General features: G+C 46.1%; 39 protein-coding genes (1 of these 39 only partly in view). 17 read left to right on the forward strand and 22 right to left on the reverse strand.

All coding sequences use genetic code 11. The features are described 5' to 3' along the window. From K4039_RS13665 to K4039_RS13675, 3 genes are all read left to right on the forward strand, one after another. On the forward strand, nucleotides 1–3,611 hold a 3,611-nt coding region (locus tag K4039_RS13665; RefSeq protein ID WP_321161608.1), incomplete at its 5' end, for a calcium-binding protein. A 100-nt stretch (nucleotides 3,612–3,711) separates the two neighbouring features. Beyond that, nucleotides 3,712–3,993: a hypothetical protein gene (locus tag K4039_RS13670; RefSeq protein WP_265235733.1), complete on the forward strand. Its 282-nt coding sequence runs from the start codon at nucleotides 3,712–3,714 to the stop codon at nucleotides 3,991–3,993. After that, nucleotides 3,993–4,421 carry a hypothetical protein gene (locus tag K4039_RS13675; protein WP_265235734.1) on the forward strand — a complete coding sequence of 143 codons (429 nt, stop codon included), beginning with the start codon at nucleotides 3,993–3,995 and terminating at the stop codon, nucleotides 4,419–4,421. The genes K4039_RS13670 and K4039_RS13675 overlap by 1 nt, the downstream gene beginning before the upstream one ends. Before the next feature lie 266 nt (nucleotides 4,422–4,687). Here the strand turns inward: K4039_RS13675 and K4039_RS13680 are convergent, their stop codons facing one another. After that, the gene (locus tag K4039_RS13680; protein ID WP_265235735.1) at nucleotides 4,688–5,644 is read right to left on the reverse strand and encodes an SH3 domain-containing protein; all 957 of its coding nucleotides are present in this window, start codon (nucleotides 5,642–5,644) and stop codon (nucleotides 4,688–4,690) included. A gap of 571 nt (nucleotides 5,645–6,215) precedes the next feature. Between K4039_RS13680 and K4039_RS13685 the strand changes: the two genes are divergently transcribed. Further along, on the forward strand, nucleotides 6,216–6,683 hold the full coding sequence (locus K4039_RS13685; RefSeq protein WP_265235736.1) for a hypothetical protein: 468 nt from the start codon (nucleotides 6,216–6,218) through the stop codon (nucleotides 6,681–6,683). Between the two features lie 383 nt (nucleotides 6,684–7,066). Here K4039_RS13685 and pheS read toward each other — a convergent pair whose 3' ends face one another. Next, complete coding sequence (pheS, locus tag K4039_RS13690) at nucleotides 7,067–8,071, reverse strand: phenylalanine--tRNA ligase subunit alpha (RefSeq protein ID WP_265235737.1); 1,005 nt, start codon at nucleotides 8,069–8,071, stop codon at nucleotides 7,067–7,069. Nucleotides 8,072–8,787: 716 nt separating this feature from the next. Here pheS and surE point away from each other — a divergent pair. After that, nucleotides 8,788–9,627 carry a 5'/3'-nucleotidase SurE gene (gene surE / locus K4039_RS13695; RefSeq protein ID WP_265235738.1) on the forward strand — a complete coding sequence of 280 codons (840 nt, stop codon included), beginning with the start codon at nucleotides 8,788–8,790 and terminating at the stop codon, nucleotides 9,625–9,627. 92 nt (nucleotides 9,628–9,719) lie between these two features. After that, the gene (locus K4039_RS13700; RefSeq protein ID WP_265235739.1) at nucleotides 9,720–10,118 is read left to right on the forward strand and encodes a hypothetical protein; all 399 of its coding nucleotides are present in this window, start codon (nucleotides 9,720–9,722) and stop codon (nucleotides 10,116–10,118) included. A 369-nt stretch (nucleotides 10,119–10,487) separates the two neighbouring features. Here the strand turns inward: K4039_RS13700 and K4039_RS13705 are convergent, their stop codons facing one another. Together K4039_RS13705 and K4039_RS13710 are read right to left on the reverse strand one after the other, a co-directional pair. Further along, nucleotides 10,488–11,711 carry an LL-diaminopimelate aminotransferase gene (locus K4039_RS13705; protein WP_265235740.1) on the reverse strand — a complete coding sequence of 408 codons (1,224 nt, stop codon included), beginning with the start codon at nucleotides 11,709–11,711 and terminating at the stop codon, nucleotides 10,488–10,490. Nucleotides 11,712–11,928: 217 nt separating this feature from the next. Next, nucleotides 11,929–12,252 carry a co-chaperone YbbN gene (locus K4039_RS13710; RefSeq protein WP_265235741.1) on the reverse strand — a complete coding sequence of 108 codons (324 nt, stop codon included), beginning with the start codon at nucleotides 12,250–12,252 and terminating at the stop codon, nucleotides 11,929–11,931. Between the two features lie 151 nt (nucleotides 12,253–12,403). Here K4039_RS13710 and K4039_RS13715 point away from each other — a divergent pair, with 151 nt between their 5' ends. After that, a complete protein-coding gene (locus K4039_RS13715; RefSeq protein ID WP_265235742.1) occupies nucleotides 12,404–13,156 on the forward strand; it encodes a biotin/lipoate A/B protein ligase family protein in 753 nt (250 codons plus the stop codon). Between the two features lie 156 nt (nucleotides 13,157–13,312). On the opposite strand, the gene K4039_RS29950 is transcribed toward K4039_RS13715, so the two are convergent. From K4039_RS29950 to psaK, 5 genes are all read right to left on the reverse strand, one after another. Beyond that, a complete protein-coding gene (locus K4039_RS29950; protein WP_332971241.1) occupies nucleotides 13,313–13,393 on the reverse strand; it encodes a DUF2283 domain-containing protein in 81 nt (26 codons plus the stop codon). A gap of 213 nt (nucleotides 13,394–13,606) precedes the next feature. Next, entirely contained in the window at nucleotides 13,607–14,401 is a 795-nt protein-coding gene (locus K4039_RS13720) for a DUF928 domain-containing protein (RefSeq protein ID WP_265235743.1), read from the reverse strand. A 47-nt stretch (nucleotides 14,402–14,448) separates the two neighbouring features. Beyond that, nucleotides 14,449–16,410, reverse strand: coding sequence for an adenylate/guanylate cyclase domain-containing protein (locus K4039_RS13725; RefSeq protein WP_265235744.1), 1,962 nt, complete (start codon nucleotides 16,408–16,410; stop codon nucleotides 14,449–14,451). A gap of 190 nt (nucleotides 16,411–16,600) precedes the next feature. Next, nucleotides 16,601–17,797 (reverse strand): site-2 protease family protein, encoded by a 1,197-nt coding sequence (locus K4039_RS13730; RefSeq protein ID WP_265235745.1) that lies wholly within the window; start codon nucleotides 17,795–17,797, stop codon nucleotides 16,601–16,603. 81 nt (nucleotides 17,798–17,878) lie between these two features. Continuing rightward, nucleotides 17,879–18,163, reverse strand: a complete 285-nt coding sequence (gene psaK / locus K4039_RS13735) for a photosystem I reaction center subunit PsaK (RefSeq protein WP_265235746.1) — start codon at nucleotides 18,161–18,163, stop codon at nucleotides 17,879–17,881. A gap of 135 nt (nucleotides 18,164–18,298) precedes the next feature. Here psaK and K4039_RS13740 point away from each other — a divergent pair, with 135 nt between their 5' ends. Genes K4039_RS13740 through K4039_RS13750 form a run of 3 tightly spaced genes read left to right on the forward strand, consistent with a single transcriptional unit; the run spans nucleotide 18,299 to nucleotide 20,980 of the window. Beyond that, nucleotides 18,299–18,940: a phosphoribosylanthranilate isomerase gene (locus tag K4039_RS13740; protein ID WP_265235747.1), complete on the forward strand. Its 642-nt coding sequence runs from the start codon at nucleotides 18,299–18,301 to the stop codon at nucleotides 18,938–18,940. A gap of 60 nt (nucleotides 18,941–19,000) precedes the next feature. Beyond that, entirely contained in the window at nucleotides 19,001–19,558 is a 558-nt protein-coding gene (locus K4039_RS13745) for a type II CAAX prenyl endopeptidase Rce1 family protein (RefSeq protein WP_265235748.1), read from the forward strand. A gap of 45 nt (nucleotides 19,559–19,603) precedes the next feature. Further along, a complete protein-coding gene (locus tag K4039_RS13750) occupies nucleotides 19,604–20,980 on the forward strand; it encodes a HEAT repeat domain-containing protein (RefSeq protein ID WP_265235749.1) in 1,377 nt (458 codons plus the stop codon). A gap of 286 nt (nucleotides 20,981–21,266) precedes the next feature. Here the strand turns inward: K4039_RS13750 and K4039_RS13755 are convergent, their stop codons facing one another. Beyond that, nucleotides 21,267–22,955 (reverse strand): BamA/TamA family outer membrane protein, encoded by a 1,689-nt coding sequence (locus K4039_RS13755; RefSeq protein WP_265235750.1) that lies wholly within the window; start codon nucleotides 22,953–22,955, stop codon nucleotides 21,267–21,269. A gap of 366 nt (nucleotides 22,956–23,321) precedes the next feature. Beyond that, the gene (locus tag K4039_RS13760; RefSeq protein WP_265235751.1) at nucleotides 23,322–23,522 is read right to left on the reverse strand and encodes a hypothetical protein; all 201 of its coding nucleotides are present in this window, start codon (nucleotides 23,520–23,522) and stop codon (nucleotides 23,322–23,324) included. 162 nt (nucleotides 23,523–23,684) lie between these two features. Here K4039_RS13760 and K4039_RS13765 point away from each other — a divergent pair, with 162 nt between their 5' ends. Both K4039_RS13765 and K4039_RS13770 read left to right on the forward strand, forming a co-directional pair. Beyond that, nucleotides 23,685–24,509: an alpha/beta fold hydrolase gene (locus tag K4039_RS13765; RefSeq protein WP_265235752.1), complete on the forward strand. Its 825-nt coding sequence runs from the start codon at nucleotides 23,685–23,687 to the stop codon at nucleotides 24,507–24,509. Nucleotides 24,510–24,615: 106 nt separating this feature from the next. Beyond that, on the forward strand, nucleotides 24,616–26,094 hold the full coding sequence (locus tag K4039_RS13770; protein WP_265235753.1) for an ATP-binding protein: 1,479 nt from the start codon (nucleotides 24,616–24,618) through the stop codon (nucleotides 26,092–26,094). A gap of 264 nt (nucleotides 26,095–26,358) precedes the next feature. Here K4039_RS13770 and K4039_RS13775 read toward each other — a convergent pair whose 3' ends face one another. The 4 genes from K4039_RS13775 to K4039_RS13790 all read right to left on the reverse strand — a co-directional run bounded on the left by K4039_RS13775 (nucleotide 26,359) and on the right by K4039_RS13790 (nucleotide 30,127). Next, nucleotides 26,359–26,712, reverse strand: a complete 354-nt coding sequence (locus tag K4039_RS13775; RefSeq protein ID WP_265235754.1) for a hypothetical protein — start codon at nucleotides 26,710–26,712, stop codon at nucleotides 26,359–26,361. 63 nt (nucleotides 26,713–26,775) lie between these two features. After that, the gene (locus tag K4039_RS13780; protein ID WP_265235755.1) at nucleotides 26,776–27,363 is read right to left on the reverse strand and encodes a DUF6272 family protein; all 588 of its coding nucleotides are present in this window, start codon (nucleotides 27,361–27,363) and stop codon (nucleotides 26,776–26,778) included. 77 nt (nucleotides 27,364–27,440) lie between these two features. Then, the gene (locus K4039_RS13785) at nucleotides 27,441–27,803 is read right to left on the reverse strand and encodes a hypothetical protein (RefSeq protein ID WP_265235756.1); all 363 of its coding nucleotides are present in this window, start codon (nucleotides 27,801–27,803) and stop codon (nucleotides 27,441–27,443) included. A 179-nt stretch (nucleotides 27,804–27,982) separates the two neighbouring features. Beyond that, nucleotides 27,983–30,127 (reverse strand): SpoIIE family protein phosphatase, encoded by a 2,145-nt coding sequence (locus tag K4039_RS13790; protein ID WP_265235757.1) that lies wholly within the window; start codon nucleotides 30,125–30,127, stop codon nucleotides 27,983–27,985. A gap of 164 nt (nucleotides 30,128–30,291) precedes the next feature. Here K4039_RS13790 and K4039_RS13795 point away from each other — a divergent pair, with 164 nt between their 5' ends. Both K4039_RS13795 and K4039_RS13800 read left to right on the forward strand, forming a co-directional pair. Further along, nucleotides 30,292–30,651 carry a VOC family protein gene (locus K4039_RS13795; RefSeq protein ID WP_265235758.1) on the forward strand — a complete coding sequence of 120 codons (360 nt, stop codon included), beginning with the start codon at nucleotides 30,292–30,294 and terminating at the stop codon, nucleotides 30,649–30,651. A 3-nt stretch (nucleotides 30,652–30,654) separates the two neighbouring features. Beyond that, nucleotides 30,655–31,935, forward strand: a complete 1,281-nt coding sequence (locus tag K4039_RS13800) for a recombinase family protein (RefSeq protein ID WP_265235759.1) — start codon at nucleotides 30,655–30,657, stop codon at nucleotides 31,933–31,935. An 85-nt stretch (nucleotides 31,936–32,020) separates the two neighbouring features. On the opposite strand, the gene K4039_RS13805 is transcribed toward K4039_RS13800, so the two are convergent. The 3 genes from K4039_RS13805 to K4039_RS13815 form a co-directional block, all read right to left on the reverse strand. Then, entirely contained in the window at nucleotides 32,021–33,166 is a 1,146-nt protein-coding gene (locus K4039_RS13805; RefSeq protein ID WP_265235760.1) for an adenylate/guanylate cyclase domain-containing protein, read from the reverse strand. A gap of 36 nt (nucleotides 33,167–33,202) precedes the next feature. Continuing rightward, on the reverse strand, nucleotides 33,203–36,274 hold the full coding sequence (locus tag K4039_RS13810; RefSeq protein WP_265235761.1) for a response regulator: 3,072 nt from the start codon (nucleotides 36,272–36,274) through the stop codon (nucleotides 33,203–33,205). Nucleotides 36,275–36,383: 109 nt separating this feature from the next. Further along, a complete protein-coding gene (locus K4039_RS13815; RefSeq protein WP_265235762.1) occupies nucleotides 36,384–37,937 on the reverse strand; it encodes a sensor histidine kinase in 1,554 nt (517 codons plus the stop codon). A 927-nt stretch (nucleotides 37,938–38,864) separates the two neighbouring features. Between K4039_RS13815 and K4039_RS13820 the strand changes: the two genes are divergently transcribed. Together K4039_RS13820 and K4039_RS13825 are read left to right on the forward strand one after the other, a co-directional pair. Beyond that, complete coding sequence (locus K4039_RS13820) at nucleotides 38,865–40,187, forward strand: AAA-like domain-containing protein (RefSeq protein WP_265235763.1); 1,323 nt, start codon at nucleotides 38,865–38,867, stop codon at nucleotides 40,185–40,187. Nucleotides 40,188–40,302: 115 nt separating this feature from the next. Then, a complete protein-coding gene (locus K4039_RS13825; RefSeq protein ID WP_265235764.1) occupies nucleotides 40,303–43,887 on the forward strand; it encodes an AAA-like domain-containing protein in 3,585 nt (1,194 codons plus the stop codon). 300 nt (nucleotides 43,888–44,187) lie between these two features. Here the strand turns inward: K4039_RS13825 and K4039_RS13830 are convergent, their stop codons facing one another. From K4039_RS13830 to K4039_RS13840, 3 genes are all read right to left on the reverse strand, one after another. Beyond that, nucleotides 44,188–47,406, reverse strand: a complete 3,219-nt coding sequence (locus K4039_RS13830; protein ID WP_265235765.1) for a DUF4347 domain-containing protein — start codon at nucleotides 47,404–47,406, stop codon at nucleotides 44,188–44,190. A gap of 526 nt (nucleotides 47,407–47,932) precedes the next feature. Continuing rightward, nucleotides 47,933–51,328, reverse strand: coding sequence for a DUF4347 domain-containing protein (locus tag K4039_RS13835; RefSeq protein ID WP_265235766.1), 3,396 nt, complete (start codon nucleotides 51,326–51,328; stop codon nucleotides 47,933–47,935). A 986-nt stretch (nucleotides 51,329–52,314) separates the two neighbouring features. Then, nucleotides 52,315–53,811, reverse strand: coding sequence for a hypothetical protein (locus tag K4039_RS13840; RefSeq protein ID WP_265235767.1), 1,497 nt, complete (start codon nucleotides 53,809–53,811; stop codon nucleotides 52,315–52,317). A 74-nt stretch (nucleotides 53,812–53,885) separates the two neighbouring features. Here K4039_RS13840 and K4039_RS13845 point away from each other — a divergent pair, with 74 nt between their 5' ends. After that, nucleotides 53,886–55,547, forward strand: coding sequence for a glycosyltransferase family 39 protein (locus tag K4039_RS13845; RefSeq protein ID WP_265235768.1), 1,662 nt, complete (start codon nucleotides 53,886–53,888; stop codon nucleotides 55,545–55,547). A 352-nt stretch (nucleotides 55,548–55,899) separates the two neighbouring features. Here the strand turns inward: K4039_RS13845 and K4039_RS13850 are convergent, their stop codons facing one another. Beyond that, a protein-coding gene (locus K4039_RS13850; RefSeq protein WP_265235769.1) for a response regulator crosses the window boundary here: on the reverse strand, nucleotides 55,900–57,671 show its final stretch. It continues 2,578 nt past the right edge of the window; only the last 1,772 of its 4,350 coding nucleotides appear in the window; its start codon lies beyond the right edge, outside the window; its stop codon occupies nucleotides 55,900–55,902.

Consider the following 57,671-nt stretch of genomic DNA (forward strand, 5'->3'; position numbering starts at 1 on the left):
CAAACAGCAGCGCGCCGGTGCCGGGATTGGGAGCAAGTGACGATGGGTCTATCGCCTCTTACACCATCAACACCCTGCCACCAGCAGCCCAAGGAGTCCTATTTTTAGGAGATCCAGCCAACGGCGGAGTAGCCGTGACACCAGGTCAAGTTTTGACACCGGCACAAATAGGACAACTATTTTTCCAATCTACCGGCGACTTTAGCGGAGCCACATTCAACTACAGCGCCACAGATAACCTCGGCGCAGTTAGTCCCCTAGCTAACGCTACTCTCGGTTTAACAGGAGCGACTCCCAACCAACCGCCAGAAGCCGACAATACTAACCTCACGGTAGGGCCAAACAGCAGCGCGCCGGTGCCGGGATTGGGAGCAAGTGACGATGGGTCTATCGCCTCTTACACCATCAACACCCTGCCCCCATCCGCCCAAGGAATCCTGTTTTTAGGAGATCCAGCCAACGGCGGAGTAGCCGTGACACCAGGTCAAGTTTTGACACCGGCACAAATAGGACAACTATTTTTCCAATCGACAGGCAGCTTTACCGGTGCCAATTTTACCTACAGCGCCACCGACAACCTCGGCGCAGTTAGTCCCCCAGCTAACGCGAATCTCGGTTTAACAGGATCGACCCCCACACCGACTCCAGCACCAGTACCAACACCCACTCCCACACCATTACCAATACCGACTCCAGCACCAACTCCCACACCAACTCCCACACCGACTCCCAACCAACCGCCAGCAGCCAACAATACTAACCTCACCCTAGACCCCAACAGCACCGCGCGGGTGCCGGGATTGGGAAAAAGTGACGATGGGTCTATCGCCTCTTACACCATCAACACCCTGCCCCCATCCGCCCAAGGAATCCTGTTTTTAGGAGATCCAGCCAACGGCGGAGTAGCCGTGACACCAGGTCAAGTTTTGACTCCGGCACAGCTAGGACAACTATTTTTCCAATCCACAGGCGACTTTACCGGCGCCAATTTCAGCTACAGCGCCACAGATAACAACGGCGCTACCAGTCCCCTGGCTACCGCTACTCTCGGTTCAACAGCATCAACTCCCACACCAAATCCCCTAAACTTACCGCCAGTAACCAACAATGCTAACTTCACGGTAGACCCCAACAGCAGCGCGCGGGTGCCGGGATTGGGAGGAAGTGACCCCGATGGGTCGATCGCCTCTTACACGATCAACACCCTGCCCCCATCCGCCCAAGGAATCCTGTTTTTAGGAGATCCAGCCAACGGTGGCGTAGCGGTGACACCCGGACAAGTCCTGACTCCGGCACAGATTCAGCAACTATTTTTCAAATCCACAGGCGACTTTACCGGCGCAAATTTCAGCTACAGCGCCACAGATAACAGCGGCGCTACCAGCCCCGCCACTGCTACAGTTGCCGCTATCTCCCCGACTTCCAACCAACCGCCATCGATTAACAATGTTAACTTCACGGTTCCGACTAACGGCATCGTGCAGGTGTTGGGATTGGGAGGAAGTGACCCCGATGGGTCGATCGTCTCTTACACCATCACCAGCGTCCCCCCAGCCAACCAAGGAGTCCTGTTCTTATCAGATCCAGTCAACGGCGACGTACCCGTGACAGCAGGTCAAGTCCTGACTCCGGCACAAATAGGACAACTATTTTTCAAATCCACAGGCGACTTTAACGGAGCAACTTTCAGCTACACCGCCACGGACAACCTCGGCAAAGTCAGCCCCGCTAGCGCTAATGTTGCTGCTATCTTGAGGCCGGTTGGGACTGTTCCCCCACTCACACCTACACCCACACCAACGCCCGCGCCCGGTATCTCAAATCCGATCGCCGAACCAGATACCGACTGTCTGTGTCAGCCCATTCCTGAAAAACCGGGAATTAACTTTGCACCGCCACAGCAACCGCCCGCAGTGAGATTTGTCCGACCGATTTCGCAACTTGGAGAGGGACAAACCACCAAAGGAACCAATGGCGATGACTTGATCGCAGACACCAAAGGCAACCAAAAAATCCTCGGTTTGCAAGGCAATGACCTGCTTTTAGGTCAAAATGGCGCTGATGAAATTCACGGCGACGAAGGCAATGACACGATTTTTGCGGATACTGACACCGATATTGCCTATGGCGGCGATGGCAACGATATCATCCATGCTGGCAAACAGAACGACTGGATTTCAGGAGACTTAGGCTCTGACACCCTGTTTGGAGATGAAGGTGCCGATACGATTTTGGGAGACAACGGCAACGATAACTCCGCTAGCGCTGACGACAATGGCGATTTGATCTTCGGATGCGCTGGCAATGACATCATTAACGGTAACGAGGGAAACGATACTATCCATGCCGGAAAAGATAACGATATTGCCGTAGGAGGCAAAGACAATGACCTCATCTGGGGCGAACTCGGCTCGGATACGTTGATTGGTGGCACCGGCGAGGACTCCTTGTTCGGCGGCACCAACAACAAAAGGATCGTTGACTTCCAAGGACGCGACTTGCTCTACGGAGGCTTCGGTAACGACTTCCTCAGCGGCCAAGAAGGCGACGATACGCTGGTTGCAGGCAAAGATAACGATCGCGCTTACGGAGGCAAAGGCAATGACCTGATCTACGGTCAATTAGGCTCAGATACCCTCTACGGCGGCGAAGGAGCCGATACTCTGCTCGGCGACAGCGGCAGTTCCCAGTCAATCGGGGATACCGGCGAACAAGACTTAATCTTTGGTGATACCGGCAACGACATTATCGGCGGCGGCAACGGTAATGATACCGTCCAAGCTGGCAAAGGCAACGATGGCGTTTGGGGCGGCAAAGATAATGACTTGATTTGGGGCGAACTCGGTTCTGATACCCTTGTCGGCGACAGCGGCGATGACACCATGTACGGCGGCGCTCGCAGTCGAGCTCAAGATGTCAACGGCCAGGACTGGCTCTTTGGTGGTGATGGTGCTGATGCGCTGTTCGGCGATGAAGCTGACGATACCATCAGTGGCGGTGAAGGCAACGACAAAATTTACGGCGGCAAAAATAATGACCTCGTACACGGAGATCTCGGCAACGACTTGATTTACGGCGGTGACGGTAGTGATGAACTCTGCGGTGGCGAGGGCAACGATACCATAAGCGGCGATCGCTCCGATAACCGGGGTTTCGCGGTGGGCGCAAACGACCAGCAAGACTGCATCAACGGCGGTGACGGCGATGACTTGCTCTACGGCAATGAAGGGCAAGATAACATCAACGGAGATGCTGGCAACGACACCCTCTACGGAGGTAAAGATAGCGACATTCTCAACGGCGGTGCTGGCGATGACTGGCTGTTTGGTGGCGCAGGCGAGGATACTTTAATTGGAGGGCTTGGGAGCGATCAATTTGTGTTGGGTGCTGACGGTGGCATCGATACTGTGATTAACTTCGAGGTAGGCGTCGATAAGTTTGTTTTGACTGGCGGCGTGAGTTTCCAGCAGTTACAATTTAGCGCCACTCCTGACGGTACGTTGCTGCGAGTCGCAGGAAGTGGTCAGGTTTTAGCGAATCTGGTGGGGGTTAATGGGGCGATCGGCTCCTTGGATTTCCTATCATCAAATCTCTTCCGTTCTGAGGGTTAGAATTGGCGGCGAAAGTCCGCTATTCTCATAACAAAACGCCACAGAAGTTGCAAGCTGCTGTGGCGTTTCCATCATTTTCAATACTCGTCTAAAACTCGACTTGAAGTACATAAATTGGGAGCATCTCATTAGTGAAAAAAGCATTTTTTATTATAGTGCGATCGGGACGCTGGCGAGTCTTGCACCGATCGCACTATTAAATGCAAGGTTGTCCCTTGGATGTCTTTGGTTGGTGTTCACGCGAGACTGCTATCCTAAAATTACAGCTTGGTGCGATCCACTGCTTGCCCGTCCCTCTTGGCAGCAAACGCAAGTAACGGAGGCAGACATGGCAGCTTTTGCAGCTCGGAGACAAAGTTTTTTGGCACAATCTGAAGTCTAATGAATAAATTAACTCTGGTGCGATCGCTCTTTTTCCTAGCTGTGTTCGCCTGCATCCAACTTCCCGTCGCAGCACTTACACAGCCGGCAAGTCGATCGGGCTATGAAACAATTAACCCCAAACAGTTCATTGCCGATCGCAAAATCACCGTCTCCAACCCCAAAGATATCGCTGCCAAACTCTTTATTCTCGATCGAGAATCTGAAGGCAGAAAAAGCGACCAAATTTCAGTTGAATATCCCACGCGAGACACCGCCGTAATTGTCCAAACTGTCATCGGTTTAGCTGACGATTCTGTTGCCGGAATGCGGCACCGCATCGAGCTCAGACTCAGGCAAAATAAATGGGAAATTGTCTGGATTGGCCGACAATCTCAGTGTCAACCAAATCGCGGACACCAAAATTGGGCAAGCGGGCGCTGTCTGTAGAAAGGTCGATCGGCTTTTTGCTTATTACCCATCAGCGCCTAGAAACCCGCACCGCAAAAGTTTGATGGTTTCTGAATAATCGCGATCGCCTGCACGATATCACCTGGGATGAATTGCCGATAATTAATTCGACCGAAATAGCCAAAGCACAGGGGATTTAAGCCCCCATCTTTAGGTGGATTGTTTTTAGGCCGGGGATTTAAGCTCCAGCCTAAAAACTTCGCTGTCAACTGTCAACTGTCAACTGTCAACTGTTAATCAGAAGTCTACTTGCACATGATCAAGTTTCCAGCCGAGATGAATCCGGGTACAGGGGCTGAAATCTCAACCCAATTGCGGTCTTCTCCATTCTTGTCTTTCACTAACTGGAAATTCGGCACTAGCGTTACTTGACCGTTAGCCGCTACGCCACCTTTAACAGCAGCAGTTTTTGAAGGCTCCGTGCGGATTGCTAGACCCTTCGGCGCTACGCGAGGTTCTACTTGGCGGCACAGACTGACAGGGCCCGTTGCAGGTGCAGGTGCAGGTGCTGGTGTCGGTGCAGGTGCTGGTGTCGGTGCAGGTGCTGGTGCTGGTGTCGGTGCTGGTGTCGGTGCTGGTGTCGGTGCGGGCGCAGGACTTGGACTGGGTGTCGGTGCCGGTGCTGGTGTCGGTGCAGGACTTGGACTGGGTGTCGGTGCTGGTGCTGGTGCTGGCGCTGGCGCTGGTGCTGGCGCTGGCGCTGGCGCTGGTGCTGGTGCTGGTGCTGGCGCTGGTGCTGGCGCCGGTGCTGGTGCTGGTGCTGGTGCTGGCGCTGGAGTTGCGCTTGCTGTTGTGCACGAAACTAAATTACTTTCGTCTTTGGGATATCCGCTAGCCACATACCCTTTGACGGGAGCGGTAATTTGAATCCAGAGGCGGCCGTCGGAGGCTTTAACAGAAGTAGCGCCTTGGAACAGCGTTACCTTAGTATTCATTGCTACACCGCCAACTCTCGGAGATTTGGGGTCTGGGTTCTGGCGAACGGTCAAACCTTCTTTGGGAGTGACTTTGCGACAAAGGGTGTCAGCTTGGGCTATTTGAAAGGTGGCGCTGTTTTCAAAGGAAATATTTTCAGCATCCTGACTGGTAGTGGATGTTGGTAGGGCGGCAATACCGATCGCCTGAGCCTGCAAACTTCCGGCTACGATCGCGATCGCGCCCAGGAATGCAGCGGGTTTGTTCCAGCAATTCAAATTTTTCATCCGTTCAACTCCTCACTTAACCACAATCATTATCTTAATTGCAGGCCAATATAGCAAAAAATAGATTTCTATTCCATACCCACGTTCACATAACATTTTTATGGGGATAAGTCAATTTTGATTTATATAGCTTAATATTTGGTGAGTTAAGCAAGGACAAATTAAGCTGCTACGCCGATCGATGGCTCGTTATGGCAGGGCAGGGGAGACTGAGAGTGGGAGAGAGTGGGAAAGTCAACAGTCAACAGTTTAAATGCGTCACCTGCGATCGCACCTTACTTAAAATTACCGCGAAAAATAGACAGTGGCAGCAAGTGGAAGAACGCCCAGATTCATCTGTAAAGTCAATTCTTGCATCTAAATTATCAAAATTTACTGATTTTAGTTTATCCTTCCAGAGAGCGGCTTTGGAGTCAATTTTTAGATCTAAAATCTCTAGTCTAAAATCTCAAATTGACTCAGTTTTTTTGCTTCAATCTATCAAAAGACTGATTTTTTATAAGAAGTCGTCGCCGGATAACCTCTATCTGGAGAATGGTTTAACCGATCGCCCAAATCGAGTAAAAATAGAATGTCATATCTGATTTTGTATTCTATGAAACTGAATTATTTTATCAAACGGATTTCGACCGTCGGGCGCTATCTAGCTGCAACTGTGCTTTGCGTGTCAGCGATGGCATTTGTTTGGCAGAGTTCGTTGTTCTCGAACACCGCAGCAATGGCCTCTCCTGCTGTAAGCTCGATCGCAGCAGCAGATTTGGGCGATCAAGTTCAAAACAAAGCGAGCACAGATGCTGGAAGAGCCAAGAACTTCATCCGAGATACAGAAGAGAAGGTGAAGGAAACAGCCAAGACAAATGCTGCTAAAGTCGATCGAGCATCAGAAGATGGTAGTTTGGCCGAGCGCAAAGCGAAGAAAGATGCCGCTACAATCGAGAAAAGAGCAGAGGAAGATTCTGCTCGCACTCAGAAAGCAGTAGATAACACCAAGAATGCTGTGGAGCGCGCTGTTGACAGCATCAAGGATGCTTTTAACTAGACAATCAATCAGATCGTGTTGACTCTCCCCACCACTGTCAAACAGGTTCCTAGTGAGGACTTTAGTCCTTCTTTTGAAAAATACTAAAGTCCTCACTAAAAACCAAAAGTATTAAAGGTTCGTAGTGAGGACTTTAGTCTTTCTTTTGGCAAATACTAAAGTCCTTACTAAAAACCAAAAGTATTAAAGGTTCGTAGTAAGGATTTTAGTCCTTCTTGTCCCAAATACTAAAATCCTCACTCAAAACCAATTCAATCGGGGTGATACTATTCGGACATGAGATCGTGTTTTTTCGCCCTTTTCTCATTCCTCGAAACCAAAAGCATCGCTCTGCATTGACAGAAACCTCTATACCGAACCTCAAACCGATCGCAATCCATCATTTAAAATTGCCGCAAAAAACGCAAATCGCTAGAATAAACCCGGCGAATATCGTCAATTTCATAAAGTACCATTGCGAACCGCTCCACACCAAAACCAGCCGCAAATCCAGTATATTTTTCTGGATCTAAACCGACTCCTTTAAGAACATTTGGATCTACCGCGCCGCAGCCCAAAACTTCCAGCCATTTGCCGTTCCACTGCAAATCAACTTCAGCAGAAGGTTCTGTAAACGGAAAGTAACTCGTGCGGAAACGAATTGGCAAATCTTGCCCGAACATTTGCCGCAAAAACTCTTTAATTGTGCCTTTCAAGTCAGTAAATGTCAGATTTTCACCAATTGCTAAAAGTTCGATTTGGTGAAAAACTGCTGCGTGAGTAGCATCCACAGTATCGCGGCGGTAAACGCGGCCGGGAGAAACAATCCGAATCGGCGGTTTGTGCTGTTCCATGTAGCGAATTTGCACCGATGATGTCTGAGTCCTTAGCAAGTCGCCACCGGGCAGGTAAAATGTATCTTGCATATCCCGCGCCGGGTGGTCGGGCGGAGTATTTAGCGCCTCGAAGTTGTAATAATCTGTTTCCATTTCCGGGCCGTTGGCGACGGTGTAACCCAGCCCGACAAAGATATCGAGAGCGCGGTCTATGACGGCATTTAAGGGGTGAATTCGGCCTTGGGGACTGAAAATCCCCGGCATGGTGACATCGAGGGTTTCTGAGGCTAATTTGGCTTGAATCTGGGCGGTTTGGAGGGCGGCGCGTTTGTCTTCTAAGTCGGCTTGGAGAGCTTCTTTTACAGTATTGGCGATCGCGCCTACTTTGGGCCGCTGATCGGCAGACAATTTGCCCATCATGCCTAAAATTTGAGAGAGTTGGCCTTTTTTGCCGAGGTAGCCGACGCGCAACTGTTCGAGTTGTTCGAGGGTATTCGCGGTGGCGATCGCACTTTTGGACTCGCTTGCGAGGGTTTCTAGTTGAGTTTCAATGTCGCTTAGTTGGACAGTCATCTTGATTTTAGATTTTAGATTTTAGATTTTAGCTAGACAGACAGGAATCCCCACACTATACCACTTCGGTTAGTGTGGGATGAAAGACTTGCTGAAGATGAGGATTCCAGACGCCCTGAGCCTCCTACGCCGTAAGCGTTGAGCCGTGAGCGTGTGGATGAGGACATCAAAGCACAATAAGTTCTTTATTGTTTTTAAAAGAATCCCCCACTCTAAATAAGTATAGTGAGGGAATTATTCTTTGAACTAATTTAAGTTCAACTCCTTACGGAGTGGTTTTCTTCGTCAATGTTTGTCCAGGTTTTCATCAGCAACACTTTCCCCTTAACTCCAGAGGTATGTTTAATTACTGACCGCAGTGTTCAGCGCTAGAAAACGGTTTACCAAACCTGTACGCTGAAGTGCCTATATATTCTGAACAAACGTAGCGACCAAGAGTTTAACGAGCCACTGAGACGGTGGGACACGCTCCCTAATTTCTTAAGAAGCCCACACGCTCGACGGTCTTCCGTTCAGTGTGTGGAGTTGTCACATTGATGGCAGTTTTGAGCCAAGCTGAGTTTAGCGCAATTTTGGCTCGACAGTCTTGGAGATTTTAGATTGTAGATTTTAGATTTTCGGTAGTTACGGATAATTCGTAATAGGTAATTGGATGTTAGAGCGATCGCCCTACTTGAATCTAGTTTAAGATTATTCTCAGGCCTCTAAAAATTTCAATGAAACTTTTAATTAGCAACGACGATGGCATCTTTGCCCAAGGCATCCGTAGCCTCGCCAACGCTCTCGCCGCCGCAGGCCATGACGTGAGTGTAGTCTGTCCCGACAGAGAGCGCTCCGCTACGGGCCACGGCCTCACGCTACACCAACCCATCCGCGCCGAAATTGTCGAATCTGTTTTTGACCCCGCCGTCACAGCTTGGGCCTGTTCGGGCACTCCCGCCGACTGCGTGAAACTAGCTTTGTGGGCTTTACTTGACAAACCGCCGGATTTTGTGATTTCCGGCGTCAACCACGGGCCGAATTTAGGCACGGACATCATCTGTTCGGGCACGGTTTCGGCGGCAATGGAAGGAATCATGGAAGGCATTCCCAGCATTGCTTTCAGCCTCGCCAGCTATACTTCCCAGGAATTTGGGCCGGCGGTAGATTTCGCTGTCACCTTGCTGGGACAGTTGGAAAAACAGCCAATGCTGAAACCGATGCTGTTGAATGTCAACATACCAGCGGTTACACAAGCAGAAATTACCGGAGTTGCGATCGCCCGTCAAGGCATTCGCCGCTATTTCGACATATTTCAAAAGCGCACCGATCCGCGCGGCAAAACTTATTATTGGCTAGCTGGGGAATTGTTAGAAGATGTAGAAGAAACCCTAGATCTGGCCGTGCCGCATGATATTCCTACAGACGTACAGGCTATTCGCCACAACAAGATAACCGTTACTCCGCTGCAATACAATCTCACCTGCGCTCCCGACTTGCACTCGTTGCGGGATTGGCAATTTGAAGGTTTTCCCAAACAGTCAGCTCCGATCGACCCGATTCGAGCGGTAAACTAGGAATTAAGGAAAAGTGCCTATAAAGGTCTATGCCCCAGGCGTTAACGCAGGCTCTAAATTAGTTGTTGGTTTTTTACTCAAGAAAAACAGTTATGAACGCTCCCACCTATAACACTCATTCTGTCACTTGCCCGATTTGCCATCGTTCCAGCGTCGTGGGCCCAGTCGGAATGGTCAGCGGACTATTCACCTGTCCCCACTGCCATTCTCATATGGTAATTAGCTGGAGTGGCCATTTTGTCCGCGATCCTTTTAGTCTCAAACAATTGACGGTAGGAAAGATGCTCAGGCGAGAGAGCAGGCCACTAGCTCGCCTTCAGCGGGACTTTGGGCTGGGTAAGCATTTTCCGCTGCTGGCAATTTTGGGAAGCGTGGTATTTTTGGGATGTGCGATCGCCGCTACAGAACAATCGCTGCCCCGACAGAATTCATTTCAAGGGTTTGTAGAGTGGGTCAACGGAACTGGCAATTCTCAAGATGTCTCGCGTTAACATTTCTCAACAGTGTGACAGATACTCCGTGCAAACATCTATTCCTTTAGATAGAAATAAGGATACAACACTTACGCATTCCGACTCCGAGAAACCGGGTTTTTACCGTTTTGATGGGATTTAACGAATTATTTTCGTTAAAAACCCGGTTTCTGATCCCCGTGCGTAAGTGCTAGTGGTTTGAACTTATACCCATTTTGAAAAGTATGGCTGCTCTTAAGAATTGGTAATTTTCGATCGCTCAATAGACTTATTGCATAAATCTTTGATTGATAAGTCAACCGCAGATCTAGGCGGATCAACGCAGATGCAACGCAGATAATTTCATTCTTAGGAGAGTGCAGGAATGCAATCTTTGTAATTGAGAAATTAATTGAGAAACTCAGCAATTTTTCTAACTGCTGCTTCCAAAATTTCTGGTGACTCAACTAGGGCAAATCGCACGTAGCCTTCTCCTGATTTCCCGAAACCGGCGCCGGGGGAAGCTGCGACTCCTGTACTCTGTACTAGCTGAGTGCAAAATTTCACCGAATCCGAGGCCCAAGGTGCTGGTAGTTTCGCCCAGACGTACATGGTGGCAGGGGGTACGGGTACTTCCCAGCCGATCGCGCTCAGCGCATTTACAAAGGCATCTCGCCGTTTTCTGAAGGTTTGTACACTGGTGGTGACGGTATCTTGGGGGCCTGTTAATGCCGCACTCGCTCCGTTCAAAATCCCTAAATATTGGTTGAAGTCTACTGTGGCTTTAACTTGTCGCAGGGCTGCAATTAGTTCGGGATTGCCGATCGCATATCCGACTCGAAAACCTCCCATGCTGTAGGATTTGGATAGCGTGAAAAACTCGATCGCCACACTCTTATCTCGATCCGCCTGAAAAATCGACGGCGCCATCAATTTACGCAATTCCTCGATATCCGAGGGCGGGCGCGCACCATCCACCGCCCCTACGGAATCGTCAAACACCAAATCCACATAGGGGAAATCGTGCACTAAAACGAGATCATGTTGACGACAAAAAGCCACGGCTTTCTCAAAAAATGCCAGCGGGGCGATCGCAGTTGTAGGATTGTGAGGATAGCTCAAAACCATCATCTTCGATTGGGCCAAGACAGGCATCGGAATATCTTCAAATACTGGCAAAAACTGATTTTCTGCTAATATTGGCATCGGGTAAATTTGACCGCCCGCTAAATACACACCGCCCGCGTGGGAAGGATAGCCCGGATCGAGCAGCAAAGCAAAATCTCCGGGGTTTAGTACAGCTAAAGGTATATGTGCCGTGCCTTCTTGGGAACCAATTAGTGGCAGCACTTCTGTTTCGGGATTGACTGAAATTCCAAATTTTTGTTCATACCAGCAAGCTGCGGCTTCTCGGAAAGAGCGGGTTCCGTTAAACAGTAAATAGCCGTGGGTGCTAGGATCGGATAGCGAAAGGGCGATCGCATCTGTAATGTGAGCAGCCGCTGGCAAATCCGAAGAACCCAGAGACAAGTCAATCACATTTTGTCCGGCGGCTCTGGCTAGAGTTTTCGCCCGATCCATGTCGGCAAATACATTAAATTTGAGGGGTTCTAAACGTTGGGCAAATTGCATATTTTTGTAAGTTTTGGCGATATTAATAAATCATTTTAAATCGCTGAAAAATGATTCTTTTTGATGGTTCTTTAGAGAATGTTTTTTAACCGCAGAGAGCGCAGAGGGCGCAGAGTCAGAGAGGAAGATTGAGGAGAAAAGAGAGATGTTTACAAATTCTTTGGGATTGTTATAGTTGTGACTTGGGAGTTGGAAACTCCCGAATCAATTCAAAATTTTATAAGTGACCGTCGAGCAAACCGATCAAAGTTTGTTTAGTAATCGCTCCCTCATGGGAAAGGACTACTTCGGCATTTTTAAACAGTCTCAGTGCTGGGACTCCTTCTACTTTATACTGCTTGACAGTATTCGGATTAGGGTCAATTTCCATTTTAACCACTTTCAGGTCGCTGTAGTTGGCAGCCACCCAGTCTATCGAAGGCGCAATCAGTTTGCAAGGCCCGCACCAAGATGCCCAAAAATAGGCAAGCACTGGTTGCTCTGCTTTCAGAACTTCTGTTTCAAATTTTTCGTCGTTGATGACAATTACACTGTTGCTCATGATTTTACGATGATTTTTCCTGGTTGGTTATTTATAAAAAAGCACGGGCGGGCTTGAAATTTGCACTAATTTAGAAGAGGGACACAAAAACTGTTACTAATTTTAAAACATTCTGTGAATTTATTGAGTAGAAACTCAGGATTTGAGACTGATGGCTAATTCTGTATGGCGTTTAATTCCGCTGCTGCAAGCGTCTGGTAGTGTGCAGATGGCGATCGACCAATGGCTGCTACAACAGCATCTAGCGGGGAAAAATCCGCCAACTCTGCGATTTTACACCTGGGCACCGGCGGCGATTTCCTTGGGCTACCATCAGCAGCGGTGGCCTGAGTTTTGGCAGCATTTGTCCTGGGAGGGAACGCCTGTGGAGTTGGTGAGGAGGCCTAGCGGTGGGCGCGCCGTGCTCCACCAGGGTGATTTAACTTACGCAGTTGTGGCGTCGGGATTTGGCAGCAGTCGCATGAAAGCTTATCAGACTATTTGCGAGTTTTTGATTGAGGGTTGGCGGGCGATGGGTGTGGATTTGCACTACGGGGAAGCTGGGCGCGGTTATATTCACAATCCGAATTGTTTTGGTACTGCTACGGGTGCGGATTTGGTTACACCTGATGGCGGCAAGTTAATTGGTAGCGCGCAATTGCGCCGGGGTGATGCTATTTTGCAGCATGGTTCGATGCGTTTGCGATCGGATATTGGTTTGTTTTCTCAAGTTTTTGGGGAGGAATTAATTCCTGTGAAGTTACCTTTATTTCAAGGGGGAGATGATTCGATTCCGACTATAATTGATGTTTTGAGTGCGGCGGCTTGTCGGTGTTTTGGGATTGACTTGGAAGTGCGGCCGCTTTCGGAGGAGGAATGGCAGGATATTTCGGAATTTAACACAAAAAACTCTATTTGTCGGTAGGCATTGCCAGCTATATCTAGGTAGTGCGAACAGTAAAAGATATATTTTCTAGCACTACATTAGGAATATTTCCTGCACCTAAAACCTGTGTACCATCTAAAACTTCTATCCCTACCAATAACTCATTTTTACCAATATTTAAAGCAATTTTGTCCGTTAACTGTAATCACACTGATGCTTACCTTCTACAAGCCTAATGTAGAGAGCATCAATTTCTGAATCATAACTAATCTTCATAAAATTTTACCTCAAAAATCAAAAGTATCGATCGCGCTCGCCGACTCTTGACCACTAAAATGAGGGCGATCGCTACTTTTTTCTGATTCTACGATTTTAGATCGGAGTAAGATACTTTGTTAACGAGAGACACAATTTCTGCTATTTTTGCTGAAACTATTGTGGGCGGGCAGACAATCCAGCCCAAAAAGTTAGATTGAAATGCTTTACAGCTTATGGTTTCGGATCAGTTTGAACTTGGACGATCGGCTGTTTGGCAATTTTGGCCAATTTCACCGCATCGAGCAAGCTTTCCCAATCAGAATCCAGCACTGTATCCGAAGGGCGATCGCGGCGAGCAGCAGCTAAATTGCTGAGAGCATCTTGCCAAATCCCATTTTCAGCATAAATCGCGGTTTTTCGGCGCGGATCTGCCTTTTCTAATTGACTGCGGATATCTGCACTGAGTTCAACTCGGCGTACAGTACCGATGTCGAGCAGATCTGCCGATCTATCTTCAGCCTCGCAAATCACTGTAAAATTCCAAGTGTAATTTTTGCCTACTTCCAACGGAGGCACATTTTTGTTAGCGGGGATGCTAACGCCGATTACTCCTGATAAATTGGTAACTGTGAGAGTCTGTTTATAAATCTCGTTCCCGCTGGGATCTAGTAGGATGAATTCGGCTGATTCCGCCTTTGTTGGAGGCAAGTAGAAAAAGAATGTTGGATAGTCAGAAACAGTCCGTCCGATTTTATTTTCAGGGACTAAGCCTGTGAGATTTATTGGATTTAGCTGACTGTTGCGGCAGTTACCGCGAGTCGATCTGCCCGATCGAGGGGGCGATTGATCCATATCTTCAGGGGGCTGAGTGAAACGCGGCCCTCCCGGTACAGTTTGGCGCGGCTTACCACTGCCCCCCAACCCACTTGGCAGCTCTTGTGCCAGACTTACAAATTGGCAAGTCTGAAATGCTCCTATCAACAATAGGGAAGAAAATACCAGCCATTTTAGTGTGAATTTAGTCATTGTTTTCCTAGCAGTTGTATGATTGTTTCAAGATATTTTGTCAGTTGTTATTTTTTCGATCTTTTTTCTCCCAAGACTCGGTAGACATCAACTTTTTTATCCCTGCCTTTTAAAGGTAAAGCTCCCCAAGATTCTACCTCAAATTTTCCCTCAAGATGCACTAAAGTTTCTTCGGCAATCAAGATGCGGCAGGTGTCCTCTTGCCGATTTTTTTCACAGCTTTCTAGGCGAGAAGCGATATTGACACTATCGCCGATTACTCCATATTCTAAACGGGTTTTACCGCCCAAACTGCCCACCATCACAGGCCCTGTAAAAATTCCGACTCGCATTTTTGCTGGCGGCAAACCCCGATCGCTCCAACTTTGATTCAGGGCTGGTAAGCACGCACTTATAGCTACAGCGCAAGATACGGCAAGGCGAGCATCTTCGGCAATTTCTTCGGGAGTTGTGCGGGGAATAGGCACGCCGAATACAGCCAGCATTCCATCTCCGGTAAATTTATTAATCACCCCTTGATGTTTTTGCACTTCCTGGGCCATTGCTGATAAATATTCATTTAACCAAGGCATTACTACTTCTGGCGGTAGTTGTTCGGAAATGGTGCTAAAACCCTGCAAGTCAGTCATGATCATTGTAGCAGTGAGTCTTTGCCCTGGCAATAGCCCCGACTGGAGGAGATGGACGCGCTCTTTCCATAGCGCATTGGCGATCGCCGGTGAAGTTTGCTGTCCTAATAATTTCATCACAATTTCTTGCTGCTGCTTTGACTGCTGGTACTTGTATGTGATGATCACTCCTAAGGTGATTAAAAATCCCAGTGTCGGCCCTGTCACAGATATCCACCCTTGTTGAGTGAATAGAAAAAATGTGAATCCCCATAATATGCCGCCAAGTGCGATCGCGCTCACCATGAAATTGAGCGTATTTTCTAGCCTCCAAGCTAAACAGCCGCCAACTCCTACCCAAACAGCGAGCCAAAGCATTTCTTGCCATTCATCCCAAAACCAAAATAGCTTTTTACCGTCTAAAACTGCGCTGATAATTTGGCTAGTTGCTGTTGCATGAATCAATACCCCAGCCATCATGCGGTTGTCGCTGGCACTAGCGCTATAAGGGGTAGAAAAGACATCTTTTACAGTTGGAGCTGTAATCCCGATTAGCACTATTTTACCCTTCACCAAATTGGGGTCAAGTTTTCCCTCCAAAACTTGAGTTAGGGTCACGGTTTTTGCTATATTTTCAGGAGAGCGATAATTAAGCATAATTTGATAGCCTCGATCGTCAATAGTCTGATAACCTCCTGAGTACGATCGCAGTAGCGGAAAGACTGTTTCTCCGAGCTGAATTTCTTTATTTTCTGTGACTTTTGTCTTGACTTTCTGGCTGGTTAGATAGTTAAAAGCTAGTACCATAGAAAATGAGTTAGTAGTCAATTCTTCATCGGGAAGAAACATCAAATTTCGGCGAATTATACCGTCTGGATCGATGATTAAATTGTTAAATCCTCTGCGTTTTTTGGGTATGGTGGGAGGTGGCAGAGCTCGATCGTACTCTGAGTTGCCGATGAAAGTAATGGCGATGACTTTGGGGTTTTTGAATTGAGCAGTCAATTCTGCGTTTCCCGGTTCGTAGGGGATATCGCGGATTATATCCAAACCAATCACGGTGGGTTCGAGACGCGCTATTTCGGCGATCGCTTTTGCTAAAACGCGATCGGAAATTGGCCATTTTTTTAGAGCATGAATGTCCTTTTCTGTAACTGTCACTACCAGCAACCTCGGGTCAGGCCCTGCATCGGGGCCCAACTGCACCATCAGGTCAAAAAATTTTAATTCCAAGGGCTGCAACCAACCTAAATGTCGCACTCCTAAGAGAGTTCCTGTCACGACAATGCAGGTGATGGCAAGAGGTTGTAAGTCAGCGAATGGGAAGGAGAAACTTAACTTTTTCCAACTCCAACGTTTCTCTCCCAATTGATGATCAAATATCTTAAAAAGATTGGGCATGAGAAATCTTTTAACCATCTTTGACAAAATCTGCTAAGTAGGCGGTCATGATTAACGGAGAAATTCCATCGGTCATAATTTCCTGACAGCAAGGAAATTAGATTTTTAGGTTTAACGTTTAGTTTATTTATGCACACCTATTTACACCTGAAGTTGTGACTAATCTCGATGATTCATGCCAAATTTTTAATTAATTTTCTTGTACGGTTTTAGCGATCGCACTTAGCTGCAATCCTTGGGGATAACTGTTCTCTGCTTTGCTGCGCTTGATGTCGGCTTCGGAAATCTGGGGTTTGAGGTATTTTGCCAAAACTTTCACCACGTCGCCCCGATCGATCGTCCCTACGACTGAACCAATGGGCGAGAGGACAATGATTCGCGGGAGTTGGCGGGCTTCCATGCTGTTAATCACGTCTGCGATGGATGCTTTTTCTGAGACTGTGGGGGTTTTTTCCAGGGGCTTCAAAATGTTGTGCAATGTCTGAATTTCCCACTGACTGCGCTCTGTGCAGCGGATATCGTCGATCGACACTAAGCCCAAATCCCGCCCGTTGGTCGCAGCGATGTAAAATGGAAACGGATTGACTTCTAATAAATAGCGATCGGCAAATTCTCGCAAAGTCAAATTTGCATCGACAACTCGAAACTCGCGGCTCATTGCATCGGCGGCCTTAGTTTTGATCAGCGCTTCTTGCAACGAAGTAAAGCGGCTGTAGCTACTAGCATTCCGAATCGCAAACCAGCCGATCAGCGCAATCCACAAACCGCCGTACTGGCGCGCTAACACACATAAACTGACACCGAAAGCAACGGCCAGCCAACCCAAAACTTGTCCTGTTTTTGCCGCCCAGCGAACGCCGGCAAATCGAGAGCCGGTGATTTTCCAAATTGCTGCTTTTAAAACTTGTCCTCCGTCCAAAGGCAGACCGGGAATTAAGTTAAATAATCCCAAAACAAGATTGATTACTGCTACCTTTTCTGTGATAATTGATAGCAAACTTGTCGGGGGGAAAACTTGAGAACCCAAACCGAGGATTAAAAACAGCGCGAAGCTGACGAGAGGGCCCGCAATAGCTACTTGAAAAGCTTGACCGGGAGTTTTTGATTCCGAGTCGATCGAAGCTACTCCGCCAAATAAGAATAGAGTAATAGAATTAACTTTAATGCCTTGGGACATCGCCGCCAAGCTGTGTCCGAGTTCGTGCAAGAGCACGGAAGCAAACAGCAGCAAAGCTATTGCCAACCCGGCACTCCAGGAGAGCGCAGGCCCCCACAAGCGGTAACTGCTGGCGTATTCGCGGGTTGCGAGGGCTAAAATTATAAACCACGAATAATCTATGAGTAGCGGAATGCCAAATAATGAGCCGATTCGCCAACCTGTCTGCATGAAATTTTCCTGCCGCATGAGAGGAAGAAAGAGTTTCTATTATATCTTTTTATACCTCTTGCCTTCCCCTTCCCGTGATTTTTAAAGCACTCCGGCGTTACCCAAGCCCAAGATTACTCCAGCCCCGATCAAGTGGCCCAAGCTGGTTGTGGCTAGCAATTCTGGGATGCCGAAGCCTTTGAACATTCCTGGGACTGCAACGGGTAAGGCTGGGCCCTTGCCTCGGTTTTGCTTGTTTATGCCGTAGTAGCCGATCGCGATCGCCAGCAAATTGCATATAATCATTGTCAGTCCTACCATTGGTGTCCACTCCACCGTTAAGGCAGTTGCAGATGGTACGGCTAACAGCAAAGATGAGTTAATCATGTTCTTATGCTCCTGATTTCAGAAATATATTGAGTTCCAGAATTATAAAAAGCGTTTTGCATTAAACTAAGATTTGTTTTAATAGTTAACAATTCCTTGATATTTTGATACAAAGAAAGGAACGGAGGAGCCGGAGTGCGGGTTAAAATTTGTGGAATTACCAAATTAGACCAGGGAATTGCGATCGCAGCTTTGGGAGCCCAAGCTTTGGGGTTTATCTGCGTGTCGGCTTCCCCGCGCTATGTCAGCCCTCAAACAATTCGCTTGATTGTTGAGCAGTTGCCCGAAAATGTCGATCGCATTGGCGTGTTTGCTAATAGCACAATAGAAAATATCTGTCAAGTAACGGCAGAGTCAAATTTAAGCGGGGTGCAGTTGCACGGAGATGAAACAGCGGAATATTGCGATCGACTGCGCGAGTTTTTGCCGGGAATTGAAATTATCAAAGCTTTGAGAGTTAAGACTGCTGAAACTTTAGCCACGGCTGCAATTTACGCCCTTTGTGTCGATACTTTACTGTTGGATGCTTACCATCGAGATCAACTCGGCGGTACTGGCAAAACTATAGATTGGATGATGTTAGCAGAGTTTAAACCGCCTTGTCCTTGGCTGCTGGCGGGCGGTTTAACAGCGGATAATATTTTAAATGCAATCGATCGCACCAGAGGCAATAAATTCAGCGGTGTTGACCTTTCTAGCGGTGTAGAAATAGCGCCGGGAGATAAAGATTTGACCAAAGTTGCTCAGTTGTTCGATAAATTAAAAGCTTTCAAATAAACAGTCCTGAACGTATAAAAAATATGTAGGGTGCGTATTGCGCGAGAACCCGATAAAAAAATGCCTTTTCTCTCTTGCTTCTTGCTTCTTCCCTGGGAGTTACTCCCACGCCGCCTCACCCACGCTTTTTCAACTATTCCCGATTTCACCGATTTACTGGTTGCAGCCATGCTCGCCCTAGTTTACAGTGTGATCGCCCTTCCCATCGGTTTTTGGTCGGGATTTCTGAAAGTAGACGTGCAAACTTCTCGGCGTATAATTGCTGGAGCACTCGTGGGCTGTTTGTTGAGTCCCGGTATCACCGAGGAATTATTGTTCCGGGTGTTAATACTGCCGCACCCGTCTGAGAATGTTTCTGGCTTAATGCTGTGGTTTTGGGGATGCTTGAGTTTGGTGCTGTTTGTAGTTTACCACCCGCTGAACGCGCTGACTTTTTATCCGATCGGTCGATCGACCTTTATGAATCCCGTGTTTTTGCTACTGGCGGCTGTTTTAGGGGTAGCCTGCTCCATCGCATACCTGCAAAGCGGTTCTATCTGGCCTGCGGTGGCGGTTCACTGGCTCGCAGTCACAGCTTGGCTGCTGCTATTGGGCGGTTACAGGAGGCTTTATGGTTAAATGTACACAGTCCAGCATCACTATATTGTCAGGAGGAACTCCATCGTGGGTATTATAGGAGCGATCGTAGGTTTTTTGGCAGGGATAGCAGTTGCTTACTGGTTAGTGGAAAAGCGGTTGCACAAGCAAAAGCAAGAACACTTGCTGCAAACTCGCAGAATAGCTCAGGATATAGAACTAGCTCAGATATCTCGAATGCAACCAACTACCGAATCTCAGCACGGAGAAGGAGAAGATCGGTTGAGAAAAGCTACTGTTGAACACGAAAATTTACTCAGACAAGTTACTACCCAATACGAAAATCAGCTCAAACAAGTTGCGGATCAATATGAAAATCGGCTCCAACAAGTTCTAGTAGAACGCGATCGGCTCCAACAAGTTGCAGGCGCTCACGAGCAGCAGATCCGACAAGTCAGCCAGGAATTAGAGGCTGCTCACAATGCTAGGCTGCAAGAAAATCTGCAATCTTTGCAAGCAGAACACGAACATCATTTACTCACAGTTTCTGATGAATTGCATCACAGTTATCAAGCTCAAATGGACGAACATTTGCAAAACCTGCAAAAACAACACGAAATTCAATTGAGACAAACTGCTTCGCCATCTGGGAACAGCGAAGTTGAGATGCAATTAACTAGGGAGGCTTTGCAACAGCAATATGATAGTCAGTTGCAAGCTGCTTACGCTCAGTTTCAAGCTCACGAAGCTCAGATGCAAGCTACTATCAAGTCATTGCAAGAGCAGTACCAGAGTAATGTACAACAAGAAGTCCCCGAACAGCAGTTCAGTCAGTTAAATCAAACAGAATTTGGATCGGATTTACCACAACAAGAAGTTTGGGAAGAACAGTCAAGTGAGTTAAATCAAACAGAAGTTGAACAAGAGTTAAATTACACAGCATTTTCCGAACCAGAATCAATTGATTTAGAACAACCAGAAATCGGACAAACGCTTGAATCTCCCATACAAACACCAAACTACTCATCGGTATCAGAATCAATTGATTTAGAACAACCAGAAATCGGACAAACGCTTGAATCTCCGATACAAACACCAAACTACTCATCGGTGGCGCAGTTGATGGGATGCGTTCAAAGTCCGAACACAGAAACCCGCAAGTTTGCAGCGTCTGCTTTAGGTAATATGGGTGCTGCTAATGCTTTGAGAGCCGACGGTCAGCGAGCAATAGAAACTTTGGGGAAATTAGCTCAAGATTTTCACCCGGAGGTGCGGCAAGCTGCTGTGGAAGCACTAGCAATGATTAAGTCTGAAAAAGTGATTCCGCTCTTGCAAAGAGCTTTGCGAGATACAGATAGCGGTGTGGCAAAATCGGCAAGTGCTGCGCTCAATAAGTTTAAGTTTTATCCGCGCACTCCGGCGGTGAAACCGAAAATTGTTGATGTGAAAAAACCCAAGCCTTAAGCAGTTACTGCAACACCGTAGGGACACAAAATTGTGTTGTGTCCCTAAATTTTCTGTGCTTGTCCAGGTGATGCAACGCAAATTAACGCAGATAATTTCTAGATAGTCTGGCAACGAATGCCATCTTGTCTAAGATGGAACAAGGAAGAAGATTTATTGATTAATTTTTTGCCTCTTCCCTCTTCCCTCTTCCCTCTTCTATCAACTATCAACTGCCAACTGCCAACTGCCAACTGCCAACTGCCAACTGCCAACTATCAACTGCCAACTGCCAACTATCAACTATTTAAAATCGCTGCTTTGTACCGAGGACAAATTTGATGTCGCCGCCATCGCTAACACCCAAATCTAAGCGAATTAATCCCAAGGACGATCGCACTCTGACACCCAAACCAACACCAGCCCCAGTCCCCGGTTTATCCCTCACCGAAGCGGGTTTTCCCAACACGCTGTCACCAGTCCCCAAATCCGACGCAAAATCAGCAAATATCACGCCGCCGACATCCCTGCCCACCGGAAACCGATACTCACCTGAAGCCAAGAAATAACTCCGCCCGCTGCCAATATCCCCGCCATCGTAACCCCGCACAGAATTGCGGCCGCCGAGTCGAAACGCTTCCGTCGGCGGCAAATCTCCAATTACAGTGCCCCCTTGCAAATTAAAAGCCAGCATTTCTGGCAAGGCTTCGGATTCGCTGATACCCAGTAAAGTTACTGGTACATATTGTATATAATTTGCCAACAGGCGGTTGCTCACAATGTTACCTCCCCCAAGAGGTATCGATTGCTCGGTGCTGAGGCTGAGAATCGAGCCGCTGGTGGGGTTAAAGGGATTGTTTCGCCGATCGCGAACCGCGCCAAAAGAAACAGTGTATAACTCATCAACGCCCGAACCGCTGAATGTGAGAGGATTGCCCAGTTCGTCGCGGCGGGCAATATTTAAATCGCGATCGCGCGTGCTGATATTTGTATAATTTAATCCTAAAGTTCCGCGCCAATCGCCCAAAGGTCGCGTAACTGCGAGATTTCCCCCGATCCGAATTTCCCGAACTCGATCGCCATTCTGCAAATCGATATCCTTGTTGAAAATTTCGGAGATTTTGCGATCGCCAAAAGCTCTCACACTGTATCCCAAACGGTCATCGGCGGCAACGTAAGGGCTGACAAACTGGACATCGTACTCGATACCTCGGAGGCTGGGCTGAATTTCCACCGCCAACCGCTGCGGGTTTGTGCCGAAAGTGCGATCGACATAGGAAAGAGGAACAGCAACACCAACATCATCGCTAATGCTAGCACTCACGCCAAACGATCGAGCCGATCGCTCTTGAACGTTGTAAATTACATTAACATCCGTCCCAACTTCTTCAGTAGAAACCGTCACCTTGTCAAACAATCCCAACTGCTGCAACTGCTGCAAGTCTAGTCGTACAACTTCCGGGCTGTAATTATCCCCCGCCTTAAGTTTGAGCTCACCCCGAATAAAATCTTCCGAAATTCTGCCTTGAATCGGATTGCCTTTTTTATCAACTGCTTCGCCTTTGGAATTGACAAAGCGAATTTTCACCTCAGCCACGTAAACGCCCTCAGCATTGCCCGCTTGACTGATTTGTCGAGTACCGCCTAGTTGTTGCGCGTTGCTGTTTACTGGTTCGGTTTCGGGTTTGGTGGCGATCGTCCCCGCAGTTGGTAACAGAGAGGTAAAATCTTTATGGTTGCTGAACTTGACTGAGGGCGATCGAACTTCTCCAGCAACCGCGATCTCATCAGATGCCGGCAAATCCCGCACAATTGGACTCACCTCATCCTCCTCCCTCTGTGCCCTTGTGGGATAGGCGTCTCGCCTGTCAATCTCTGCGGTTCCTTCTCTCAACTCCACCTCACGCGGTGCGACTGTCGGATCGATCGCCCGCGCCCCCAATTCACCACCAGCCACCGCCGCCAAAGTCAAAAATGCAATAATTGGAATTCGCATAAACATAAAACTAAAGCATACTCAACGCATATTAACCAAAATTGGTCATGATGCCTAATCCCAAACCTGGATTTAATATCGCTCTATTCTTCAACCCGCCTCCGCGGGTTTTGTCTGTGTAGACGCCATCTCAACCGCCATCTCAACCGCCATCTCAACCGCCATCTCAACCGCCGTCTCAACTACCGTCTCAACTACCGTCTCAACCGCCATCTCAACCGCCATCTCAACCGCCGTCTCAACCGCCGTCTCAACCGCCCAAAAAGAAACCCGGTATTTTTGAAGATACCGGGTTTCTGCGATGCCCTGAAATGTGGGGAAAAGTCCATCGCGGGCGATCGTACAATTGGGAAACCGAAAATTTGTTTAAATAGCTTGTCGAGAAACACGCTTCTCAAAATTAGCCTGAGTCTGCTGCAACAGTTGTTCGCGACTGTCCTTAGCAGTGGTAATGTTAGGGAGCAAGTTGCGAGCTTGTAAAGTCATGTGAAGCTGTAGGTCTGCTACGTACTCACTGACATCTTCGCGCAGGGAGCAAGCCGGGTACCGTTTTAAAGTAGAGTTCAAAGTGTTCTCCTGCTTTGAGTTTGCAGTTATTTCAAATAATAATAGAGACTATCACGCTCTACTTCTAATTGTGTACTCCGTAATGAAGTTTAACCTTTGGACTGCTGTTTTGTTACAATTATTTACATATAATCTTTCTGAAGCCTCAGGAGTCGATCGCCCGTGCAGTCAATAGCAGTAGCACATAACACAGTAACCACATTTGTCAATAGCAGCAGCCAAACAGCCGCCTACCTCGACATCGGCAGTGGCCCACCCTTATTGCTGTTGCACGGTTTTTTCGGAGAAAAAACCTGCTGGCTACCCTTAATTGAATTATTGCAATCTCAATTTCGGTGCATCAGTTTAGATATGTTAGGTTTTGGAGAATCTAGCAAACCCAAAATCCAGTACGACGTAGCCGTAGAAGTTGCCTTTGTGCGGCAAGTTGTAGAACAACTAAACATCGAACCCTGCGGCATCATCGGACATTCTTTTGGCGGTTGGGTAGCCTCTGCATACGCCCTAAAATATCCCAATTCTGTCAGCAGTTTAGTGTTAGCAGCACCTGCGGGAATTCGGGACGACAGTTTTTGCGGTCAATACGATGCTTTGCGGCCGCTGCTGTGGGAAACCCCAGCGGTTGATTGGGCCTTACAGTTAGCCAAACCTTTTGCTAGTTTAGTGGGGAAAAGTGAAAAATTGCAGCAAATTGCCGGGTGGCGCAGAGAGTTAATGTCTCAACCCGTAGCAAGGTCATTTTTAATGAGCCGGATGCGGCCGGAAGACGCAGTTGATACCGTAGAAAAAGAAATTCATAAATTGCAAATTCCTGCCTTAGTTATCGCAGCAGCTAGCGACGAAACCATTCCTCTATGGCACTGCGAAACCTACGCTAACGAGATACCAAGGGCTGAGTTAGCAATTATTCCCAATGCTACTCACGGGTTGCCACAAACTCAATCTCAAATCATCGCGGAGTTGATTGCTAAATTTTTGGATCATTAAGAAAAAGTGCGATCAACCACAAACTTGAAACAATAGTGCCTGATTATACCACAGATGCGATCGATACGGAATATATTGCTGACTGTACTTGTACAAAAAAGTTTTTATGGCAATAAAATATTGTGTCAGCACGAGCTACAAACATTTAGTTGATTCTGGAGTATTACGAATGGCGGCACTGAGCAACTACTTTAATCTGGAAGAAATTACGACAGCCAGAAAAGTTAGTGCTGCGGTAATTAACATCAGCGGCCGCCAGCGAATGCTTTCCCAGCGATCGGCATTTTTTTGCATGAGATTGGTTGCTTCTGAGAATACCGCAGAAAGAGCAAAACTGCGCGGGAATTTGTTAGAGGCGATCGAACTTATGGAAAAATCTCACCACGACTTAATTAATACTGACAGCAGCAACTTATTGAGTTCCCCTTCACCCACCGTCAAGGCGATGTATTTTGAGGCGCCGCTATATCTAGACAAGCAAGTCCGCAAATATATCGATCGCATAAAAGCATTAGTGCAAGTTCCCGACACCGAACTCAACCTAGAAAATCCTCATCTACAGTACATTATCGAAGCTGCCGGTGGCGAATTGCCAGCAGCTTTCGATGCCGTCGTGAGTCAATACCAGCAAGAAAGCGAAATCGAACAATTTGAAATCGACCTCAAACAGGTTGAACTCTATCAAGAAAGTTGTGCAGCTACCTCGAAAGCCGAAGCTCAAGCAGCCCAGATCGATAGCGCACTTCGGGAACTGAAACAAACTCAAGCTCAACTTCTCCATAGCGAAAAAATGTCTTCCCTGGGAGCCCTAATGGCTAGTATCGTCCACGAAATTAATAACCCAGTTAGTTTTATTTACGGCAACTTGAGCCATGCCGAAATTTATACTCAAGATTTACTCTACCTGCTGCGTCTCTATCGAGAATACTATCCGAATCCCTGTGCCGAAATTCAAGATCAAATCGAAGAGATGGATCTGGAATTTCTAGTTGAAGACTTGCCTAAAGTTATGTCTTCTATGCAAATGGGTTCAATTCGCATTCGCGAAATTGTCAAATCTATGGGCAGCTTTTCGCGAACAGACAACAGTAACATGACGCCGTGCGATTTGCATGACAGTATTGACAGCACCATCTTAATTTTGAGAAACCGTCTTAATGCTAAAAAAGACCGTTGCGAAATTCAAATAGTTAAAAATTATGAAAAATTGCCTGGTGTAGAGTGTTATGCTGGACAGATTAATCAAGTATTTATGAATCTAATTAGCAATGCGATCGATGCTTTGGAAGAGGTAGCAGAAAATCAGCCCAATGCTCAGCTAAAAATTTCTATCCGCACAGAAGTCGTTGGTTGCGATCGCGTCAGAGTGCGGATTGCTGACACGGGATCGGGAATGACAGCAGAGGTAAAAAAACGGATGTTCGAGCAGTTTTTTACCACAAAGGCGATCGGTAGAGGTACAGGTTTAGGATTATCTATTGTCTACAAAATCTTAGTAGAAAATCACCGAGGAACCCTCAGGTGCGAGTCCGAACCGGGGAAGGGAACCGAGTTTATCATTGAACTGCCAATACAACAAACTTAAACAGTTGATAAACATCCAAATTTATCTGCATAAATTGTGGCACGTCCCGCCTGTGCAAATAATTGTGCCACGTCCAGCCAGTGTAAATAATTGTGCTTAAAATTTACCAGAAAGAATTGGTTTAAAGCCTATCCCTGATCGGGAGAAATTAAAAGCAGACGATTCATTACTCTAATCCTCTTCCTTCTTTTGTCAAGTGCTGTCAACTGTCAACTGTCAACTGTCAACTGTCAATTGTCAACTGTCAACTGAATGAAACATCACCTACTCCAATTCTAACTTCAAAGTTGGCAACAACTTTTCTAAATTTTTGAGAGATTTCTGTTGCCAAGGAACATCATTTGAACCCAGTACCAAAAGTTGAATCGTTTTCTTTTTCCGCACACTAATCACAAACTTAGACAGCATATTAATACCAGAACTGTTAACAAAATCCAATTTTTTTAAGTTCAAAGTAATAGTAGGCGGTTCGGGATTAGCGACCTCCTCTAATAAATCAACTATTGGCTTATAATCTGGCGCTCCATCTAAGCTGAGTTCGCCTTGGAAACAGACTGTCACCGATATTGGATCGTATTGAATACTGTAGTCTTGACCTTTGATTTCCTGAATGTCCATTGTCTTGTAGTTTCCTGAGTGAATTATTGTGGCACAACAAAGTCAATATTGAAAAAGTTAAAACTAAACACTAATTTGAACGATCGTCGTAATAGCGATCATATTGGAACTATCAGACATCCTCTCAAATTTCCAACCGATCTTAGCTGAATAGTCATTAATCATCGTCAGCAATCCCAGTCCCGATGTTTCACTTTCAGATTCAGCATTCTTTTCAAGCTGCTGTAAATATAATTCATCAGAATCAGAATTAAGCAATTCTACAATAAATTCCTGCAATTTTTTTGCCGCAGGTTGCTGCACATAGTTAGTTGCAAAAATTACTGCAATAACATCAGCTTCTCCTATAAAATGTATCCCAAATTTTACCTTATAATTGCAACTATCATCAGTAAACTTGATCGCATTTTCTAATAGTTCATTGGCAATGTAACTCACGGCTCCCTTACTTTGTTTAATCCGTTTCTCGCTGCTAGCATCCTGCTCATCCACTGGTAGAAAGCTAGACAAATAATCTGCTACAAAATGAGCAGATACCCTATTGTTGCGCCAGCGCTGCTTGATGGGGCGAGAACTGGGCGTAAATGTAAGTTCCAGGGAGTCGTGATCCGGTGGAAATTGTTCGATGAATTCTCCAAAAATTTCTGTCATAGTTTGTAAACTTCCAGATGTCATTATTTTTCTACCTCTTTTAAATTAATGTATTAATATCATTTATGGGTAAATTTTCACACGCCATTCCAGTTAGCAGGAATACTATTTTCTAACAGTGATTGGATGCGTTTTAGGTAAATTTTGCCGGGTTCATCAGCGGGATTTAGCGCCACTATCTGTTCAAAACAAACTTGGGCATTAGCAAAATTTTCCTGACAATATTGTTCGAGTCCTTCCTCAAAAATAGGCAAAGTTTGAATTTTGAGCGATCGCACTGGTTCTACTTCAACATCTAACACCTCACAAACAGTAATGGCTTCTTGTCTACCTTTGACAATTGCCCGATCCAAAAAACGAATATGATACTTTTCAGGTTGACTCAAACGTTTTACCACATTTCCTGAAATTAATAAAGATACGCCATAATACTTAGTCAAACTTTCCAGACGAACTCTTTCAAGCCCCCACTATATCGGTACTCCGATTAGTGGTGGGTGGTTGACTCGCTCGTACATTACTATAATTTATACGGGCGGATCTGAAAATCCGGCTTCTGCTTCGATGCTTCGCCACTAAATTCAACAGCGATGTTAGAAACCGGGTTGATGACTGTCAATCATAAATTATGCACAATATTTCCCTGTTGCTTCAATACTAGCAAAGTAATGTCATCAAATACCTTTTGTTCTCCAATAAATTCTCGCAAATCATCGATCGCAGCTTGTTTAATTTCTTCGGCGCTCAAATGCCAGTTTTGAGAAACCACTTCACAGAGTCTTTCGATACCGTAGAATTTTTTGTGGATATTTCTGGCTTCGGGAATGCCGTCAGTGTAAAGCACCACGCCGTCCCCTGGCTCTAACTCTACTAAAATATGGCCAATCAAAGCTGAAATATCCTCATCTAAGCCGATGGGAAATCCTAAATCCATTGTATCGATCCGCTCGATTTTACCGCTTTTTCTGACGACAATAGTTTCCTCATGCTGACCGCTGATGCTGATTTTCCCATCGGCATAATTTAGGATAGCCAGTGTCAGATTCTTATCTGAGTTCATGCGCTGAATATTTTGATAAATAGTGCGGTTGAGAGTATCTAAAAAGCGTACCGGATCTGATTCTCGGATTTCGTGAAGAGTGCGGACAACCGATTGAGTCATCACCATCAAAATGCCACTTTCTAGTCCGTGTCCGGTGACATCGCCAATGCAAAGCGTAACCACCCCGTCATTAAAAAGTACGTCGTAGTAATCGCCACCAACTTCATCGGCGGCTTCCATAAATCCGGCAATATCTAAATCTTTAATTGCTGCGAGTTCAGCAGGTTTGGGCAAAATTAACTGCTGCATTTGTTTGATTAGATCGAGTTCGGAACTCATGCGCCGATTTTCCGCTTTCAGCCGCTTGTTGAGTTCTGCAATTTCTTGATTAGCTGTGGCGAGTTCTGAGGTGCGTTCGGTAACTTTATATTCGAGAGTTTCAAAGGATTCTTTTAGTTGTTGTGCCATACTATTGAAGGAATTAGCTAATGTTTCAAATTCAAAAATTTTGCTATGATTAATATTCTGATTTAGAGCGCCACCTGCGATATTTTCGGAAGCCTTAGCAATTTGTAAAATCCGGCGAGTAATCTTGTTGGCGCTGAGAAAGCCGAGTCCTATTGAGGCAATTAGAGCCGCAATACAAAGCAAGATGGTGTTGCGAGTATTGGCATAAATTTGGCTCATAAAGTCGGATTCTGGTACTACAACTACAATTAGCCAGTTGAGACCGTACTTGTCAGTTAGGGGAGAAACTTGGAGAAATTGCCGCTGACCGTTGAGGTTTAAATTAAGTTGAACAGTTTCTTTAATATTGTCTAAGCGTTTGAAGCGATCGAGTAAATAAACTACACTTTTGCTCATCAGCGGGTTGCTGTCATCCTGTGCTTTGATCCGCTTTTGGTCTTGGCCTTTGCCGAGGGACAGAGCCTGATTTTTCAGCGAGCTAGCGATTAATTTGCCGTCCGGCTCAATGATAAATATTTGACCGGATTTACCAATGCTTAAGGTTTGCAGGAAGCCGCGAATTTGATCTAGCCCGATCCTGCAAGTCAGCACGCCAATCAGTTTGCCTTCAGGGTTATAATAGGGTTGACTGGCATTCATTTGCAGCGTACCGTAGGCTAAATTAATGTAAACATCGCTCCAAGCAGCCTGTTTTTTTTCGACAACAACGGTGTAAAAGGGGCGGATGCGAACGTCATAATTGGGCTGAGACCTTTCAATTTCGGTCGGATTTCCATCAGCATCAAGGTTGTAGTAAATTAAGTCTCCACCTCCGGGAGTCAGTTGCTGAGCAAGCTGAGGTTTCTCAGATACATCCAGTCGGTTCACCCAACCCATTCGCAGGTACTCGCCTTTTTCGTTGGCAATTCCCGCGTGACCGATCGCACTAAACCGCAAAAGTTGCTTCCAGAGATAAGGTCTAGATCGCTCCAAATCGTCGAAATCCAACAGTCCCAGAGGTACAGCATCATGATTGAGTTGATTGACTAACGGCGGAGTTTCGATGTAGTTTTGGACGCGATCGTAAACTCTGGCACTGATGGAGTGCTGTAACTGACTGGCGAGATCGTTGACTGTCTTCTGTCCGTTTCTGTAAGAGAGATAGCCAACCCAGCCAACAGCAGCGACAATTTGCAACACAAACGGCACCACCAAGACACGACTGAGACCGATTTGGCGCCTACTGGGGGCGATCGCCCGTTTTTGAGAAACCATTGTTAAAATCACTTCTAGCGGGTTGTTTACCTTGCTTCAGCATCGTCAGCACAAGACAAAATACGATAGTTGAATCTGCTGAAAGTATATCAAATCACCAAAAACTCTGGGCTTTTGGCGGAGTCGCTCTACAGTTATAATTAAAAATTAATTGTTTGCCAACCATGAAAATTACTCAATCCCTCCACGCCGCCCTAGTTATCTCGAATATCGAAAAATCCGAACAATTTTATAGCAAAGTTTTAGGACTGGAAAAAATCGATCGAGAATTAAAATTTCCTGGAATCTGGTATCAAATCGGCGACTTCCAACTTCATCTAATTTTAGCAGCAACAATTATACCAGATGCCATAGATTCCCAAAAATTGGGACGCAACCGACATCTGGCATTTTCTGTGGCAAACTTAGAGGAGGCAAAACAACAATTAAGAGCCAGCAACTGCCCGGTGCAAATGAGTGCGTCAGGTCGATCGGCATTATTTACCCAAGATCCCGACGGTAACATCATCGAACTCAGCGAGTAACAGATGAAAATCATCGCCTATTCATACAGCGAACCGCTGCTAGAATCCACGCCAGCAGCCGAAATTTGGGGCCAAGAGGTCGATCGCACCTATCAAGACTTAGGAGGGCGCCAGCAACTCCAGCAACTCCTCAAAGACTGCCAAACAGAACCAGTCAAATACCTGTTAATTCAGCGCCTTGAAGAACTCGGCGACACAGTACAGCAAGTGTGCACCCACCTAGAACAACTAGAAACCCTCGGCATCCAACTAATTGTCACAGACGAAAAACAAACCGAAAACAGAGCAAACTTACTCAAACTCCTCGCAGAAGTCCAGCGCAGCCAACAAAGCCGCAGCATTCGCAAAGGACACGCCCGCAACCGCATCAAATCCCTTCCCCCACCCGGAAAAGCCCCCTACGGTTATCGGCGCGGCAAAGATAAATATGCGATCGACAAAACCGCCTCCCCCGCCGTCAAAGACTTTTTTGAACACTTCCTCATCTACGGTTCCCTGCGCGGTTCCGTGCGCCATTTAGCCAAGAAATACAACAAAAAAATCTCCGTCAGCACAGGCCGCCGCTGGCTGACAAATCCCGCCTACCGAGGCGATTTAGAATATCAAAACGGCCAAGTAATTTCTAACACCCACGTCCCGATAATTTCCAGAGAAGAAGCCGCCCAAATAGACAGATTGCTGCGGCGCAACCGTAGCCTTGCTCCCCGCAGCGCCAGCGCCCCGCGTTCCCTCGCAGGATTAGCAATTTGCGCCGAGTGCAAATCGCCCATGACAGTTGCCAAAGTCACAGCCTACCGCAAAGAAAAAGAATACCTTTATTTGCGACCGATTAACTGTCTCCAGCAGCCTAAATGCAGCGGCATTTCCTACGAAGAAGTATTGCAATCAACCATAGCAGGAATTTGTCGGGATTTGCCCAATGCTGTTGCTGGCTTGCAAATGCCGGAGATGAAGGGAATTAAAGCAGGAATTGCCGGGGCTATCTGCTCGAAACAACAAATCTTAGAGCAACTTCCCGCCATGATTGAAAGCGGCATTTTAGACACAGAAACAGCAGAATTGAGAGCCTACAAAATCCGCACAGAAATTGCAGAACTCCAAAGCAAATTAGCGCAACTGCCGCCAGTGAATTTGCGAGAAACAGCGCAAACTGTTTCTCTTCCCCAATTTTGGCTGGACTTGTCGGAATCGGAACGCAGGTTCTATTTTCGAGAGTTTATCGATCGCATTGAGATAGTCCGGGAAAAATCCCAGGTAAAACTGCAAATTATTTTCATTTTTTAATTACCCAAACCATTAATTTTATAGCATTTTTTTCTTCCTTCTTCCTTCTTTCTTCTTCCTTCTTCCTTCCGATCTAACTTACCAATTAGCTTGAAATAACTTTTTTAGCCTTGAGCCAATAGGCGATCATATCTCCTTTCCCTTTAAGCAGAATTGCGCCCCGTTCCTCAAATAAATATCCATCTTTTAACTGTTCGTAAACAGCCGCAGTAACTTGAATATACCCCGGCAATCCTTGACATTCCATCCGAGAAGCAACATTAACAGTATCCCCCCACAAGTCATAGATAAATTTTTTAGTGCCAATTACGCCAGCAACTACTGGGCCTGTATGAATCCCAATCCGAATTTGAAGTGGTTCGCCTGTGTCGGTTTGAAAATCTGCGATCGCCTCCTGCATATCCAAAGCCATATTTGCGATCGCCTCAGCATGATCTGCCCTCGGCACCGGCAACCCCCCCGCTACCATATAAGCATCTCCAATTGTTTTAATTTTCTCCAAACCGTGTTTTTCAGTTAATTGGTCAAACTTGGAAAAAATCTTATTGAGAAAATCCACTAATTCTAAGGGTGAAATTCTCGCAGCAAGAGACGTAAAATCGACAATATCAGCAAAGAGGACTGTTGCTGACTCAAACCTCTCAGCAGGAGAACCCTCGCCCTTTTTCAAATTTTCAACAATCGCTGCTGGTAAAATATTCAGCAATAAATGATCCGACTTTTTTTGAGCAAGCCGTAAAGCTAGCTCAACCCCCTGCCGCTCTTTAATTTCGTTTTGCAAACGTTCGACAAGTCCTTCTAATTGCTTCGTTTGCTCTTGAAGTAGCTTTTGCTGACTTTGAATTGTCAACTGACTTGCCACTCGTGCCAATACTTCTTTATCTTGAAAAGGTTTAGTAATATAGTCAACTGCTCCCACATCAAAGGCTTTCACCTTATCTAAAACGTCATCTAAGGCGCTTAAAAAAATCACTGGAATGGAACTGGTTTTTGGTGAAGCTTTCAACTGTGCACACACCTCATATCCATTCATCTCTGGCATCATCACGTCCAGCAGAATTAGAGTCGGCGGAAACTCCTGCACTGTAGCGATCGCCCTTTGTCCGTTCAGCGCTTTACGAACCTGATACCCTTGTGTGGTCAAAATTGTAGATAAAAGCCGCACGTTATCTGGCTTATCATCAACTATTAGAATGTTGGCGGAAATTATAGGACATTGATTGCTGTTCATGTGAGCGTTCACGGTATTTTTTTAATACAAAATATATTAACACTGACGTGCCGTAACTGCCGATTTAGCTAGCTCTATAATATCGTCAAATAGGAAATTATGCGCTAAATTAGTTAAATATTGTGAGGCAGAAGCAAATTCTCTAGGCATTTCCTCTATCAAGCTAAAAATTTTATCATCGCAACATTCATAAGCAGCATTATATATCTTCTCCACCCACTCAACAGGCATTTGACAGAGTTGTGATTCTACAGATTGATTGCTAAAAACTCCGCTAATTTCGCTTTCATTTTCTAGTTTTGTATCAACAGGTTCCTCGTAAATGTAGCGTACTCCTAAAAGTTCTGCGATTTTTGCAAATAATATTTTTGCCTCAAAAGGTTTACGCATGAAATCATTGCAACCTGCTGCCAAAATAGTTTTTCTATCCTCTTCAAAAGCGCTCGCAGTGAGAGCAACAATCACCGTTTCTTTTCCAAGAGGATGAGATTTAATGTGTGTGGTGGCTTCATAGCCATTCATCACCGGCATTTGCATATCCATCCAAATCAGGTGTGGCTGCCAATCCTCCCATATAGCAACAGCCTCTTGACCATTTCTAGCTTCTCGCACGACTAGGCCTAATGGTGACAATAATCTATCTATAACTAGACAATTATCGGCGCGATCGTCAACCACCAAAATGCGATATTCTGGTTGATTGGGTTCTAAACCAATTACTTTTTTATGTGGTTTTAGCATTTTAACATCGGTAGGAGCGGCTAGGCTGATTTGAATATCAAAGGCAAATTTACTGCCCAACCCAATCATACTGTTTACAGTAATATCTCCTCCCATCATTTCTACAAATTTGCGACTAATTGGTAAGCCTAACCCAGTCCCCTGTTGAGATTGCTGACCTGTTTTTGTTTGCTCAAAGGGTGCAAATAACTTATCCATTTCTTCTGCGGCAATGCCAAGCCCAGTATCTTCAATTTCAAACTGAAGGCGTAAAAATACCGGGCGAATGGAATTCGCGTCTACACAATCAAAGTCCGCCTGCGGGGACTGATCGCAACCCGCGTCGGCGGGTTTTGTTTGTGTGCCCGTAAACTCTGCGGTTTTAACCGCCAAGCTTTCTTCTACCTTCATTTTCACTCGCAAGGTAACGCTACCCGTCTCTGTAAACTTGATCGCATTTCCTAATAAATTAATCAAAACTTGGCGCAATTTGCCTTCATCTCCATTGACAAAGTGCGGTACGCCATCAGCCACTTCAAAAATTAGCTGCAATTTTTGAGATTTTGCTTTCAAGCGGAACATCTCTTCCAAGGTTTCTAGTAAGCGGATTAAATTGAAACTGCTTTCATTAAGCTGACTTCTGCCTGCTTCAATTTTAGACATTTCCAAAATGTCATTAATTAGCGACAGCAAATGTTCCCCAGCGCGATTAATAATTTCTAGGTGTTGCTGGTGTTGATTGTTGAGAGATGAATCGCGCACCATCACCTGACTAAATCCCAGAATTGCATTCAAGGGAGTACGCAATTCGTGGCTCATAGAAGAAAGAAATTCACTTTTGGCGAGGTTAGCAGCATCAGCAACCACAACAGCTTTTTGCAGCGCTACTTCTGCCAACTTGCGCTCGGTAATTTCAGTTTTCGCTTGTTCAAACAGGGTGCATTGCTGGATGGCGATCGCTAGCTGTACGGAAATTTGCTTGAGAGATTCTATCTCAGAAGAGTGCCACTGCCTTTGACTGCGGCAGTGATGAGCAATGAGTAGCCCCCATAATTTTTCACCTTGCAAAATGGGAACCACGAGGTTAGCTTTAATTTCAAACTGGCTGAGTAAATTAATGTGGCACTCTGAAATACCAGCCGTATAAATATTATCGATCGCGCGAATGTGTCCCTGCTCGTAAACAGAAACGTAACGTTCCCGAAAACAAGGGTCATTAATGTCAATTCCGTGAATTGGCATCACACCCCCTGCTACCGATTCGACAGCTATAAATCCGCTCCAATCTGGGTTGAATTGGTAAATAACTGTCCTATCAGTTGACAAAAACTGGCGCACTTCTTCCACAGCCATTGTCATAACTTCTTCTAGGTTAAGAGAAGAGCGAATCCGCTCTTGAATGGAATTCACCAGTCGCTCCCTTTTTAGTTGCTGCTGCAAAGCTGCTTCTGCCTGTTTGCGAGCAGTAATATCTACTCCATAACCAACACACTCCACAGGTATGCCAGCAGCATCTTTGACCAACTTAACTTCATCGTAAATCCAGCGATAACTACCGTCTTTGTGCCGTTCGCGGTATTCGTAGGAAATCCATTCTTTTTCCAATATCTGAGCGAATGCAGTATCTACAGTTTTTCGATCTTCCGGGTGAACGAGGCTGCGCCAATCAAGGGAACCTTCAAAAAAATCTTGCGCTTCGTAGCCAATCAATGAAATAATGTTTTCGCTGACAAATGTTACGTCATAATTTTCCCCTAATTTGCAGCTAAAAATAACTGCTGGAGTAGTAGCCAATAAATATTGCAAGCGTTCGGTAACAGAGCGCAAATTTAACTCGGCTTGCTGGCGCTCGCGAGCTTCCATTGCTAAGCAAGTATTGGTTTCTGTCAACTGTGCGGTACGCTCTTGCACTTTAAGTTCTAAATCTTCATAGGCGCAGCGCAGAGCTAATTCTGCCTCTTCGCGCACGGCGATTTCCCGCTGTAATTTGATATTAATTACTTCTAATTCTTGAGGGGTTTTTAATGATAAAAACTGGGGGATTAGCCCGAACAGCGTTCCAGCAGTGTAGCAGGAAACGAGGCCAGTAATTCCTTTTTCAATCCCCGACAGCCAATAAGCGGAATGCCACAGCGTCCAAATGTCTATCAAGTGACCAGTACCGCAAAGAACAATAAATGTACTAAATAAAGCAAATATTCCTGAGAAGGGAACGTCGCGTCGCTTCAAAATAAAATAAATTAGCATCGCCGGAATTGAATAGTAGGCGAGCGCGATTAAAAAGTCGCCGGTTACGTGCAGCCACACCAAAGGCGTTTGCCACAGATAGCAGTGACCGTGCGGCATATACTGAGTTGGAGAAAAAATATTTTTGAGTAATTCCCACATAATACTTGTTATTGGCAGATAATATGGATTTGATGATGCCTAAGTTAGGCAAAAAATAAAATAAACCGAAAATTGTATGTAGCTGGATTCAGCATTATTTATTAACGCCTCAACCCAGCTTGTTCATAACAGCTTGCTTCTGCACTAGGTGGCGCTCGCCAAATTGCGATCGCCAAGGAATTTCAATGATAAACTCAGTACCTCTCCCAACCTCGGAAGTGCAGCGCAAATAACCTTCATGGGCTTGAATAATCTGATAAGAAATCGCCAAACCCAGCCCGGTACCAGCACCGATAGGTTTCGTTGTATAAAATGGATCGTAAATTTTAGCGATCGCATCATAATCTATGCCAGTGCCATTATCAGCAATGTGAATCTGCACCCACTTGCCATCAACTAAAAGCGTGCGGATGCGAATTTTTAGCAGTGGGCAATGGGCATTTTGTAAGTTGTCAGATAAATTATTTTCCCAATAGCCGTTGGTCAAATCTCCCTGCTGTGCCATCTGTTCTAAAGCATCAATAGCATTAGAACAAATATTCATAAATACTTGGTTAAGCTGCCCAGCGTAGCATTCCAATAGTGGCAAATCTCCATACTCTTTAATCACTTGAATCGGCGGACGGTTTGGTTGTTCTTTCAAGCGGTGCTGCAAAATCATTAAAGTGCTATCGAGTCCTTCATGAATATTTACCTTTTTCATGTCGGCTTCGTCTAACCGGGAGAAAGTTCGTAAAGATTTAACAATTTCCCTAATTCGCTCTGCTCCAATTCTGATTGAACCAAAAAGTTTTTGCAAGTCTTTTAAAATAAAATCGAGTTCGATAGTGTGAATTTTGTCTGCAATTTCCGGCGCAGGAGTGGGGTAATAAACTTGATAAGCCTTAATCAATTCCAAAATATCTTTAATGTATTCCTCCGCCGGAATCAGATTGCCATAAATGAAGTTAACAGGGTTATTGATTTCGTGAGCAACGCCAGCTACCATTTGTCCCAAAGAGGACATTTTTTCAGTTTGCACAAGTTGAGTTTGGGCGCCTTTGAGTTGTTGCAGAGTCTTTTCTAGCTGCTGAGTTTGTTCGAGCAGTTTAGCTTCCGAGTGCCGCAATGAATTTTCAGCCAAGGAGCGATCGCGATTTTCTTGTAGCAAAAGTTCATTGGTTGATTCTAAAGCCAGCGTCCTCTCCAGAACCCGTTTTTCCAATTCCAGCATTAATTCTGAGAGTGCTTCCTGAGCTTGTTTGCGATCGCCAACCTCATTTTGTAAAGCCAAATTGGCCGCCGCCAATTGATCGGGACTGGGGATAGCCAAGATTTTTGGGATTAGTTCCACCAGCACTGCTGCTGTACATAGCGAAATCAGCGCCGTAATCCCTTTAAGAAAACCAGAGAACCAATAATTAGGATGCCACAGCGTCCATATTTCCATAATATGGGTAATGCCGCAGCAGACAATAAAAGAGCCAAACAACATGAAAATCCAGTCAAAAGGCACGTCTTTCCGCTTCTTGACAATATAAATCAGCGTGATGGGTATCAAAAAATAAGCGGTGGCAATCAAGGCATCGGACAAAATGTGCAGCCCCACTAATCCAGGCTTCCACAAGTAGCAATGACCGTGAGGAATAAAATAATTTGGGAACATTTTATGAACCATTTGCATCTAATCAACTCGGTTATTTGCTAATATTGGTAGTCCTATTTAGGTAAGGATGGATATAGCTCTTTTCCTGTATGTAAGGCTTTCAGAGCTTGGAGCCAACCTTACAGACCTGAAGTATCCTGGCTTTTTTAATGTATTTGCAGCTACAAAGCCAAGACATTAACGAAATAATCAGCACTTTGAACCCTGTCCTGAGCAGATACTTGGATCTTTCTACATGGTAGTAAATCAATGAACTCCAGACTGCCAAGGAATTTCAACCATCCTTACCTTTAGGGCACTACCCTAATATTTTGTATAGGGATTACAGGAGGAGTGTCAAACCTGCTGGCACAAAAAGAAGAATTAGGCTTTTAAACTTAACACTTGTGATGAGTAGATACAGCGATCTGAAACTACCTTTAATTAAATTAACATCAATCCACTAAGCTTTAGCAAGGTCAACTGTCACATTTTTAATTGTTGCTTTACGACCAAATGTGACACCTGCATGACATTTTGGCGAATTCGCTTTGAAAAACTGAGCACTGCTACCTGAAAGGGAACTCAGCCAACGCCTCTTGAAATTGGGTTATGGCGCTCAGCATAGGTGTCAACTTAAGTCTAGATCCCCCCTAGCCCCCCTTAAGAAGGGGGGAACCGGAAGTTATCAAAGTCCCCCTTCTTAAGGGGGATTTAGGGAGATCTCGCCAGAGGATAAAAGCGAGATGTCTCAGGTTTCATACTTAAGTTGACACGCCTTTGGGCGCTCAGTGACCAGTAAATCCTTTATTGATATTGGTGCGCCGCGGTGAGATTTAACGGATTTGACCTGTTATTCCCTGAGAAATGTAGGTACAGGCTGGCGTCGCAATCCAATAGGCGATCGGCTTTACAGTCAATCATAAGTGATAATATCAACGATATACTTACTTATAATTGCAAATTATGACGATAGATGAGGTAATACAGCTAACTCGTGCCCGATCGCAAAAAGACTTACATCCCGTACAAGAAATCATACTCCGCCAAGTTTGGGAAGGAAAGACTTATACAAGCATCGCATCTGCCTCTCATTACGGAGAGCATTACCTGAGAAACATCGCCTCCGGTTTGTGGCAATTTCTCTCTGAAATCTTGCAGACACCTATTAGTAAATCAAATTTTCGCTCCTCTCTAGAATCGCGTTCCTTGACTGCGAAGGAACAAAAATTAATTGAAGAATTCACCCGCAGCCAATGCCTAGTAACACCTTTAGAATATCCCGGCTCTCCCGTACCCCTCGGTTCGCCATTTTATATTCCTCACCCGCTAATTCAAAAACTCGCGTATCAAGAAATTGCCAAACCTGGAAGTGTTCTGCGGATTAAAGCTCCCAGGAAGATGGGTAAAAGTTCCCTCCTGCTACGGATTTTAGATCGCGCTAATTCTCTTGGCTGCCGAACTGTAAGTTTGGATTTTCAGCAAGCCGAGGAAGCTGTTTTAGACAACCTAGATAAATTTTTACGGTGGTTTTGTGCGAACATCAGCCGTCACCTAGAATTGCCACCTCTATTAGATGATTATTGGGATGAAGATATGGGTAGCAAAGTAAGCTGTACCATTTATTTGCAACAATATATATTAACTGAAATTAATAGCCCTCTGGTTTTAGCTTTAAATGAAGTCAATAGAATTTTTGAGTATCCCAAAATTGCTAGAGAATTTTTGCCACTGCTGCGAAGCTGGCATGAAGAAGCAAAGCGGACTGAAACTTTGGGAAAACTGCGGTTAATCGTCCTTCATTCCACAGAAATTTATATTCCTTTAAAGCTCACTGAATCGCCTTTTAATGTCGGTTTGCCGCTGCAATTGCCCTATTTTACAGAAGAGCAGATACTTGCTTTAGCGCAGCGTTACGGACTGGATTGGACAGATAGCCCCGATGCCAAGCGACTGATGGCAATGGTGGGGGGACATCCTTATCTGGTACGGCTCGCTTTTTACCACCTCTGTCAAAAGGCTATAACGCTAGATCAGCTTCTACAAGAAGCTCCCACAATAGGAGGAATTTATAAAGATTACTTGCGGAGTTTTTGGGTGACATTGCAAGAAGATCCCGAACTCGCAATTGCACTTAAACAAGTCGTAAAATCTGAGCGTGGCGTGGAATTAGATCCGATAGTAGCTTCTAAATTAGTTAGTATGGGTCTGATTAATATCGATAACAACCGCTGTATGCTGAGCTGCGAGTTGTATCGCCTGTATTTTGGTTCCCACAATTTTATTTAAATCGAGGTTTTAGAGTTTATTTGTGTAAGTTATATTAGAATCAAGCGATCGCACCACATCCTCACCTCTCAATAGATTCATTACATACTCACCTTTAAACCAACCTATAAACGGCATGACCAAAATTACATACCAAATTGGCGGCAGTCTCGCCAATGATGCACCTACTTATGTAGTGCGACAAGCAGATTCCGAACTCTATCAAGCCTTAAAAAACGGCGAGTTTTGTTACGTCCTCAACTCGCGACAAATGGGAAAATCTTCCCTATTAGTCCGCACCCAACACCGATTACAAGCAGAAGGCTGCCAATGCAGCACCATTGACATGACCCGCATTGGCAGCGAAAATATTACCCCTTTACAATGGTATAAAGGCATAGTTGGGGAACTTTGGCGCAGCTTCAATCTCTTAGGAAAGATGAACTTAAAAACCTGGTGGCGCGACGAAGAAGATATCTCCCTGCTTCAGAGATTGAGTAATTTTATTGAAGATATCCTACTCGTCAAATTTCCTCAAGATAGAATTTTTATATTTATTGATGAAATTGACAGTATTCTCGGTCTAGATTTCTCCGTTGATGATTTTTTTGCCTTAATCCGGTTTTGCTACAATCAACGAGCGATTAATCCAGAATATAATCGCATTTGTTTTGCAATCTTTGGCGTAGCGACACCGAGCGATTTAATTGCTGATAAAAAACGCACACCTTTTAATATTGGTCGTGCTATAGATTTACGGGGTTTTGAACTGCACGAAGCCCAGCCATTAGTAGAGGGATTGGTAAGTAGAGTGAGTAATCCTCAAACAGTTATCAAACAGATATTGTTTTGGACTTCAGGACAGCCATTTTTAACGCAAAAGCTGTGTAATTTAGCTTATAGAGCCAGCCGGGAAGCGGCGCGAGGCTTAGTAAATATTCCACCAGGAACGGAGGCATTTTGGGTGGATAATTTAGTGCAAAAAAATATTGTTACTAAGTGGGAATCCCAAGATGAACCAGAGCATTTAAAAACAATACGCGATCGCATCCTTCGTAACGAACAGCGTGCTGGTAGATTACTCGGTATCTACCAACAAATTTTGGAATCAGAATCATTTTCAATGGTACTAGGAGGTATTTTAACCGATGATTCTCCAGAACAAATCGAACTATTATTATCAGGATTAGTAGTTAAAGAGAATGGTTATTTGCAGGTAAAAAACAGGATTTATGCTGAAGTTTTTAACCTTGAATGGGTAGAGAAACAATTATGGCAACTGCGCCCTTACTCGCAAACCTTCGATGCTTGGATTGCTTCACAACAAACAGATTATTCGCGGCTATTGCGCGGGCAAGCTTTAAAAGATGCCCAAATCTGGGCGCAAGAAAAAAGCTTGAGCAACCTAGACTATCAATTTTTAGCTGCTAGTGCCGAACTAGACAGGCGAGAAGTTCAACAAGCTTTAGAAGCAGAACGCACTAAAGAAGTTGAAGCACGACTAATAGAGGAACATAAGCGATTAATTCAAGAGAAAACAGCAGCCAAACGACAGAGAAGATTACTATTTGCAGTTAGTATTGCACTGCTGCTTGCCTGTGGTTTAGGAGTAACAAGTTATTTTCAATACCGACGTGCAGCTATTAGCGAACGCGAAGCAAGAATTAGCGAAATTCAAGCGCTGGTTTCTTCTTCTGAGGGACTGTTTGCCTCTAATCGCCGATTGGATGCACTAATAGAAGCGATTAAAGCTAAACGCAGACTGCAAAAGTTAGGCAATACAGACACAAATATTGAACATCAAGTTATCAATGTATTGCGGCAAGCAGTTTATGAAGGCGATGAATACAACCGTTTATCGGGACATAAAGCGGCGGTGATGACTGTCGATATTAGTCCTGACAGTAAGCTAATTGCCTCTGGAAGTGTAGATAAAACTATCAAACTGTGGGGGAGGGATGGTACAGAAGTGGCAACCCTCAAAGGTCATCAGGCGATCGTGAGATCGGTTAAATTTAGCCCTGATGGTCAGTTAATTGCTTCTGGAAGTGATGATGGTACTGTGAAATTATGGCAAAAAGACGGCACGTTGTTAAAAACTTTTCAAGGTCACAGTGCTGGCATTTGGCTAGTAGCATTTAGCCCCGATGGTCAAACTATTGCCTCTGCTAGTGTGGACACAACTGTAAAACTTTGGCAAAAAGACGGAAGTTTGCTGAAAACTCTCCAAGGTCATACTGCTGGGGTATCCTCAGTAGCATTTAGTCCCGATGGTGAAACGATTGCCTCTGCCAGTGGAGACAAAACGGTAAAACTTTGGCACAAAAACGGCACTTTGCTAAGAACTCTTCAGGGTCATACTGCTGTGGTATCCTCAGTAGCGTTTAGTCCCGATGGTCAAACTATTGCCTCTGCCAGTGGAGACAAAACGATAAAACTTTGGAATAAAAACGGCACTTTGCTAAGAACTTTTCAGGGTCATACTGCTGTAATATCAGCCGTTGTGTTTAGTCCAGACGGTCAAATTATCGCCTCAGCAAGTCGAGATAAAACGGTAAAAGTTTGGAATATTGACGGCACAGAATTGATGACATTTAGAGGTCATAGTGCTGGGATTTGGGGGATAGCTTGGAGTCCTGACGGCAGCTTTATTGCTTCGGCGGGTGCAGAAAATAGCGTCATATTATGGCGAAGTCAAAATCCATTGCGTAAGATGATTACTGCACATAAAGCTGGGATTTGGGCTTTAGATATTAGTGCTGATAGTTCTACAATTGCCACAGGTAGCGAGGATGGCACGACTAAAATTTGGAGTCGGCAAGGTAAATTGGTAGCAACTTTGAGCGAACAAGATGCTGCGATTTATGCAGTTGCTCTGAGTCACGACAATCAGTTAATTGCTTTTGCGAAAAACGATAATATTGTGAATATCTGGGATCGTAAAGGCGTTTTGCGGGAAAGTTTTGTAGGTCATAGCGCTAGACTGACTGGATTAGCTTTCAGTCCTGACGATCGCACGATCGCATCCGCAAGTCAAGATAATACGATTAAGCTTTGGCGGCATAACAGCATTTGTAGGGGGGAAACATCCGCCGCCAAATCTCTAGGCAACACCAATAGATGCGCCCCTATCACCCTCATAGGACATCATACTCCTATTTGGCAGGTAGTATTTAGCCCCGACGGTCAATTAATTGCCTCCGCAGGGGGAGATGGTACTGTAAAGTTATGGAAGCTTGATGGTACGTTAGCGAGAACTTTCCGAGGTCATCAAGCTGCGGTATGGAGAGTGGCATTTAGCCCTGACGGTAAGATGGTCGCTTCTGGCAGTGGGGATAATACGATTAAGCTTTGGACTATTGATGGCAAGTTGTTAAGAACTATTGAAGGTCATCAAGCTGCGGTATGGGGAGTGGCGTTTAGTCCTGATGGTCAAATGATTGCTTCTGGCAGTGTGGATAATACAGTAAAGCTTTGGAAACTTGACGGTACGGAATTAACAACTCTCAGAGGTCACAGTGCGGCGATTAGGGGAGTGGCTTATAGTTCTGATGGGACGTTTGTGGCTTCCGTTAGTGAGGATAACACGCTGATTCTGTGGAATGTGCAGCGAATTCTGAGTCTGGATTTATGGAGTTATGGGTGCGATCGCGTGGGGGATTATTTGCGGGTGAATGCGGAGGTGGAAAAGGGCGATCGCTTATTGTGCTCGCGCAACTGAGATGCTCCCGTCCCCGCATAGCACAGGTTAAAGAAGCTGTGCTATGCGGGGACGGGAACACTACAAAAGCAAAACTGAGATGCTCCCCCTTCGAGTTTCACACCCGAAGCGGTTAAAACCAATTTTTTATGAGGCTGCACATATCTCGATCCCCCCTAGCCCCCCTTAATAAGGGGGGGACAAGAATGCTCTCAAAGTCTCCCTTGCTTTCGGGGGATTTAGGGGGATCGAGATATGTGCAACTTCACGTTAAATTGGTATAAAACCGCCGCATGATACGCCGAAGCATAAAAGGGGTCACTACAGAGTAATGAAATCGCTAGCGGTGAGAGTACCGGGTGCTACACCGTTAAGCTTAGCTAACAATTGATTAGTTCCAGTCACACTAATCAAAGTTTGATTGTTGCTAGACGTAATACTGAGTTGATTGAAACTCAAACTGGGATTCAACCCAATTAAATCCTCGCCCTTGTGGAAATCAGTAATGATATCGCTACCCAAACCTTGATTTAGCAGAAATACATCATTTCCCGAACCTCCAGTCAATGTATCGTCCCCAACATCCCCGGAAAGGAAATCGGAACCGCTGCCACCGCTGAGAATATCATTACCTTTGCCGCCGTAAAGCGTATCGTTACCAATGTCGCCGCAGAGTACATCATTCTCATTGTTGCCGAACAGCAAATCATTGCCCTCGCCGCCATCGAGACTGTCGTTTTCTTTGCCTCCGTAAAGCGTATCATTTCCCGACCCGCCAAAAATCAGGTCTGTACCTTCATTGCCAAACACAATATCGTTGCCATTCCCAGCATTAATTGTGTCATTTCCCAAGTTGCCTAAAATGTAGTCGTCGCCATCTTCACCCAGCAAAATATCGTCATCTTTGCCGCCAAAAATGGTATCGTTGCCAACGCCACCAGCAACAGTATCTTTGCCGATATCTCCCCTCAAAAAGTCGTCGCCATCTCCGCCAACAACAGTGTCATTGTCTTTGCCGCCGTAGATGGTATCGTTGCCAGCGTCGCCAGAGATGAAATCGCTGCCTTCATTGCCGAAGATTGAGTCGTTATCTGCACCGCCTTGAATGTTGTCATTGCCGCCCATGCCGTAGAGAGTATCGTTGCCGGCTTGTCCGTTAATTGAGTCGTTGATGTTACCGCCCATGATGAAATCGGTAGTGTCGCCGCCGTTGATAGTTTGTTGGACGGGGTTGGGGGTGATGGCAGCAGAGTCGAAATCTGGGGCGGTCAGGTCATCTAGCAGGCAATCATCTTTGTCGGGTGTGGGTGTCGGAGTTGGTACAGGTATCGGAGTCGGAGTCGGTGCAGGTATCGGAGTCGGAGTCGGTGCAGGTGTTGGAGTTGGAGTTGGAGTTGGAGTTGGAGTTGGAGTTGGAGTTGGAGTCGGAGTTGGTGTGGGAGTCGGTGTCGGCGTGACTGTAGTTGTGAATTCAAAAGCGCCGATATCGACGATCGCACTTCCGTTACCATCACCATCAGCCGGGCGAGTCACACCGCGCTGATCCTTAGCTGGCGCACCCGCACCAGTACCTGTGTCAATGGCAGGACTTCCGACTAGCAGCGGCAGCACGAAAGCGCCGTTAATATTTTGCAAAGGGCCGAGTTTCGGATCTGCGATCGTAATACTTGCCGTCGCATTATTGTCATTAGGATCGCCCGTCGTCAGTTTAGCAGGAAATTGCAGATTATTTCCCCCGTCAATTAGTGCCCTTCCAGTTTGGTATTTAACTTTAAAAGGATTGCCAGCCGTATTGCTATCAAAAATCGAATTCTTGACAGTAATTGGCTGATTTCCAAAAGTCGCAATACCGCCAGAATACTCTCCAGCAGTGTTCTTGGCTAAAGTCGAGTTGACAATGTTAGTGGAAAAGGAATCTCTGTTGCCGACAACTATTCCCCCGCCCTGTTTAGCAGCGGTATTGCCGGAAAACGTACTGTTTACAATGCTGACATTTCCATCTTCTCCTATCCACAAACCGCCACCGTTATCATCCGCTGTGTTGTTGGCAAAAGTGGTATTTGTTACTGTCAAATCAACATTTCCGTGGCGGACTCCGCCGCCGGAACCTCCTTGGCCTGCTGCATTTTTGATAGCCTTGTTGTTAACAAAAGTGCTATTTTCCAAAACTACTTTGTCTTGGTTGTAACCAAACAAAAAGGATCCACCTCCTTCTCCTGTCCCGATATTGCCGTCAAAAGTGCTGCCTCGGATGATAATATTGCCAGCAACAGGGCCCGGAGTTGCATTGGGGCCCGAAGCATTAGCGCCATCGACGTAAACCGCCCCGCCAGGGCCTTTATCTGTGCGGTTGCCAGTGAATTTAGAGTTTTCGATCGTCATGCTGCCCAACAGGTTATTCACAGCCCCGCCGTAGCTGCCTTTGTTGTTGGTAAATTCGCTATCTCTGATATTCAGAACACCGCCGCTTTTAGTAGCGATCGCCCCGCCGCCGCGTTCGGTATTGCTAGCCAAAGAACCGTCATTGCCACTAAACTTGCTGTTAATTACTGTTGTGGTGCTGCGAAAACCCGTGTAAATTCCGCCGCCGAAACCGGCAACATTATTGTTGACTTGGCAATTTTCTAAAGTTAAAGTGCTGTTACCGCCAGTTTGAATGCCGCCGCCGCTGCTAGTTGTCTCGTTATTGGGATCGGTTCCCGAAACTTTGCCATTGGCAACAATCAGGTTTTTTAGAGTAACATTTGTTGAACCTTCGGTGAGGATTACCCGCGAAGTGTTGTTGCCACTGATGGTTAAATTACTAGCACTAATTGCATCAATTGTCAAGTTTTTGTTGATGACAAGTTGACCGGAAGTCAGAGTAATTGTTTGATTGGCAAGAGTGGAGGCAAATTGAATGGTGTCGCCGGCTGCTGCGGAGGCGATCGCACTTCTCAAGGAACCGGGCCCGCTATCATTACTGTTGGTAACGGTAACAGTCGCTAAAGTCCCTTGGTAATTTGCCATTGCTTCTGGAGTCAACGCTAGCGGTGCTTCAATATCACCCTTGGTAAACTCCAAATTCCAGTTACCACCGCGGCCAGTGCGATCGCTAGATGCCGCAATATCAGCCCCGGTTAACTCCGAAAGGCGATCGACAAAATCGCTTCCATCACCCGCAGCCACATCGCAACCATAAAGCATGATATCAGCTTGGTCGCTCAGTGCAGTGCGCCACCCTTGCAACTGGCTTTCATACTGCGGCAAATTATCGGAATTCAACGTCGCCGAACCTAGCTGCAAACTGCCAGAATTCCCGTGAGAAAAAATGTGAATTTGGTCTACAGTTCCCCCCGCAGCAGCAATTGTTTGCAGTTTCGCAGTAATTTGCTCGACTCCGTTGCTATTTTTATCTAAAATGATTGTCTCAGCATTCCCGATCACGCCCCCCGCCAGGGTTTGATAGTCATCTAAGTCCGAGTCAATGAAGACAAGAGATTTAGAACGAGACTTGCCGAGAACAGACTGTGAATCAATACTGGTAAAAGTTGAGTTCATTTTGCATACCCTATGATCGTGTTTACTATTTGCTGGTAGATTCACCTTCAAGGCAGAAGGATCTCTGATGCTGCCTTCACTCGGTCGAATTAAAACCTCCGCGATAAATCGGGGGATTTCAATTAAGAAGAAAACCAGGTTTTCCTCGATGATTTAAATTCGTGAAGTGCATCAAAATTCAAATTCTGGTAGGTGGCAATTGCTGTTATTTCAATTAACCGTAGAGGATGTAATGTCAATCCTGAAAAGAGATGCTGCGGTTCCGAATTACTGAGGATTGATTTAGCGCTGCATACATTCGTCTTACCTAGAACCATAAAATCTGCACTCCTGCTCGGTCAATCTCACCTGGAAAGCGCGATCGCAAAAAGTTCCAAAAAATCCGAAATTTAGGTAACTAACAGTAGGGTGCGTCAGGGAGAAAATCCTTGGTCTTTCGTCAAAACATTCAGCCCTGACGCACCTACAAAAACTAACAGATGTCGTGCCAGTAGTAAGGTGCGCGTTCACACCCTACCAGAGGCAATTAGATTGTTACCTGAGTGAAATCGCTAGCAGCGAGAGTACCGGGTAAACCGTTCAGTTTCGCTAACAATTGATTAGTCCCAGTGACGCTAATCAAAGTTTGATTGTTGCTAGACGTAATACTGAGTTGATTGAAACTCAAACCGGGAGCCAATCCAATTAAATCCTCGCCCTTGCGGAAATCAGTAATGATGTCGCTACCCACACTTTTAGTTAGGAAAAACACATCACTTCCCGAACCGCCAGTCAAAGTATCATCTCCTACATCGCCGGAAAGGAAATCGGAACCAGCACCGCCAATGAGGAGATCGTTACCCTTACCGCCGTAAAGCGTATCATTACCGACGTTGCCCGCAAGCACATCGTTTTCATTGTTACCGAATAGCAAGTCGTTGCCCTCACCGCCAGCGAGACTGTCGTTGTCTTTGCCACCGTAAAGAGTGTCATTTTCCGCCTCACCAAAAATCAGGTCTGCACCTTCATTGCCGAACACAAGATCGTTGCCGTTTCCAGCACTAATTGTGTCATTTCCTAAGTTACCCAAAAGGTAGTCGTCCCCATCTTCACCGAGCAAGATATCGTCATCTTTGCCGCCAAAAATAGTGTCGTTGCCCATACCGCCGGCAACAGTATCTTTGCCGAGATCTCCCATTAACGAGTCGTTGCCATCCCCGCCAACAATAGTGTCATTATCTTTGCCGCCACTGACGGTATCGTTGCCAGCGCCACCTTGGATAAAATCGTTGCCATTATTGCCGAAGAGCAAGTCATTATCCGCACCACCATCAATGTTGTCATTGCCGCCCATGCCGTAGAGAGTGTCGTTACCGGCAAGTCCGTTAATCGACTCGTTGATGCCACCGCCCATGATGAAATCGTCTGTGTTACCGCCGTTGAGAGTTTGTTGGGCGGGGTTGGGGGCGATCGTAGCAGGGTCGAGTTGCGGGGGGTTGAGACCATCCAGCGGGGAACCATCCCCAGCCGGAGTTGGAGTCGGCGCGGGTGTGGGAGTTGGCGCGGGTGTTGGAGTCGGAGTTGGAGTCGGCGCGGGTGTGGGAGTCGGCGCCGGAGTCGGTGTGGGAGTGGGAGTTGGCGCGGGCGTTGGAGTCGGCGCGGGAGTCGGTGTCGGAGTTGGAGTCGGCGCGGGTGTGGGAGTCGGCGCCGGAGTCGGTGTGGGAGTGGGAGTTGGCGCGGGCGTTGGAGTCGGCGCGGGAGTCGGTGTCGGTGTGGGAGTTGGCGCGGGTGTGGGAGTTGGCGCCGGAGTCGGTGTGGGTACGACTGCACTGCTGTATTCAAAAGAGCCACTGTCAACGATCGCACCTGGAATGGTATCGCCATCTTGAGGGCGAGTCACACCACGCTGATCCGCAGCAGGCGCACCACTTGCAACCCCTTTATCAATTGCCGGACTTCCGAGCAGCAGAGGCCTGACGAAAGCGCCGTTGATATTTTGCAGAGGGCCGAGTTTGGCGTCTGCGATCGTCACACTTGCCGTAGCATTGACATCGCTGCCGTCATTGGGGTTTTTTGCAGGCCATTGAAAATTCCCTCCTTGATCGGCGTATTGGGCAGTGACGTGTTGCTGAATTCCCCAAGGGTTTCCTCCGTTAGCCGCTGTATTGTTGGAAAAAATCGTGTTTTTGAGGGTGACATTATTGGCATCGGCGAAGATACCTCCACCAACCCAGCCGGCGCTATTATCGGCGATCGTCGTGTTGACAATAGTTGTAGGTGCACCAAGAGTCATTGCACCGCCGAGTTTGTTGAAATCACCAGCAGCAAACACCGTGGAGTTGCCAGAAAACGTACTGTTAGTAATCGTAGCAGGGGCATTGCTTGTCCACAGACCACCACCTTGATTGTTGGCTTTGTTGCCAGCAAAGGTGGTGTTGGTAATGGTCAATCCCTGGTTGGTGCTGTCGCTCAAATTCGTTACCGCACCACCGTTTCCAGAACCTCCACCGTTGGGTAGCGCCAGAATTTCGTTATTTTGGAAGGTGCTATTTTCCAAAATTACCTTGTCTTGGCTGCCGGTGAACAGATAAGCTGCTCCTCCTTCGCCCCGACCTTTATTGTCTTGAAATACGCTGCCACTAATCCGAATTGTGCCGGAAGCTTCAGTTGTAGAACTAGCTCTGTCTGTGTAAACTGCGCCACCAAAACCCCTTAAAAAGGGATTATCTTGGCCTGTTGCGTAAACGGCTGCGGTGGTGTCGTTGCCGATGAATCGGGAGTTTTCAATTGTTAACTTGCCTTGAAGGCTGTTAATTGCTCCACCATTAATTCCTTTGTTGTTGGTGAAGTCGCTGTTGGTGACAGTAAAAGTTTTGGAGCTCAAAAAGCCGATCGCACCTGCACCGCGTTCGTCATTACCTGCGGTGGCGATGTTGCCGTTAAATTTACTGTTCGATACTGCCAGGGTATTGTTGAAATTACCGAAAATTGCGCCACCACCTTGATCGGCAACGTTGTTATTGAACTGAACGTTGTCTACTGTGAGGCTTACTTCGTCGGTTGTGCCGATCGCGCCACCTGTCCCAGTCGTTTTACCGTTGACAATAGAGAGATTTTTGACGGCAAAATTCGTGGCAGTCACAACGTTTGCATTGACAAAAAAGGCGCGGGATGCGTTATTACCGCTGATGGTTAAACCCGCGGCGGCCGTGCCGTCAATGGTGATATTTTTGCCAGCAGGAATATCGAGTTGACCGCTGGTGAGGGTGATGGTTTGACCAGCCAAACCGGGAGCGAAGGTAATTGTATCACCAGCTACAGCGGAGGCGATCGCAGCCCTTAACGAACCTGCTCCGCTATCGCTATTGTTGGCTACAACGATAGTAGCTAAATCACCTTGGTAATTTGCCATTGCCGAAGACTGTAAAGCTAAAGGAGATTCTATTTGACCCTTAGCAAATTCTAAGTTCCAGTCGCCGTCTTTGCCGGTGATATTGGTAGACGCGGCAACGTCAGCTCCAGTAAATTCACTGAATTTGTTAACGAAATTAGCACCTGTACCTGCTGCTACATCGCAGCCGTACAGCATGATGTCTGCTTGTGGGGCGAGTGAAGTTTGCCACTTTTCCAACTGGCTTTTATATTGCTCGATGTTATCTGAACCCAGAGCGGTATTACCCAGTTGTACGCTGCCAGAACTCCCGTGAGAAATAATGTGAACCGAATCGATCGCCCCATTACTAGAGGCATATTTTCCAATTTCAGAGGTAATTTCTTCGATGCCATTTTTAGTGCGATCGAGTATTACCACCTGCTGTCCTGGCAGCACTCCTGCGGCAATTGACTCGTAATCTTCCACACCAGAATCAATGAAGACTAAGGAACGGGGTGGCAGTTTTTCTAAAGAAAGTTGTGAGTTAACTTGAGCGAACGTAGAACTCATATTTGATACTCCATTATGGGCGTTATTGGTAGATACAGCCCTAGAGTAATCTTATCAGTCTTGTTTGATTACATATTAACACAAATTTTTGGTTTAGTGCAATATTGAAAAGTTTTTTTTGAACATCTTTTGATCCGGATTTACTTTTGAGCGCTTGTAGGAACTGGGATTTTTGACTGCAATCACTGGGGAGTAAATAACAAAAATTATCGGGAACATTTAAATAAATTTAGCTTCTACTAGCCGAATTTTGTCATAAAAATGGGCGGTTGAAACCGTATCTATATAAACAAAACCCGATTTCAGAAAGGTTGAATATCGGGCGGTTTAAATTACCTTATTTTCTTTACCCCACGGAGGTGAAATACCCTTCCCGAAGGCTAAAGCGTTTTTATAGACGCGGTTTTAACCGCCGTCTAATCTGATATTAAATGTTGGTTAATCGATCGCAATTAAGTTGTTTTTGTGCTGCCGCGCGTACTTTGGGAAATGCCGTAGTTACTACAAAGGTTATGAGAATTATTGAGCGGGAGTTGATCTGATCGATCGCACATTCAGTCAAATTTAATCGTTGATTGCGATCGCCCCTACATCCGCTAATGAGCGTTGCACTCTAGCCAGTTGCCCTCAGCACGCTCCACATCCTCAATTAAATCTCTCCTTAATTAGCAAACAGTCGATCGCCCGTGCGGTCGTTGCTGAGTGTGTCGATATCTCGATCGGCATAAGCCAAGGTAATATTCTTGATAAGTATGTGGGTACATATAAACATTAGATTCGGAGTTTCAAACCGCTGGAGTCAGATCATCGGAAATTGGTAGTGACCTGGTTTGTTTCGCCGATCTTTATCAACCTACATATTAGTCTCGCCTATTTCTGGGATGCTGCCATCCGCGATCGCACGGAATTTATGTTCTGCATATTTTCCCAAACGGCCGGCAGGCCCGTAATTACCGATCGATCCTGTATCCTGGCATTAACATCGCTCAAGATTCTGTGGAAGATGGCGGTTTTTTCCCAGAATTCCGAATATTAATAATCTTGTTGAGGGCATCGAACCAAAAACTAGCTCCCATTGAAATAGCTACGCCACTCAATATCCAACCAAACAATTTTGCGATCAAAGCCGGCAACAATAAATTACCCTGCGCGTCTATTTCTAACCTGTTCGGTTCGCTCCATCCAAAAGGCAGAGCTACATTATCCAAAGCTCGATCGACATCCTGCTGAACTTGGCTCAGACCGGTTAAATTATCTAATTTAGTCTTAGCGTTTTTTTCCACCAACTGCTGAGCATACAAATTGACAGTCGATCGCAGCATCGAATCCTTCGACAACCGATTAACAATATGAATGCTATCAGCATTAACGGTAATCGCGATCGCAGTTCCCAGCAAAATCGCCACCCCTCTAGAATTCCGCTTGTAAACCCCCGAAGCGCGCTCCATCGATTGGTCAAACCAAACTTCAATTTCTTGCTGAAACCGCTGCAACTGGTCTTGAGTATCTCCGCCACCTGTTTCAGCGCGCTGAGCTAAAATATAAAGACTGCGTTTCAAAGATTCTGGCATACTGTCCAAGGTTTCTTGAATTTGCTTGTAAATCGGACTCTCCTCTCTCTCATCCATAATTTGTGCTACCGTCTCCTGAGTTTTGCTAACTTTCCTCACAGTATTTAACAGATTACTCAAACTGGGTTGCAGTTGCGCCCGCAGCGCCGCCCGCTCAAATTCGCTATCAAAACTCGCCTTAACAAAAGCCATCTGTCTCTGAAATTCTCTCCCTCCCAGCTCGGTTTCTGGCAGATAAACCTGAGAATCATTAATATAAAATCCCAACTTTTCCGACATCCGATCTAAACTGTTGTTCAAACTTCCCAAATCGTTTTTATAATCTTCAACAACTCGATTGAACTCCGCAGTCAGCCAGCCAAATTCTTGTTCAATAATCGGTTTAGTAGACTCCGGCAGATTCAGACCCTCTCCAATCACTTGAATTTGTGCCAACTGTAAATCTTTAAATCTTTCCAGTCTACTTTTAGAGAGCGATTCCACCAAACGAGAAATTTTTAAAGTATCCAAAAGGCTCGCAGCAAAACTATCTGCTGGAATATAAGAAGGCCCACTTGATTTATTACCAAAAATATTTTTAGTCCCAGTGATTTGGAGGAAAAAATGCCCCAAACGGTGCGTAATAGAGCGGAATCCCTCTGGTAAAAGTCCTTTCGCTCCCTGATTCAAATCCTTGATGATTGGATTGGCGTAAATTGAATTAGCCAACTGTCCGACTCGCTGAAATTGCACCGAATCTTTCGCGCCTTCGCTGCCTCCAGAAATCAGCACTTCGATCGACTTTTTTAAATGTTCCGCCCGCCACTGCAAAACAGTAGCAATCAATTCCTGAATTTCGGAAGCTAGCAAGCTTAATGTCAGGTAGATAAACACTAAGCCAATGATAATATCTATAATTACAGGCAAGTTCATGGTATTTCCCCGATCGCAAATAACTGCTGTCTAAGTTTACCTTCTCTTTGGGACGCTAAAAACTCTCTTAAGTTATGTCAGAAATCTTTCCATTCCCAGACCGCAAACCGAAAACTCGCTTCAATGACAGCTTGACAGACAAACTGTGGATACTGGCTTTGCTGTTGGCTGCGGTGCTAATTTTTGGGCTGAATCTGGGCGGCGTGGCGTTGCGGGATTGGGATGAAGGGATTGCAGCCCAGGTAAGCCGGGAAATTTGGCGCGGCAATTTAAATTGGCTATATCCAACGATCGGCTCCGTGCCTTATTTGAACAAGCCGCCGCTGGTACACTGGCTGATCGGGCTGTGTTTTGGCGCCGGCGGTGTCAGCGAATTGACGGCGAGGTTGGTACCGGCGATGCTGACAGCGGCTTCAGTGCCCCTGCTTTACGCCATTGGGCGGGAGTTGTATCCGCAGCGCTCGATCGCCATTTTTTCGGCTCTCGTTTACCTAACGCTGCTTCCGGTAGTGCGGCACGGACGTTTGGCGATGTTAGACGGAGCAGTTTTGTGTTTTTTGCTCGTCTCGATGTGGTGTTTGCTGCGATCGCGCCGTGACTTGCGCTACGCCTTGGGGGCGGGGATCGGGTTCGGACTCATTTGTTTGACTAAGGGCGTGATGTTGGGGCTGTTGCTGGGCGCGATCGGCTTTATTTTCCTGGTTTGGGATACCCCGCGACTCCTCACTTGTGGCTATCTTTGGGGCGGATTGGCGATCGGAACTTTCCCCGTAGCGGGTTGGTATTTTGCCCAATGGCTGCACTACGGCCAAGATTTCATCAACGCTAATTTACTTAACCAATCTTTCCGACGCATTTGGGAAACATTAGGAAATCACGAAGGCCCGCCCTGGTATTATCTTTTAGAAATTTTAGAATCAGCTTGGCCGTGGCAGTTATTTTATCTGCAAGGGCTGTATTTGAGTTGGGAAAATCGCAATTTTCCTGGGCCAAAATTAGTATTAGTTTGGACGGGAGTATATCTGCTCGCTATTTCTGTGATGAATACCAAATTGCCTTGGTATGTTTTACCAGTTTATCCAGCTTTTGCTCTAGCTGTTGGCAGCTATCTCGCTGAAGTTTGGGAGCAAATGTGGCTACCGGAAGAGCAGATCAAAGATGAAGCAGAAGAACATTTTAATGCTATATCTTTGTTACCTCATCCCGCGATTTTTGGAATAATAGCAGTAGTTGCTGTCGTCGGTTGTGTGTACTTCAGCGGCTTGCTAAGGCTGGGCGGACAAATTGTGTCTCCCCAGCGAGATTTGCAATTAATAATGATGTTTTTAGCTTTGACAATGACACTGGCTGGCGTATTACTGCACCGCAAAGATCGACAGTTTTTATTGGTTTTAATTTGGGGAACTTACGTCACGCTGTTAGTATTTGTGGCTTCTGATAACTGGGTTTGGGAACTAGCGGAGGATTATCCAGTTAAGCCGATCGCCGAAATTGTCCGCCAAGGAACCCCAGTCGGTCAGGAAATCTTCACCTCTCATAAATTACCTCGTCCGTCGCTGAATTTTTATAGTGAAAGACAAGTGATTGTCGCCGACGGGCTGACACTTAAAGAGAAATGGCAATCTCTCCCGCAACCTTATTTTCTGTTGGAAAAACCTGTGTTAAAACATTTAGCTTTGGAGAATGCTGAGGTTGTGAAAACAGCGGACGATTGGGTTTTAGTCACTAGAAAATAAGTGCAGCAATGAGAGTTAATATAGCCCAATATACTTCAATACGGTTCACTTAAGAAAGATCCACCCTAACCCCCTTAAAAAGGGGGGGACAAGAATGCCCTCAAAGTCCCCCGACTATCCGGGGGATTTAGGGGGATCTCCGGGGGTATAAATAGTGTTAAATGAACCGTATTGCAATATACTTGGGTGAGCGCTATATGTCATTGCGCTCTCGTATAGCGAACCAATCGCCTGGACTATGGCGCAATAAGCTTGGGTTAGCTAAGCGTGTCCGACCTCGCAATGACAGTGAGATTGCTTCGTTCCTGGCAATGACAGTGAGATTGCGATGCAAACGGACATGATCTAACAGCTAACAATCAACAGCTTGCTGTTCTATTTTTAACGCCGCTGCGACTCTTTGATATTCCGCCTCAACCTGTTGTAAAAGCCCGCAGGAGTGCCCAGATAAAGGCTGGTTCGCATTTGTCCCCATCCGGCCCATGATTTCGAGTTCCTCGCACAACTCAAACAAGCGAAAAGCACCGAGAGTTCCGCTAATCGATTTCAAGGAGTGAGCCGATCGCCTTAAAGCTAGCGGATCGGCATTGCTGAGGGCCACAGAGATGCCTCGCAGCAGTTGGGGAGCTGTTTCGAGGTAAATGTCGATCACCTCCTCCAAAGCTTCCACATCTCGCAGTCCTTCTATAATCTTGGGATTCAGGCAATCGCCAGTTTTTGGTAAAGCCCGATCGACATTTGATACATCACACCCGACAACTGCGGGAGAATTGGGCATTTTCACTTGTTGATTTTCCGCCACAGCCCCATTCGATCGCGATTTACACGCGCTCAAAGCTCGTACCAACTCCTCAATGGCGATCGGCTTACTCAAATAATCGTCCATCCCCGCAGCCATGCACTCTTCGCGATCGCCCTGCATCGCATTTGCCGTCATCGCCACAATCCAAGGGCTCGTCGATTTTAGATTTTGGATTTTGGATTTTGGATTGTTAGATTGTTCGTCAGTTTCAGAAACTTCTGATTCTCCCGTGGGATTTTCTGAGGTAAAATCCTCTAAAAATTGCTCGCGGATGCGGCGGGTAGCTTCCAAACCGTCCATTTCCGGCATTTGCACATCCATCAGCACCACATCGTAAGGTTGGCGGCGCAAAGCTTCCAGCACTTCGATACCGTTTCCTGCCACATCCGCGCGATACCCCATCCGCTGCAAAATTTGCAAAGCTACCTTCTGATTCACCAAATGATCGTCAGCCAGCAGAATCCGCAGAGGTAAGTTATCCGCCAGTAGGGGTATGCTTTGCAAGAAAGGCTTATTGGTGTGCTGTACTCTAATTTCAGTTGCCTGTTTGCCAAAAATATTGATTAAAACATTGTAAAGCTGAGATTGTTTGATCGGCTTGTTCAAAAAAGCAGCAAAATCTACCTCGATCGCAGGGGTGTTAATTTCTTGTCTGCCGATCGAAGTTAGCATCACTAACGGCAACTTTTGGCGATCGGGATACTGGCGAATTTGGGCAGCTAAATCCAACCCGTCCATTCCCGGCATTTGCATATCCAAAATTGCCAAGTCAAACTCTTCTTTGGCAGCGATCCAATCTAAAGCCAAACGAGCCGAAGCTGAAGCCCTAGGCACCATTCCCCAAGATTGAGCTTGCAGAGTCAAAATTTGGCGGTTGGTAGCATTGTCATCGACAATTAAGACTCGCTTACCAGCTAATTCTGGTTGAGAATTGCTCAAGTTAACTGGTAATGAACTATTGGAGCCAGAAACAATCGTGCTGAAATAAAAGGTAGAGCCTACTGATTTGGGATTTTGGTCGATCGGCTGGTTGCTGAGTACAGATTTGCCAGAGCAATATTTTTCAGCAATTTCACAAGATTCTCCCCATTCCAAATCAAAAACTGCCGCTTGAAAATCTGCGGGAGGATTGCCCGCAATACAACCCATACTTTCCACCCACATCCTGCCGCCCATCATTTCTGCCAAACGCTTGCTAATTGCCAAACCTAATCCGGTGCCGCCGTAGTGCCGGCTCGTTGAAGAATCAACCTGGCTGAAAGATTTAAACAGTCGATCCATGCGATCGCCCGGAATGCCGATACCAGTATCTTTAACCGCAA

Source organism: Lyngbya sp. CCAP 1446/10, from assembly GCF_026130175.1.
Lineage (GTDB): Bacteria > Cyanobacteriota > Cyanobacteriia > Cyanobacteriales > Microcoleaceae > Microcoleus.

What these genes read in the sequence shown, in the direction of transcription:
- K4039_RS13755 (WP_265235750.1), bottom strand. Translation starts at nt 22,955, where the DNA reads ATGCGAATTCCAATTATTGCATTTTTGACTTTGGCGGCGGTGGCTGGT.
- K4039_RS13710 (WP_265235741.1), bottom strand. Translation starts at nt 12,252, where the DNA reads ATGAGCAACAGTGTAATTGTCATCAACGACGAAAAATTTGAAACAGAA.
- K4039_RS13725 (WP_265235744.1), bottom strand. Translation starts at nt 16,410, where the DNA reads ATGCCCAATCTTTTTAAGATATTTGATCATCAATTGGGAGAGAAACGT.
- K4039_RS13805 (WP_265235760.1), bottom strand. Translation starts at nt 33,166, where the DNA reads ATGAACAGCAATCAATGTCCTATAATTTCCGCCAACATTCTAATAGTT.
- K4039_RS13815 (WP_265235762.1), bottom strand. Translation starts at nt 37,937, where the DNA reads ATGCAAATGGTTCATAAAATGTTCCCAAATTATTTTATTCCTCACGGT.
- K4039_RS13840 (WP_265235767.1), bottom strand. Translation starts at nt 53,811, where the DNA reads ATGAACTTGCCTGTAATTATAGATATTATCATTGGCTTAGTGTTTATC.
- K4039_RS13795 (WP_265235758.1), top strand. Translation starts at nt 30,292, where the DNA reads ATGAAAATTACTCAATCCCTCCACGCCGCCCTAGTTATCTCGAATATC.
- K4039_RS13700 (WP_265235739.1), top strand. Translation starts at nt 9,720, where the DNA reads ATGAACGCTCCCACCTATAACACTCATTCTGTCACTTGCCCGATTTGC.
- K4039_RS13675 (WP_265235734.1), top strand. Translation starts at nt 3,993, where the DNA reads ATGAATAAATTAACTCTGGTGCGATCGCTCTTTTTCCTAGCTGTGTTC.
- K4039_RS13715 (WP_265235742.1), top strand. Translation starts at nt 12,404, where the DNA reads ATGGCTAATTCTGTATGGCGTTTAATTCCGCTGCTGCAAGCGTCTGGT.
- K4039_RS13745 (WP_265235748.1), top strand. Translation starts at nt 19,001, where the DNA reads ATGCCTTTTCTCTCTTGCTTCTTGCTTCTTCCCTGGGAGTTACTCCCA.
- K4039_RS13780 (WP_265235755.1), bottom strand. Translation starts at nt 27,363, where the DNA reads ATGACAGAAATTTTTGGAGAATTCATCGAACAATTTCCACCGGATCAC.
- K4039_RS13775 (WP_265235754.1), bottom strand. Translation starts at nt 26,712, where the DNA reads ATGGACATTCAGGAAATCAAAGGTCAAGACTACAGTATTCAATACGAT.
- surE (WP_265235738.1), top strand. Translation starts at nt 8,788, where the DNA reads ATGAAACTTTTAATTAGCAACGACGATGGCATCTTTGCCCAAGGCATC.
- K4039_RS13835 (WP_265235766.1), bottom strand. Translation starts at nt 51,328, where the DNA reads ATGAGTTCTACGTTCGCTCAAGTTAACTCACAACTTTCTTTAGAAAAA.
- K4039_RS13770 (WP_265235753.1), top strand. Translation starts at nt 24,616, where the DNA reads ATGGCAATAAAATATTGTGTCAGCACGAGCTACAAACATTTAGTTGAT.
- K4039_RS13845 (WP_265235768.1), top strand. Translation starts at nt 53,886, where the DNA reads ATGTCAGAAATCTTTCCATTCCCAGACCGCAAACCGAAAACTCGCTTC.
- K4039_RS13705 (WP_265235740.1), bottom strand. Translation starts at nt 11,711, where the DNA reads ATGCAATTTGCCCAACGTTTAGAACCCCTCAAATTTAATGTATTTGCC.
- K4039_RS13800 (WP_265235759.1), top strand. Translation starts at nt 30,655, where the DNA reads ATGAAAATCATCGCCTATTCATACAGCGAACCGCTGCTAGAATCCACG.
- K4039_RS13730 (WP_265235745.1), bottom strand. Translation starts at nt 17,797, where the DNA reads ATGCAGACAGGTTGGCGAATCGGCTCATTATTTGGCATTCCGCTACTC.
- K4039_RS13830 (WP_265235765.1), bottom strand. Translation starts at nt 47,406, where the DNA reads ATGAACTCAACTTTTACCAGTATTGATTCACAGTCTGTTCTCGGCAAG.
- K4039_RS13685 (WP_265235736.1), top strand. Translation starts at nt 6,216, where the DNA reads ATGTCATATCTGATTTTGTATTCTATGAAACTGAATTATTTTATCAAA.
- pheS (WP_265235737.1), bottom strand. Translation starts at nt 8,071, where the DNA reads ATGACTGTCCAACTAAGCGACATTGAAACTCAACTAGAAACCCTCGCA.
- K4039_RS13680 (WP_265235735.1), bottom strand. Translation starts at nt 5,644, where the DNA reads ATGAAAAATTTGAATTGCTGGAACAAACCCGCTGCATTCCTGGGCGCG.
- psaK (WP_265235746.1), bottom strand. Translation starts at nt 18,163, where the DNA reads ATGATTAACTCATCTTTGCTGTTAGCCGTACCATCTGCAACTGCCTTA.
- K4039_RS13825 (WP_265235764.1), top strand. Translation starts at nt 40,303, where the DNA reads ATGACCAAAATTACATACCAAATTGGCGGCAGTCTCGCCAATGATGCA.
- K4039_RS13810 (WP_265235761.1), bottom strand. Translation starts at nt 36,274, where the DNA reads ATGTGGGAATTACTCAAAAATATTTTTTCTCCAACTCAGTATATGCCG.
- K4039_RS13720 (WP_265235743.1), bottom strand. Translation starts at nt 14,401, where the DNA reads ATGACTAAATTCACACTAAAATGGCTGGTATTTTCTTCCCTATTGTTG.
- K4039_RS29950 (WP_332971241.1), bottom strand. Translation starts at nt 13,393, where the DNA reads ATGAAGATTAGTTATGATTCAGAAATTGATGCTCTCTACATTAGGCTT.
- K4039_RS13790 (WP_265235757.1), bottom strand. Translation starts at nt 30,127, where the DNA reads ATGGTTTCTCAAAAACGGGCGATCGCCCCCAGTAGGCGCCAAATCGGT.
- K4039_RS13820 (WP_265235763.1), top strand. Translation starts at nt 38,865, where the DNA reads ATGACGATAGATGAGGTAATACAGCTAACTCGTGCCCGATCGCAAAAA.